The sequence below is a fragment of the Mariprofundus sp. EBB-1 genome, assembly GCF_003665155.1.
Lineage (GTDB): Bacteria > Pseudomonadota > Zetaproteobacteria > Mariprofundales > Mariprofundaceae > Mariprofundus.
Genome location: NZ_RCFQ01000003.1, coordinates 115,343 through 173,013, shown reverse-complemented (window position 1 = coordinate 173,013; position 57,671 = coordinate 115,343). Strand labels below are relative to the sequence as shown.

The 57,671-nt window shown below is 48.1% G+C and carries 47 protein-coding genes and 1 tRNA gene (2 of these 48 running past the window's edge); 11 read left to right on the top strand and 37 right to left on the bottom strand.

Translation table 11 applies throughout. From position 1 onward, the window contains the following. The 4 genes from D8Y20_RS02570 to D8Y20_RS02555 form a co-directional block, all read left to right on the top strand. On the top strand, window positions 1-1,641 hold the 3' portion of the coding sequence (locus D8Y20_RS02570) for a VWA domain-containing protein (RefSeq protein ID WP_236075203.1). The gene continues 396 nt to the left of window position 1, outside the view; only the last 1,641 of its 2,037 coding nucleotides appear in the window; its start codon lies beyond the left edge, outside the window; its stop codon occupies window positions 1,639-1,641. Then, window positions 1,635-3,338, top strand: a complete 1,704-nt coding sequence (locus D8Y20_RS02565; protein WP_121541456.1) for a BatD family protein — start codon at window positions 1,635-1,637, stop codon at window positions 3,336-3,338. Before D8Y20_RS02570 ends, D8Y20_RS02565 begins: the two co-directional genes overlap by 7 nt. A 354-nt stretch (window positions 3,339-3,692) precedes the next feature. After that, window positions 3,693-4,607, top strand: coding sequence for a serine hydrolase (locus D8Y20_RS02560; protein WP_121541455.1), 915 nt, complete (start codon window positions 3,693-3,695; stop codon window positions 4,605-4,607). A 127-nt stretch (window positions 4,608-4,734) separates the two neighbouring features. After that, window positions 4,735-5,769: a serine hydrolase gene (locus D8Y20_RS02555; RefSeq protein ID WP_121541454.1), complete on the top strand. Its 1,035-nt coding sequence runs from the start codon at window positions 4,735-4,737 to the stop codon at window positions 5,767-5,769. Here D8Y20_RS02555 and D8Y20_RS02550 read toward each other — a convergent pair. The 4 genes from D8Y20_RS02550 to D8Y20_RS02535 form a co-directional block, all read right to left on the bottom strand. Next, a complete protein-coding gene (locus D8Y20_RS02550) occupies window positions 5,660-6,877 on the bottom strand; it encodes a serine hydrolase (protein ID WP_236075202.1) in 1,218 nt (405 codons plus the stop codon). The two genes, D8Y20_RS02555 and D8Y20_RS02550, sit on opposite strands and share 110 nt — an antisense overlap. Before the next feature lie 62 nt (window positions 6,878-6,939). Then, window positions 6,940-9,873 (bottom strand): PEP/pyruvate-binding domain-containing protein, encoded by a 2,934-nt coding sequence (locus tag D8Y20_RS02545; RefSeq protein WP_121541453.1) that lies wholly within the window; start codon window positions 9,871-9,873, stop codon window positions 6,940-6,942. A 143-nt stretch (window positions 9,874-10,016) separates the two neighbouring features. Next, window positions 10,017-10,898 (bottom strand): 4-hydroxybenzoate octaprenyltransferase, encoded by an 882-nt coding sequence (locus D8Y20_RS02540; protein WP_236075201.1) that lies wholly within the window; start codon window positions 10,896-10,898, stop codon window positions 10,017-10,019. 3 nt (window positions 10,899-10,901) lie between these two features. After that, window positions 10,902-11,465 (bottom strand): chorismate lyase, encoded by a 564-nt coding sequence (locus tag D8Y20_RS02535; protein ID WP_121541452.1) that lies wholly within the window; start codon window positions 11,463-11,465, stop codon window positions 10,902-10,904. Between the two features lie 128 nt (window positions 11,466-11,593). On the opposite strand from D8Y20_RS02535, the gene D8Y20_RS02530 reads away from it, so the two are divergent. Then, entirely contained in the window at window positions 11,594-12,301 is a 708-nt protein-coding gene (locus D8Y20_RS02530; RefSeq protein ID WP_236075200.1) for a 16S rRNA (uracil(1498)-N(3))-methyltransferase, read from the top strand. 77 nt (window positions 12,302-12,378) lie between these two features. Here the strand turns inward: D8Y20_RS02530 and D8Y20_RS02525 are convergent, their stop codons facing one another. From D8Y20_RS02525 to D8Y20_RS02510, 4 genes are all read right to left on the bottom strand, one after another. Continuing rightward, a complete protein-coding gene (locus D8Y20_RS02525; protein WP_121541451.1) occupies window positions 12,379-12,999 on the bottom strand; it encodes an outer membrane beta-barrel protein in 621 nt (206 codons plus the stop codon). A gap of 197 nt (window positions 13,000-13,196) precedes the next feature. Then, a complete protein-coding gene (gene ggt / locus D8Y20_RS02520) occupies window positions 13,197-14,834 on the bottom strand; it encodes a gamma-glutamyltransferase (RefSeq protein WP_201265502.1) in 1,638 nt (545 codons plus the stop codon). Between the two features lie 14 nt (window positions 14,835-14,848). Then, on the bottom strand, window positions 14,849-16,024 hold the full coding sequence (locus D8Y20_RS02515) for a citrate synthase (protein ID WP_121541450.1): 1,176 nt from the start codon (window positions 16,022-16,024) through the stop codon (window positions 14,849-14,851). Window positions 16,025-16,218: 194 nt separating this feature from the next. Then, complete coding sequence (locus D8Y20_RS02510; RefSeq protein ID WP_121541449.1) at window positions 16,219-17,115, bottom strand: site-specific tyrosine recombinase XerD; 897 nt, start codon at window positions 17,113-17,115, stop codon at window positions 16,219-16,221. A 148-nt stretch (window positions 17,116-17,263) separates the two neighbouring features. Between D8Y20_RS02510 and D8Y20_RS02505 the strand changes: the two genes are divergently transcribed. Both D8Y20_RS02505 and rlmN read left to right on the top strand, forming a co-directional pair. Next, window positions 17,264-17,608 (top strand): ferredoxin family protein, encoded by a 345-nt coding sequence (locus tag D8Y20_RS02505; protein WP_121541448.1) that lies wholly within the window; start codon window positions 17,264-17,266, stop codon window positions 17,606-17,608. Between the two features lie 72 nt (window positions 17,609-17,680). Further along, on the top strand, window positions 17,681-18,730 hold the full coding sequence (gene rlmN / locus D8Y20_RS02500; RefSeq protein ID WP_121541447.1) for a 23S rRNA (adenine(2503)-C(2))-methyltransferase RlmN: 1,050 nt from the start codon (window positions 17,681-17,683) through the stop codon (window positions 18,728-18,730). Between the two features lie 37 nt (window positions 18,731-18,767). On the opposite strand, the gene secB is transcribed toward rlmN, so the two are convergent. The 19 genes from secB to rpmE form a co-directional block, all read right to left on the bottom strand. Further along, window positions 18,768-19,244, bottom strand: coding sequence for a protein-export chaperone SecB (gene secB, locus D8Y20_RS02495; protein WP_121541446.1), 477 nt, complete (start codon window positions 19,242-19,244; stop codon window positions 18,768-18,770). A gap of 154 nt (window positions 19,245-19,398) precedes the next feature. After that, the gene (locus D8Y20_RS02490) at window positions 19,399-20,322 is read right to left on the bottom strand and encodes a tyrosine recombinase XerC (protein WP_236075198.1); all 924 of its coding nucleotides are present in this window, start codon (window positions 20,320-20,322) and stop codon (window positions 19,399-19,401) included. Next, window positions 20,300-21,457 (bottom strand): DUF484 family protein, encoded by a 1,158-nt coding sequence (locus D8Y20_RS02485; protein ID WP_121541445.1) that lies wholly within the window; start codon window positions 21,455-21,457, stop codon window positions 20,300-20,302. Before D8Y20_RS02485 ends, D8Y20_RS02490 begins: the two co-directional genes overlap by 23 nt. Beyond that, the gene (locus D8Y20_RS02480; protein ID WP_236075197.1) at window positions 21,454-22,758 is read right to left on the bottom strand and encodes a murein L,D-transpeptidase family protein; all 1,305 of its coding nucleotides are present in this window, start codon (window positions 22,756-22,758) and stop codon (window positions 21,454-21,456) included. Before D8Y20_RS02480 ends, D8Y20_RS02485 begins: the two co-directional genes overlap by 4 nt. Next, window positions 22,724-23,710 carry a tetratricopeptide repeat protein gene (locus D8Y20_RS02475; RefSeq protein ID WP_121541444.1) on the bottom strand — a complete coding sequence of 329 codons (987 nt, stop codon included), beginning with the start codon at window positions 23,708-23,710 and terminating at the stop codon, window positions 22,724-22,726. The genes D8Y20_RS02480 and D8Y20_RS02475 overlap by 35 nt, the downstream gene beginning before the upstream one ends. Window positions 23,711-23,818: 108 nt before the next feature. Then, window positions 23,819-24,430, bottom strand: a complete 612-nt coding sequence (locus D8Y20_RS02470; protein WP_121541443.1) for a DUF502 domain-containing protein — start codon at window positions 24,428-24,430, stop codon at window positions 23,819-23,821. Beyond that, window positions 24,427-25,530, bottom strand: a complete 1,104-nt coding sequence (locus tag D8Y20_RS02465) for a divergent polysaccharide deacetylase family protein (RefSeq protein ID WP_121541442.1) — start codon at window positions 25,528-25,530, stop codon at window positions 24,427-24,429. Before D8Y20_RS02465 ends, D8Y20_RS02470 begins: the two co-directional genes overlap by 4 nt. Before the next feature lie 41 nt (window positions 25,531-25,571). Further along, complete coding sequence (locus D8Y20_RS02460) at window positions 25,572-26,909, bottom strand: S41 family peptidase (RefSeq protein ID WP_201265501.1); 1,338 nt, start codon at window positions 26,907-26,909, stop codon at window positions 25,572-25,574. Window positions 26,910-26,959: 50 nt separating this feature from the next. Continuing rightward, window positions 26,960-28,132 carry a murein hydrolase activator EnvC gene (locus D8Y20_RS02455; RefSeq protein ID WP_121541441.1) on the bottom strand — a complete coding sequence of 391 codons (1,173 nt, stop codon included), beginning with the start codon at window positions 28,130-28,132 and terminating at the stop codon, window positions 26,960-26,962. Next, entirely contained in the window at window positions 28,129-28,578 is a 450-nt protein-coding gene (locus tag D8Y20_RS02450; protein WP_121541440.1) for a 23S rRNA (pseudouridine(1915)-N(3))-methyltransferase RlmH, read from the bottom strand. The genes D8Y20_RS02455 and D8Y20_RS02450 overlap by 4 nt, the downstream gene beginning before the upstream one ends. After that, entirely contained in the window at window positions 28,575-28,943 is a 369-nt protein-coding gene (rsfS, locus tag D8Y20_RS02445; protein WP_121541439.1) for a ribosome silencing factor, read from the bottom strand. Before rsfS ends, D8Y20_RS02450 begins: the two co-directional genes overlap by 4 nt. Before the next feature lie 12 nt (window positions 28,944-28,955). Further along, the gene (locus D8Y20_RS02440; protein WP_236075196.1) at window positions 28,956-29,627 is read right to left on the bottom strand and encodes a nicotinate-nicotinamide nucleotide adenylyltransferase; all 672 of its coding nucleotides are present in this window, start codon (window positions 29,625-29,627) and stop codon (window positions 28,956-28,958) included. A gap of 17 nt (window positions 29,628-29,644) precedes the next feature. Then, window positions 29,645-30,619 (bottom strand): hypothetical protein, encoded by a 975-nt coding sequence (locus D8Y20_RS02435; protein ID WP_121541438.1) that lies wholly within the window; start codon window positions 30,617-30,619, stop codon window positions 29,645-29,647. 58 nt (window positions 30,620-30,677) lie between these two features. Then, complete coding sequence (locus D8Y20_RS02430; protein WP_121541437.1) at window positions 30,678-31,940, bottom strand: glutamate-5-semialdehyde dehydrogenase; 1,263 nt, start codon at window positions 31,938-31,940, stop codon at window positions 30,678-30,680. Next, on the bottom strand, window positions 31,937-33,112 hold the full coding sequence (gene proB / locus D8Y20_RS02425) for a glutamate 5-kinase (protein WP_121541436.1): 1,176 nt from the start codon (window positions 33,110-33,112) through the stop codon (window positions 31,937-31,939). The genes D8Y20_RS02430 and proB overlap by 4 nt, the downstream gene beginning before the upstream one ends. A gap of 8 nt (window positions 33,113-33,120) precedes the next feature. Further along, window positions 33,121-34,152 carry a GTPase ObgE gene (gene obgE, locus D8Y20_RS02420; RefSeq protein ID WP_121541435.1) on the bottom strand — a complete coding sequence of 344 codons (1,032 nt, stop codon included), beginning with the start codon at window positions 34,150-34,152 and terminating at the stop codon, window positions 33,121-33,123. Between the two features lie 214 nt (window positions 34,153-34,366). Then, window positions 34,367-34,615 (bottom strand): 50S ribosomal protein L27, encoded by a 249-nt coding sequence (rpmA, locus tag D8Y20_RS02415; protein ID WP_121541434.1) that lies wholly within the window; start codon window positions 34,613-34,615, stop codon window positions 34,367-34,369. Between the two features lie 3 nt (window positions 34,616-34,618). Then, a complete protein-coding gene (gene rplU, locus D8Y20_RS02410; protein ID WP_121541433.1) occupies window positions 34,619-34,927 on the bottom strand; it encodes a 50S ribosomal protein L21 in 309 nt (102 codons plus the stop codon). 15 nt (window positions 34,928-34,942) lie between these two features. After that, the gene (rpmE, locus tag D8Y20_RS02405; protein ID WP_121541477.1) at window positions 34,943-35,155 is read right to left on the bottom strand and encodes a 50S ribosomal protein L31; all 213 of its coding nucleotides are present in this window, start codon (window positions 35,153-35,155) and stop codon (window positions 34,943-34,945) included. A gap of 373 nt (window positions 35,156-35,528) precedes the next feature. Between rpmE and tpiA the strand changes: the two genes are divergently transcribed. From tpiA to ung, 3 genes are all read left to right on the top strand, one after another. Then, window positions 35,529-36,278 (top strand): triose-phosphate isomerase, encoded by a 750-nt coding sequence (gene tpiA / locus D8Y20_RS02400; protein ID WP_121541432.1) that lies wholly within the window; start codon window positions 35,529-35,531, stop codon window positions 36,276-36,278. Window positions 36,279-36,292: 14 nt separating this feature from the next. Beyond that, window positions 36,293-36,664 (top strand): preprotein translocase subunit SecG, encoded by a 372-nt coding sequence (gene secG, locus D8Y20_RS02395; protein WP_121541431.1) that lies wholly within the window; start codon window positions 36,293-36,295, stop codon window positions 36,662-36,664. Window positions 36,665-36,961: 297 nt separating this feature from the next. Further along, a complete protein-coding gene (ung, locus tag D8Y20_RS02390) occupies window positions 36,962-37,708 on the top strand; it encodes a uracil-DNA glycosylase (protein WP_121541476.1) in 747 nt (248 codons plus the stop codon). A gap of 45 nt (window positions 37,709-37,753) precedes the next feature. Here the strand turns inward: ung and D8Y20_RS02385 are convergent, their stop codons facing one another. The 9 genes from D8Y20_RS02385 to D8Y20_RS02345 form a co-directional block, all read right to left on the bottom strand. Further along, window positions 37,754-38,326, bottom strand: a complete 573-nt coding sequence (locus tag D8Y20_RS02385) for a YqgE/AlgH family protein (RefSeq protein ID WP_121541430.1) — start codon at window positions 38,324-38,326, stop codon at window positions 37,754-37,756. A gap of 28 nt (window positions 38,327-38,354) precedes the next feature. Then, window positions 38,355-39,395: a 4-hydroxythreonine-4-phosphate dehydrogenase PdxA gene (pdxA, locus tag D8Y20_RS02380; RefSeq protein ID WP_121541429.1), complete on the bottom strand. Its 1,041-nt coding sequence runs from the start codon at window positions 39,393-39,395 to the stop codon at window positions 38,355-38,357. 10 nt (window positions 39,396-39,405) lie between these two features. Further along, window positions 39,406-41,121 (bottom strand): peptidylprolyl isomerase, encoded by a 1,716-nt coding sequence (locus D8Y20_RS02375; protein WP_121541428.1) that lies wholly within the window; start codon window positions 41,119-41,121, stop codon window positions 39,406-39,408. Between the two features lie 148 nt (window positions 41,122-41,269). Continuing rightward, window positions 41,270-43,330 (bottom strand): LPS-assembly protein LptD, encoded by a 2,061-nt coding sequence (locus D8Y20_RS02370; protein ID WP_236075195.1) that lies wholly within the window; start codon window positions 43,328-43,330, stop codon window positions 41,270-41,272. A gap of 153 nt (window positions 43,331-43,483) precedes the next feature. Next, entirely contained in the window at window positions 43,484-44,239 is a 756-nt protein-coding gene (locus D8Y20_RS02365) for a potassium channel family protein (protein ID WP_121541474.1), read from the bottom strand. A gap of 18 nt (window positions 44,240-44,257) precedes the next feature. Further along, the gene (locus tag D8Y20_RS02360) at window positions 44,258-44,770 is read right to left on the bottom strand and encodes a YqhA family protein (RefSeq protein ID WP_121541427.1); all 513 of its coding nucleotides are present in this window, start codon (window positions 44,768-44,770) and stop codon (window positions 44,258-44,260) included. 94 nt (window positions 44,771-44,864) lie between these two features. Further along, on the bottom strand, window positions 44,865-45,482 hold the full coding sequence (locus tag D8Y20_RS02355) for an L-threonylcarbamoyladenylate synthase (RefSeq protein WP_121541426.1): 618 nt from the start codon (window positions 45,480-45,482) through the stop codon (window positions 44,865-44,867). Window positions 45,483-45,739: 257 nt separating this feature from the next. After that, entirely contained in the window at window positions 45,740-48,055 is a 2,316-nt protein-coding gene (locus D8Y20_RS02350) for an AsmA family protein (protein ID WP_236075194.1), read from the bottom strand. A gap of 83 nt (window positions 48,056-48,138) precedes the next feature. Beyond that, window positions 48,139-48,792, bottom strand: coding sequence for an HAD-IIIA family hydrolase (locus tag D8Y20_RS02345; RefSeq protein WP_255418402.1), 654 nt, complete (start codon window positions 48,790-48,792; stop codon window positions 48,139-48,141). 170 nt (window positions 48,793-48,962) lie between these two features. On the opposite strand from D8Y20_RS02345, the gene D8Y20_RS02340 reads away from it, so the two are divergent. Next, a tRNA-Met gene (locus tag D8Y20_RS02340) sits at window positions 48,963-49,037 on the top strand. Window positions 49,038-49,226: 189 nt separating this feature from the next. On the opposite strand, the gene D8Y20_RS02335 is transcribed toward D8Y20_RS02340, so the two are convergent. Next, window positions 49,227-57,671: the 3' portion of a neuraminidase-like domain-containing protein gene (locus D8Y20_RS02335; protein ID WP_121541423.1), read on the bottom strand. The gene runs 27 nt beyond the window's last position; only the last 8,445 of its 8,472 coding nucleotides appear in the window; its start codon lies beyond the right edge, outside the window; the stop codon is at window positions 49,227-49,229.

The following is a 57,671-nucleotide window of genomic DNA, read 5'->3' as shown; positions in this document are numbered from 1 at the left end:
GTCATCGTATTGGATCTGTCTCGATCCATGGATGCGGAAGATCTGAAACCCAGTCGACTGATTCGCGCCAAACAGAAGGTGCAGGATATTCTCGCCGCCAGAGTCGAAGGGCAAACAGGTTTGATTGTATTTGCTGGTACGGCCTTTGATGTGGTGCCATTAACAACCGACAATCAGGCTATTCTTTCGCTGCTCGCATCACTCGATACCAGCATGATGCCAAGCCAGGGTAGCATGGCATCTGAGGGTCTGAAACATGCCCTGTCCATGTTTCAACGTGGTGCGATTCACGCTGGCTCCGTGGTCATTCTATGCGATGGCATAGACCAGAATGCCATACCTGCTGCGCAGGCGCTCTCTAAAGCAGGTCATCTGGTCAGTGTGCTGGCTGTGGGCACGGCTGATGGCGCGCCCATTCCCGCACCCGCTCAAAAGAACGGCAGTGGTGGTTTCTTGAAGGATAGCACCGGCAGCATCGTGGTTGCCCGGGTTGATAATAAATCACTCTCTGCTGTGGCCAATGCCGGTGATGGACTATTTCAACACATTCGCCTTGATGATGCCGATGTACGCCATTTGCCCGGTTTGATTCCACCGCGCTTGTCCGAGTCCGCTTCGGATCAGAGCGCGCAAACCGACAAGGTTCAAACCGATCAATGGCATGAAGAAGGCCCATGGATATTACTACTGCTTCTGCCTTTGTGTGCTCTGGCATTCAGACGTGGTGCTCTGTTCATGGTGCTTTTACTACCCATGCTCAGTGCAGTGATGATGCCGACTCCATCCGATGCCATGGAATGGAAAGACCTATGGCAGACACCTGATCAGCAGGCACAAACACTGATGCAGCAAGAGCATCACAAAGATGCAGCGCAGCAATTTGAAGACCCGCAGTGGAAAGCTGCCGCTCAATACCGAGCCGGCCAATTCAAGGAGTCTGCCGAAGCATTAGAACCGCTCAAACGTACAGATGCACTGTACAACAGAGCCAATGCCCTGGCCAAAGCAGGTGATCTGCAAGCAGCACTGGATACTTATGATGAAGTGCTAAAACAGGACAGCAAACATCAGGATGCCCGGTTTAATCATGATCTGGTTGAGAAATTGCTAAAAAAGCAACAGTCCAAAGAAAACAAGTCTGGTGATAAGGGGAAAAAATCGGACAAACAGAACCAGCAGCAGGGTAATGATCAGTCCAAAGATCAATCCCAACCTTCTGAACAGTCATCCAAACAGCAAGGTGAGCAGTCGCAGGATCAATCGCAGGCTTCCGATGCACCCGACAAACAAGCTTCTAAGGATAGCACTGCCTCTAAAAATGATGAGCAGACATCAAAAGAAGAGAGAAAACAGGAAGCTCAAGCTGCAAATAAAGCTGAAGAGAAATCGGAACAAGATAAAGAAACACAGGCGGCTTCAAAAGCAACTAATGATCAAAAGTCTGAAAAAGAGCATCAACAGGCCCGGCAACAGAATCAGATCCATGAGTCCGATCAGCAGGCACTGGAAAAACTACATGAGCAGCAACAGCTATTACGACGCATTCCTGATGATCCGGGTGGATTGTTGCGGCGTAAGTTTAAATATCAATATAAGCAGCAGGGAGCACAACCACTCTCAGGGAGTAATCAGGCATGGTAACAATGAGATGGACATATATTTTAGCACTCTTCACAACACTGCTCTTGAGTGGCCAGGCCTATGCAGCAGTGACAGCGCAAGTGGATCGTTACAACATCAATGTCGATGAAACCGTGAACTTCACCATTGAAGTCAGTGGTGATGACAATGGCGAACCTGATATCACACCATTGCAAAAAGCGTTTCAAATACTCTCGCAAAACAAAAGCAGCTCCTACAGTCTCATCAACGGCTCCATGAGCAGCAAAACTACATGGTTCCTCACCTTGCGCCCACGCCATGCCGGCACATTAATCATTCCGGCTTTACAGGCCGGTAAAAAACAGACCGCAGCTATAACGATTCAGGTCAGTAAAAGTGCTCCCCGCCAAACGGGTGCTGCCCCACAAGGTGAATTGTGGATTGATATGAAGATCAACCCTGAATCTGTACATGTGCAGCAGCAGGCCGTACTTACCCTGCTGATTTACCAGTCCGTGCCATTAAATCAGGCCCAATTAAGTGAACCCAAATCCGATCGAGCGATGACTGTGCGCCTTGGTGAAGATAAGTCCTACCAGCTTAATCGTAATGGTAAGGTTTGGACGGTTACTGAACGCCGTTATGCCGTTTTCCCCATGCAGCATGGCTTGCTCAAGCTCGACCCAGTCCAGCTTGATGGCACTGTTTTATCCGGGCGTTCCTATGGTTCTGCATTTCAAACGACCCGCCCCATTCGCGTGCGTTCCAACGCACTCGAATTGGATGTCGAAGCCATGCCTGCAGACTGGAAATCCAACACATGGTTGCCTGCCACCGATGTCCAGCTAACAGAGGATTGGCCAACAGGTGAATTTAAGGTGGGTGATTCCATCACGCGCACACTAACGCTCACCGCTACAGGCTTAATCTCCAGTCAACTGCCTGAATTAAGTACCCTGCTGCCGGATCACCTTAAAGCTTATGCCGATAAACCCGTACTCACCGATACGAACACCCTGGATGGTGTAACCGGTCAGCGCCAGGAAAAACTGGCCATTTTAGCCACCCGACCCGGCACATTTATTTTGCCTCCTATCGATATAGATTGGTGGAATTCCAAAACCCAAAGCGTGCAGACGGTCAGCCTTCCAGCCCGCACCTTCAAAGTACTACCTGGCCCTGTTGATCCGAGTCAGCCAAACAAGGTAACACCTAAAGCACCAGGCTCTGCCGATGCGGCGCCAGTCGTGGAGCAACAACATAATAAGCCAGATCAACTGGCCGGAATAGGATGGAAATGGATAGCACTGCTCTCAACACTTGGCTGGCTGATCACGCTGGTTTGGCTATATCGCAAATCAACTTCAGCTCCTCAGCAACCACCTCCCGGCACTGATATTACGATAGACAGAAGTAAACTGAAGAAGGCAGTATCAGATGCCTGCCAACAGAATCATGCCAAAACTTGTGAGCAGGCACTGCTTAACTTTGCCAAAGCACAGTGGCCCAAGGAGCGTGTTCATAGCCTCGCGTCCTTCGCTAAACATTGTGATGCGGAACTCCTTGTAGAAGTGAACGCTCTGGAACTACACCTCTATGGGAAACAAGAAAGCACACAAAAACAGACATGGCGTGGATCACCACTGCAATCTGCCTTTAAAAAGGCCAGTTTTATGACTGCACCGAATGCATCTACATCAAAGAACAGTGCTCTACCTACGCTATACCCTGAATAAAGCGTCTATCGTGAACAGGCAATTATTGCCATGACTTAGCACTCATTTTACCCGATATGATCACTTTGATCAGAAAGGATATGCAAGCCAATAGAGGAAATAATCATAGGCCTCGATGATGCTATGCACACGCAATGGCAGAGTGCGCGTTGACATAATTCTGGCACATACGCGCCGATATCTAATGTCTGAAAACGTAATCTACATCACTTTAGCATTATTTTTCGTTTATAGCGTTCACCACACAAAAGACGACCTGTTCGACAATATGATCACTGAAGTTGTGGCATATAAATTGCAATAAACAAATAAATCGCTACGGTCGCGCGGTGTAAATGCAACAAGGAGTTGGAAATGGCATCAAAATTACTTTTATCACTGCTATGTACCATGATCATCGCATGGCCCGGATATGCCACCTGCTCCGAAGACTCTATTCGCCAGCATAGTAGCCCTCAACTACAACGCCTGTTGGAGAAAAACATTAAAGATCTGCACTTGAGTTCAGCAGTGCGTAACAAACGCCTTTCAGTAGCTCTGGTTGATGTAACCAATCCCAATATGCCCAGCATGGCGCAAATGAATGGCGATGAGATGATGTATGCTGCAAGCCTGCCCAAAATTGCCATCCTCCTTGCCGCCTTTGAACGCATTGCTGAAGGTAAATTGAAACTGAACGATGAAATGCGTCAAACCATGACCAATATGATCCGTCACTCTTCCAACCAGGCTGCCACCAAAATGATCAGGGCGGTCGGCAAAGATTATATCAACACCGTACTCAGTTCTCCAAAATATCGACTGTATGACAAAAAATACAATGGTGGTCTGTGGGTCGGTAAAGAATATGCAACAGGTGTCGCCTTTCATCGGGATCCACTGCATCAACTTTCTCACGGTGCTACAGCCCTACAGGTAGCCCGTTTCTATTATATGCTTGAAAACGGCCAACTCGTGTCACCGGAAGCATCCCGTAACATGAAAGCGATACTTGGCAAGCCTGGTATTAATCACAAGTTCGTCAAAGGACTGAGCAACACGGATGCAAAAATATTCAGGAAATCAGGTAGCTGGCGCACCTTCCATGCCGATAGCGCCCTGATTGAACACAATGGCCACACCTATATCGCCGTTGCTCTGGCCAATGATCCCAACGGTGGTGAGTGGATGAAAAAACTGATCCGTGGAATGGATAAAATTATTCTCGCACAACATCCGCAGACACACTTTGCCAAGGCAGCAACAGGCCATTCAGCAAGCATCAACTGAGTCCTGCTCACAGTATGAACTGTGCCTTATAAACTCACCAAACCCTTAAAAATATTGACTTTTTTACACAAATAGCGTAGACACCTTCATAATACGATCCAATTTCTTCGGATGGAGGTGCGTTTGTATGATACGAAAATCACGCTTGATTCTCAAACTCTGGTTTCGTTTAATCACCGCCCTGCTCTTTTTCATGCTAATTCCGCATAAATCAACAGCCACAGAACACCAACCCGGACACCATCATAAAAGTACCGCAATGGACAATACTTATGGTCCAACAATCCGGGCAAGTGCGAATAGAGAACTGCAAAGCATGCTGGAAAAACGCATAGCCACCCTGCATCTGTCAAAAGCCATTAAAGATAAACGTTTGGCTGTAGCGCTCGTTGATGTCACCAATCCATCTATCCCGAGGATGGCGCAAATCAACGGTGATGAAATGATGTATGCTGCCAGTCTGCCAAAGATTGCTATTCTGCTTGCAGCATTTGAACGCATCGCCGCAGGTAAGCTGCCATTGAATAAAGACCTGCGTAAAATGATGACAGATATGATTCGACATTCATCCAACAAAGCTGCCACAGAACTACTGCATAAGGTGGGTGATCGATACATCAACACCGTACTATCTTCAGCAAAATACAAGCTGTATGACCCGATGCATAATGGCGGCCTATGGGTCGGCAAAGAGTATGGCAGCGGCAAGGCCTTTCAGCGCGACCCTCTTCACCATCTCTCTCATGGCGCAACGGCTACCCAGGTAGCACGCTATTATTATCTACTGGAAACTGGAAAACTGGTTTCACCAAAATACTCTAGCGAAATGAAAAACATCCTCTCTAAATCGGCGATCAGCCATAAATTCGTCAAGGGGCTGCACGCCGAATATCCTGATGTTGCCATGTACCGTAAATCCGGCACATGGCGGCAATGGCATGCCGATAGTGCCCTTATCGAACATGATGGACACCGTTATATCGCAGTGGCTTTGGCCAATGACCCGCACGGCGGTGAATGGTTGAAAAAACTAATTTGTGAAATGGATGATATTATTGTGGCAAAACATGCTTCGCATGCAAACCTTGCATCAACTGATGCAGGCGTGTCGCAAGTCTTTGCTGAGCCAGAGCGGAATTCTTCCTCAACACATTTGATGTAACAGTTACAATATAATGCAGCTGTGAAACCCCTGCCGGAGCTTCGATTATTGCCACAGAATTCATCAAATTCAGTTTGTTTCCCGAGTATTTTTTACATGTAAAACCTGCTTCTGCTTCACATTTATAATATGAGCCCGACTTAAAATAAACGGCAGCACCTTTCAGTGCCGCTGATGATGCATAACGGATACGATGTCGGGTTAAGTACATCAACTTTTTCATTTGTAAGCTGGACCAGGCATCCACAAGCTGCCCCTGCTCCATGAGCAAACAAAAACGCATCAACTCCCTGGTAGTCATCAGGCTCGAGCCTCCCGGCACACGCTGTTTGCCAACACGGGAAAAAAAGCCTCCCTGACGAAAGCGCTCAGGATTCAGTCTGTTCCGAAGCACAGGTTCTCTCAATGTCACCATCAATGCATTGCTGAGCTGCTTTCTGCTCGTCTGCTCAAAATAACGGTTCTCAGCAGCTCGACCAACGGGATACGCAGAACCAAAATGACGCAACAACATCACATGTTTAAGTACCATGCTGGCGGCCGCATTGGAGCTGGCCGAGACCATCCAATCCACATAGCTCCAAAGGTTAGCCTCATCACCCTCAACCAGCTTACGCTTTCGCAAACGCATTTGCTCAGGTATCCAGAATGGTACGGCATGATGATCTTTATGAATAAATGCATCGGCCACGATCATACTTTCACGCAACACCTGCTCCCGCGCAGGAATATTATCCGGATAAATTTCCGCCAGAGACTGAAACAGCGACAGCATGATAACCAGTTTACCTACACTGGCAGGGTTACGGGGTATATTCTCATTGTGCGCCGCGTAAACAGGATGATCAGGATTACTTAAATCGAGCAGGCTTATACTATAATCGTCTGCCTCATCACCGAGTAAATAAATAAGTTGCCTCGTTAACATCTGGTCCGTTGCAGGTAGCGGCGCACGATCATGCTCTTGCATGCGCAATCTTATCTGATCGCTACTAAGCTTTGCTCCTGCTGGCAGTGAGTTGCCTGCCACCCTACCAAGCTGTGCCTGCCTGTAACCTTCCAAGCGCGTGATGCCCGTTTCTGTAGCGCCATCGATCGGATAAGCCATAGCTTGCCATGCCCCTGACAATAGCACACACATAAACATCGTAATCCGGCTCACCCTGCTCATCACTTCACTTTGGAAAGCGCAGGCGCTTTATACATATCAACCATACGGTTTGAGCGTTTAGGCAAGGCTCTGTCCATTGCCTGTAATGTCAGGCTGTGCCATGCCCTTTTACTCTCAACAAAAGGGCGAATCTGAAACAAGGCAAGGTGACCATGACTAAAACCGAATTCTATATCTGCCGCCACTGGCAACATGTCACTACTGCGAGGCAGAGGGAACCGTAAGTCAACATCGGCAGCCAGACTCTGTAACTGTTTGATCTCATCCTGATTCAACAGTGACGGCTCACCACTGGCTGCCCTGTGTTCAACACCACCCTGCTCTAAAAGCACCATTTTCTTAGCTGCTGTTGCCTGACTAAGCAGACGGACACCATCATGCATACGCCCTACGCGCAGCTCTTCAGAAGCCTGTCCATCAACAGCACCACCCACACCTTCATTTACAGCAATGGTCAGCCAGCTATGGTCTCCACTTCCCACATCGGCAGTGACCATCACACCGGATTTTTCTGAGGGAAAACTTTCCATCAACAACACGGCAGGATACACATGTTCCGGTTTTTCCATATTGGATTGCCGCCAGGCAAATGCCCGCTCGCTAAACGGAGAGGCCCATACACGTTTTACTGCATTCAGAATGGCATCAAAGCCAACCACATTCGGCACTGTAAGGTTCAACCCGGCCCCATTAAATCCAGGCAGGTCTTCAACATTGGTATCACTACGCACAAAAATACCGTTGCCATCACGGCTGCCGAATTTATCTTTTATAGCTCTTTCCAGTTGTTGACGAAAAACAAGCCCCGGATCTCCGTCAATAATTCTATTGCGTAATTTCGCCAGAAATTGATGTGTTTCCCGAATGCGTGCAGCGCCCATTTTCATACGGTCCAGACGACGGTATTCACTCCGCATCCAGGCAATAATGGATATGCCCCCGGCTTCAATCGGTTGCTGCATATAGTCACGAAACACACCGAATGGGATGACCAGACCGGGGCCCACCAGCTGTGGATAATAGTAAGATAGCTGGCCAAGGTTGGCTGCTTTTGGGCCTACCGTCCTACCTGAATCAGTGGCCCTGATGATCTTTAAAGCAATGATTGTTTTGTCTTTCAAATTCAACTTTTCCAGATCAGGATTTATCGTCACCTTATCTTGCGACTCAGAGCCAAATACAACATCCCACTTCTTATGATCCGGCACTATATTGATCACGCCCCTTTGACTTACAGCCAACACAACTCGCTCGCCTATATGCGTCCGAATTTCAGCTATACGCATGTCGTCTGCAACCAGATTGGGAATACCCATATTTCGCGCCAACAGCTGCACATGCGAGACTGAACTACCTTCACCGCGGGTAATGATGCCAGCGATAGGAGTCAGTTTTTGTGTGGTGGATTTAAGAATATAGATGCCATCAGAGCGCATTTTCTCACCCTGCTTAGGCTCAGCTAGCAGCACACCTCGACGCAATCCCTGATTCAAGGCCCGCAACCCACTACCCACTTCTCTACCAAACAGTTGGTGTTTCATGCCACTCAAACTATTGGCATCTACGATCAAGGTATCCAGCACCTGCATATACGGCAACAACGGACTACCTCTTAAGCGATCCGGTATAAACAGTTGTACCAATGGTGTTATTGGCTGCCACTGTTTCAGAGCCGTGGAAAAATGAAATGCCAGGGCGCGCTGTGACCACTGCGAAACACGGCCCAGATAATTCAGCGAGGCATGATAATCACGTACCTTTATCCGTCTGTGTTGTAATAAAGCATCAAGCTCTTGTGATATGGCTTGCCACTGTCGGTCAGATAACATACCCGTCGCATGCAGTGCTGCTGCAATGTGGCGCAACCATCGCAAGCGGGTACGCCGACTAGCATGATCAACACCTTTCATAAGTTGGCTGGCTTGAACAAACACTTCCTGCTCAAGAATCAGCGTAGCGCGCAGAAAACGCAGTCGATTATATACGGTATAGGGATTATCACTGGTTAATAAGCTTCGATATGCTTGTGCCTTTGAGGCTGCCAGCTCAATGATCTGAGCACTGCTTTTTGTCCGCTTAAGCGCATGTATCAGCTTCGTCATTTCACGACGAAAAGCCCTATTGGTCGATTCATCATGCAACTGTTTGAGCTGTTCATTGGCTGTCTGGGCACCAAACATTTTTTCCAGCCCTGCTACCAGACCTGCATACTGTGTTTCCAAACCGGCAACACCCGATTTAGCAGCATACGCGCGTACGCTTTCGCTATCCTTAGCGTCAGGGATACTATGAATTTTCACACGCAGATCATGAAATCCCGGATCTCTTTCGCTTATATCGGCCGCCATCTGACGCACTTCTGCACCCAGCAATGGCTCAACCGTAATTGGCAACATCCGCACCGCTTCCCGCAATAAAAGGAAGCGCTCCGACGTGAGCCAGCGCTTATCACCCAGCATGGCCAGAACAATTTTTGTTGCCGCATCCTGTTCAACTTCGGTTTGAATAGCACCGCGATAATATTTGGCTTTGCGAAAGACCCAACCGTTATCAATATGTATCAAAAACTGCTCAAGCAGTATTTGACTCAAATGTTCCGCACTGTCAGATGAGTTTACAAACTGCTGCGGGTCTATAGCTGCAAGTATATTCGCAATTAGGTAGCCATTTTCGCGCATAGCCACTGCACGCTCATTCCATTCGCCGTACTGGCGACCACCACCATGATCCTGGCAGGCATACGCTTCCGGCGGCAACACGCTACCATCTTTACAATGCCACTGAATGGCCTTAAATGGCCCCTTTGGCTCATCTTTAAACTGATTCACCCAGCTGCGATATGTAAGTAACTGATTGTCTGCAATAGCTGCCTGAGCAACACCCACGCAGAGTGAGAAAAACAAAACCACAATGATCGGCATACGCAAAGGCATAGGATAGAGTATAGACAAACAACCGATTCCTTACCACTGCAGTATTACACCTGAGAGCGGGTTTTATCCCCTTCTATCCTCACGCCACCGTTCTTATGTACTACAATGAAGTCACCGTGCTTGAGACAACAAGCAGCGTGGCATTAGAATGACGCAGATAATCCTTGTAGAATAAGGCCGACAGTAAATACCGCGCCCACATAATGCGAGAGTATAAAGAACTCAAAACCCCAATGTTCACCACAGCGCATCAAACGACCGCCAAGCATCAACTGCAGAATCATTGCAGCCCACCAAGCCAGCCCTATCCAGAAACCACCCATAATATATGCAGACACGCCAAGCAACATAATGTTCATAAATCCAAGGATAAGGATAGCCGGCACAGCGGCATCACCGAAGAAAATCGCCGTGGATTTCACACCAATCTTTTTATCATCATCCCGATCAGACAGAGCATACGCAGTATCATATGATAACGACCAGCACACATTGGCAAAAAACAACAACCAGGGAATGGGTGAATCAAAGACATCACCGGTTTCCGCCGCCCAGGCCATAATAGCCCCCCAGCCAAAAGCCATGCCAAGCCAGGCTTGCGGAAAATGGGTATAACGCTTCATAAATGGATACAGACTAGCCAGCACTGCTCCTATCACCGCCAACACAATCACATATGCGGAAGTTTGCGCCACCAACAACAGAGCGAGTAGCAACATGACTACAAAACCGATCAATGCGGCACCCGGAGCAATCTTACCGGCCGCAATAGGGCGCGCTTTGGTACGTTCAACCATCGGATCGAACTTTCGGTCGGCAATATCATTGATCACACAACCGGCAGAGCGCATCAGCACCACACCACCCACAAAAACAATGACATTTTTCAAACTTGGCCGCCCACCGGATGCCGCCAGCAAGCCCCACAAGGTTGGCCACAATAACAACCAGTAACCCACGGGGCGATCAATACGTAAGAGTTTAACCCAGTCAATGAAGCTTCCAACAGGTGAGAATCTCATCATCTGTTAGAGCCTGTATCGACGGCTTGTCGTTTCGATTCGAGCCCACATGATGGGATGAAACACCTCCACCACCAACGCCTGCACACCGGATGGAGAACGCAACACGGAGCGTCTGGCCCAACGCCCTTTATGTACACTTTCACCCTGCATTTGCGCCACACTGAGATCGGAACGTGCCAGGGATAGCCCTCTATCCAGCAACAGGTTACCCAGAGGTCGCTCCCCTGCTTCCAGATCAGCAATCAAATCGGCCGGCAACGTCTCCAATGGCAATACGGATTCGGCATCAAACAGTACCGATCCACGATGCATTAAAGAGACCTGACGCCGTAGAACGGGGGCGTTTCCTTCACAGCCTAACAATGGCCCTTCACCCGGTTTAGTAAGATCTACAAATTGATCGTGTAGCTCTACGTCCAAACGAATACCAAAATGACGCTCCAAAAAACGGGTCAATGAACCAGCGGTCGTCAAAATCGCACCTGCATCGCGGCTAAGTCCTGCCTCTGCCGCTTTCCAGTAACGCACGGACTGCCAATCCTGGGCTTCTAAATCTCCAAAAAACATGCGCGCATAATGAACCCAGCCGTCTAAGGGTCAAGGTATTGCATCACTTCTGCATCTCCAAATTGAAAACGGTATTGCATCAGACAGATAAATCAGGCCAAATCCCGCCTATGACTTGCCGCCTTTATTTGAATCAGCCTCTTGAAACAGGCACATCGCTCACATTACCTACGGATCAGGGTCACTATCTGCGCAGCGTCATGCGCCTGAATGCTGGAGATGAGGTCATTGTGTTTAATGGACAGGGTGGTGAGTTTCTGTGCACGGTTGAACAACTAACCCGTGAAAACCCCGCTCTTTTTATTGCCTCATATGCAGAGGTGGATCGAGAAATGCCAAAACGCGTACATATCGTACAGGCAGCCTGTCGCAGTGAAAAAATTGAAACAGTATTACAAAAAGCTACCGAACTTGGAGCAGCAAGTTTTACTGTTGTGCGCAGTGAGCGCAGCACCCTGAAACTCGATGGTGCTAAACTGAAGAAACGTCTGCTGCGCTGGCAGAGCATCGCCATTGAAGCCGCTGAACAGAGTGGCCGCACCATGGTACCTGAAGTGCACTGGACCAATACATTGAAAGATTCGCCTGCGCTTGGTCTCTGTTTCACCCTGCATCCGGAGCCAAAAGCCAGCCGTTGGCAAGAGCAGAAAGACGCGATGTTCAATGCGGACGATATTACGCTCGCCATAGGACCTGAAGGCGGCTGGAGTGATCGGGATATCGACACCCTCAATACTGCCGGGTTTAACTGTCTCACCTTCGGCCCCCGCATCATGCGCACAGAAACAGCGGCCCCTGCCCTGCTCGCAGCGATTCAGGCAGGCATTGATTCTTAATCACCCTATACGATCAACACTCTCTCGCATGCAAGGCCTTTGCGTGTAGCTACTTTCGGGCAACTGCCAAGATTCATTCAGAACTTCATTGTAAATGTGCCAACAGCTCCCCAAAGATTGACCATTGTCGCGCGTGTCGCGCCAACTTTGACATTGGTCCAGTACTGCATCCACTCACCACCAACAGAAAACTGATCATTAATGGAGAAATCGCCGCCACCGCCGTAGCTGAAGCCTGTTTTCGATTTCATTGGCGCAAACAGGGCAATACCCGGCACATCAACTTTAAACAATGGCTTGGCAGTGGTTGCCCCCACCAAGGCATAGAAACGGAAATCCGATGACACAGCATTCTGCACTTTAAGCAGATAGGATTTAAAATAGTTCGTGCTCATATCCACCGTTGCCGGGGTAGCAATAACCGTACCTGCAAGAGTACTTCCAGCCGGATACGTCTGTTTACCGGTACTGTCTACCGTGCCAAGACGCAACTCCATACCAAAATACTCATACATATCTACGCCAAACTTCGCATAGCCACCTAAGGCAGTGACTTTTTGAGAGAAGGCAGTAGTCGTATCCTTCGCATCAATCCCAAAAACACCTACACCGACACCCGCATACGGTTTGAAATCCTGAGCCTGAGCGCTGCTACTGCCCGCCAGAATCATTGCTATGCCAATTAGTATTTTTTTCATTACGATCTCCAGAGTGTTTCTTGATAGTTTGATCTTATATTTAGTTGAAAATAAGAAAAAAAGCAACTACTTCCTTCATTTTCAGTTGTTTGAGCGCCCACAACCAACAGCAGCCATGCTCGCATCCGCGGTAGTAATCCCAAAACAGAGCCAACAGATTGTGTCAGATAGTGCATCCCCTCTACCCCACGTGCCCGCTATTTTGCAGGCGAACCAATCAGGCCTTCACCACGATGATCTGAAATACCTGTCAACGCACCTGATTGCCGCTGCCATAAAATGGCTTGCATATTACCATATTGTCTATTCATTGCCTTGAGATGATGCCCTCGCTTTTGTAAATCATCGGCAACATCTTTTGAAAAAGCACCTTGTTCATATTGCACCACATCAGGTAAAAACTGGTGATGGTAACGCGCCGCATCCACCCACTGCTTGGGCTCGGTTTCATCCAGTATAAAGCCCATCATGGCCAACGCGACCATGCTGATAATACGCGAACCGCCGGGCGTACCTACTATGAATGTGCGTTTCGGGCCTATTACAAAGGTTGGCGTCATGCTCGATAACATGCGTTTTCCGGGTGCTACAGCATTGGCCTTGCCTTGCACCAGACCATAGGCGTTAGCTTTACCCACCTGTGTGGCAAAATCATCCATCTCATCGTTAAGTAGGATACCAGTTGAAGGGGATACATAAGCAGAGCCAAAAGCGTAATTGATCGACAGCGTCGCAGAAACCATATTACCTTGTGCATCAATCACAGAAAAATGCGTGGTGTCCGTACCATTACCGGCAGGTTCCGCCAAACCGTTCAAGGTTTTCGAGGGGGTCACCTTTTCCATATCAATACTCGATCGTAAGGTTTGCAAACGCTCTGGCTGCAAATAATCTTTGGGAATCTGCACACAATCACGATCACCCAGATGCTGATTACGATCCCGATAGGCGCGTTTCATCGCCTCAATAAGCAGATGTTTGCGATCTGCCTGGTTCAACGATTTGAAATCATCATTTTTCAGTTGCCCGAATAGGTGTGCCAACGTCAAACCACCCGATGACGGCAACGCCGCCGAGACAACATGATAACCCTGATAATCAAACGCAACCGGTTCACGCTCAATCACCCGATAGGCAGCCAGATCTGCTTCACGAATCAAGCCACCGTCGCGTTTCATATCTGCAACCAGGCGGCCTGCAGTTTCACCATGGTAGAAGTCATCTGCACCCGCTTTGGCAAAACGCGTTAAAGTATCAGCCAAAGCCGGCTGTTTAAGCTTATCACCCCTCAGAAAGATACGCTTAGCACTATCGTTGAATGCCTTTCCACGCCAATTAAGCATGCCTTGCAAGCGCTCGGAAACGGCAAAACCATCGCGCGCTAAACCGATAGCGGGCTGCGTGATTTGATCACGTTTCAACACTCCATATCGACTGACCAGATGATCCACACCGGCTGCAATGCCCGGTACGCCCGCGGATTGTGGGCCATCAATACTGGAACGGGTTTGATATATTTCACCGTGCTCAGCCAACTGCGGTGATGTTTCACGCGCATCGATCATCACATAACGCTTTTCTTTGGCGATATAGAGCAGGAAAAAGCCACCACCACCAAGACCTGATGAACCGGGCTCGACAACGCCCAGAGCCAGGGTAGTAGCTGCAGCAGCATCAAATGCATTTCCGCCTGCCTCTAAAACCTCAAGGCCTGCTTGTGTTGCCAGCTGATGAGCTGAAACCACCATGCTTGAAGCAGGGGCTGCGGCTTGAGAAAGTGAAGCGACAAACAGTAGCGCTGTAAACAGCACTGAATACAGAGAGAAACGGAACATGCAATGAACCCTGATTAGCTACGCTCTTCCATTGGAATATACGATAGACCTTTTTGACCAGTATAAATCTGAGCAGGCCGGTAAATGCGACCAACACCCAGCTGTTCTTTCCAGTGTGCCAGCCAACCGGCCACACGCGCAACCGCAAAAATAGGCGTAAAGATGTCAGTTGGAATACCCAGTTTGCGATATACGATGCCTGAATAGAAATCGACATTCGGGCAAACACCTTTTTTCCCCAGCGTCTCTTTGGATAACTCTTCAATACGACTTGCTATTTCATACGTTGGATCAGCACCTAGTTTTTCTGTCAATTTTACATAGAGCTTCTGCAGCAACACCGCACGCGGATCTTTGGTTTTATAGACACGATGGCCCAGGCCTGGAATTTTCGCCTTTCTATCCAGCTTATCATGTAGATATGCCTCAGCAGCATCCACCGAAGCGATCTCATCAAGCATATGCAGTACATCTTCATTGGCTCCACCATGCAGCGGACCGGAGAGTGAACCGATACCTGCACTGATAGCGGTATAAGGATCAGCATGGCTGGAAGATACAACCAGCGTGGAAAAGGTGCTGGCATTCATGGTGTGTTCGGCATGCACAATCAGCGCCACATCCATAATACGCGTCGTCAGTTCATCCGGTTCATTACCTGTCAGCATATAGTAAAAATTTGCAGCATGGCAGAGGTCATCACGCGGTGCAATCGGATCATCGCCATGACGCATGCGTGCATGTGCGGCAACCAACGTAGGGACTTTTGCGATCATGTTTACAAATACCTGATGCACAGCTTTGTGGGCTAGTCCCCCTTCCTGTGACTTGGGAAACGGATAAAACATTCCAAGTGCAGCAACAGTGGCCTGCAACGAGTCCATGGGATGCGCCGATTCAGGAAAACATTTCATCATATCTCGAATACGGAATTTTATACGCCGATGATGGCACAGATCATTTTTAAAGGTGGTGAGTTGATCTTCAGTTGGCAGTTCACCATACAACAACAACCAGGAGGTCTCTTCAAACGAGGAGTGTTCTGCCAATTGCTCAATATCAATACCGCGATATTCCAGATAACCACGCGTACCATCCACAGAGGAAATTGCAGATTCCGCAACGGGGATGCCTGCCAGCCCTACTGAATAACAAGCGATTTTCGATGCTGTTTTTTTATCTACCATCATTTTGCTCCAGTAATCCGCACACGCTGTTCAACATTTACGGATAAAACGTATTCATTGGAATTAAAGAAACATGGAAACTAACAAAAGCAAATGCAAAATGCTCCTGCGATTATGAACAGGGGCTTTTCAACCTGTATGCGGAGTGATTTTAATTTCCCATCTCATGCATCACCGGCACAACAGCATTTCACCCATCAGCGTTTCCCCAAGGGGTGCGATTGATTCACCAAATCATGCAGGCGAGCTTTGGCAACATGGGTATAAATTTCAGTAGTGGTGATATTGCTATGTCCAAGCAACATCTGCACGGCTCGCAAATCAGCCCCGTGATTCAGCAAGTGCGTTGCAAATGCATGTCTTAAGGTATGCGGTGACGGTAGAGGAAACACACCAGCCTGAGCAGCATACTGTTTGATGCGCAACCAGAAATTTTGTCGTGTCATCGCCTTGCCGCCACGTCCGGCAAACAAAAAAGAACCGGCAGGCTCGCTCGGGCGCAGTTGTAGCCACGCCTGCAACCAACGTTCAGCCTCTTCACCAAAAGGCACCAATCGCTCCTTATCCCCCTTGCCAATCACACGCACCAGACCTCCTGCCATATCGATATTGGCCAGACTCAAACTAACCAGTTCACTGACCCGAAGGCCTGTCGCATACAACATCTCCAGCATACAACGGTCACGCAGACCTGTAGGGGTCGTTGTATCGGGAGCTGCCAAAAGCAATTCAACATCTTGCTCACTGAGTAATTTGGGCAAAGGGCGGCTTTTGCGCAGCTTAGGCAAATGCCGGGCAGGATGATCTTCTCGCATGCCCTGATCCTGCAAATAGGCGAACCAGGTAGATAGCGCACTGCGACGGCGCTGAATCGTACTCTCCTTTAGCCCATCCTGTCGTAGTGATGCCAGATATTTCAACACTTCAGCCTGATCAACCTGTACCAAATCGACGTTGATAGATTTGAAAAACAGATGAGCATGTAGCAAATCGGCACGGTATGACTCTGTTGTTTGAGGCGACCAGCCCCGCAGCATCGCCATGCGCTGCAATTGGCCGGTAATGGTTTCTTCATTGGATTGATCTACACGCATTCTCGTGAATCCTATATAGTTTATCTGAATACTATAGTTATATTCCAGGTAATAAATAATCACATGCATTGGCTATGGTGGCAATCAGCGCTTGCGCTTGCTAGCTTGCACGCCGTTTTTAATTATTAATGAAGTAGAGGAATAATCCATGGCCTTTGTTGTTACCCAATTATGTAAAGACTGCGTAGATAGCGCTTGTGTTGCTGTATGTCCGGTTGACTGTTTCTATGAACCAAAAGAAAAAAATGATGAAACACCAAACATGCTCTACATCTCACCAGAAGAGTGCATTGATTGTGCTGTGTGCGAACCTGAATGCCCTTGGGAAGCCATTTATCCGGAAGAAGATGTGCCTGAAGTATTCGAAGGCGACATTGAGCTGAATGAGCTCTGTGATAGTAAACGCGAAGCATTTGATCTTGCAGAAGTCCATGATCACACGCCTCCATCAGCGGAAGAAGTAGCTGCGAACAAAGCTAAATACGGCCTGTAACTGAACAATAACAGGATCACCCTTTTGAAAGCGCATGTGTGGACCTCTACACATGCGCTTTTTATTTAGCCCATGAGCAACGATTCAAGACACGCCAAAACACCACTGATTGGTATGAACCACAGTGATTTGATAGCGCTATGCCATCAGGCTGGCGTAAAACCCGTGCACGCCGATCATATCCTGGCTTCAGTGTTCAGGCGTTATAACACCAACATTGCTGATATCCCAAGAATCCCTCTGGCGCTGCATAGCTATCTCAACGAGCATGTCTCTATGTTTGAACCCACGTGTAGCGCTGAACAGTTAGCGGCTGACGGCACGCGAAAACTGGTACTGCAGATGCCCGATGGCAAAGCCGTTGAAACCGTGCTGATTGAAGGTGGAAAACGTTTAACCCAATGCATTTCTACACAGGTAGGCTGTGCCGTCGGCTGCACCTTCTGCCTGACTGCAACGGCGGGATTAACCCGCAATCTGAGTGCTGCTGAAATGGTCGCAGAGATCATGGCCGGCCAGCGCATTAGCGGCCAGAAAGTAAGCAATATCGTATTGATGGGCATGGGGGAACCACTGCACAATTATGATGCGGTAAAACAGTTCCTCAATATTGTCACAGACCCTAAAGGCATGGCGTTTTCACCCAACCGGGTCACCCTCTCCACATCCGGTATGGTGCCGGCCATTTATCGCATGTTGGAAGACAAATTCCCGTGCAACCTGGCCGTCTCACTCAATGCGACAACCGATGAAGTACGTAACCGGATTATTCCCATCAATAAAAAATATCCGATTGCCAAGCTGATGCAGGCTGTACGGGCATATATCCAGGAACGTGGCCATAAACGTGTACTTATTGAATACGTTATGCTGGCGGGCATCAATGACAGCATCGAAGACGCCATGCGTTTGTGTCAGCTACTTGAAGGATTAAACTGCACCATCAATTTACTGCCCTTTAATCCTTATCCCGGATCAGCATTTAAACGACCCGATCAGTCTACCGTACACGCCTTTCAGGCCGTACTGGTTGAGGCCAAGCTGATTGCGATTGAACGCAAATCAAAGGGCCGCGAAATTTCAGCGGCCTGCGGGCAGCTGATTACAGAGATCAGAAAATAATCAACCTGTAATCAGCCACGCTCAGAGCTGTGTATCATTAATTTAGTGTCTGTTGTTCTTGCGCTTGCTGCGCGCGGCTCGATTCAAAAGCGGCTGCAAAGTTTACAGGTTCAAGCATCAACGACATAAAACCACCATCCACAGTCAACTGGCTGATAATCTGACGTGTATAAGGGAACAGAATCGTAGGACATTCAACCCCAAGCAGATGAACCATGTGTTCCTCAGGTACATTTTTAATATAGAACAAGCCGGCGTGTTCAATTTCAACTTCAAACAACAACTGGTCATTTTTATCATCACGCATAATCGCTGACACCTTCAGCGTGATTTCCCAATGTTCTGCATCCAGCTGTTTGTTTTCCAGACCGATATTCAATTCAACATTGGGCTCGGCATCCTGGACTGTAAACACTTCAGGCGCGTTCGGGTTTTCAAATGAAATATCTTTGACATATAGTTTCTGAATATTGAAAACAGGAGCCTCTGTTTCAGTCGCTGCAGTATCTGACATGGTAATAATTCCTCTGTATTATTTTTATCGGTTCAATCTATCGGCGCCATTGATCAGCCTCATTTATCAACTCAATCTGACAATCATGATTTCACCATATAATTGATCCGTCCATCATTGAGTTTAAGGTGAATCATGTCAACCCGTGTATGCGCTATTTCTTTCTGGCGCGTGGATGTGTTTTATCATACACCTCGGTGAGTTTAGCGATGTCGAGATGAGTATATCGCTCCGTGGTTCCCAGAGAGGCATGACCAAGCAGCTCCTGAATAGCACGCAGATCCACACCTCCAGCCAACAGATGCGTAGCAAAGGAGTGGCGCAACCGATGTGGACTCACCGACACATCCGCCCCTGTTTCCACAGCGCGTTCCTTCAACATGCGTTGAACACTGCGAATGGAAAGTCGGGTATCATACTTATTCAAAAACACAGCCTGATCGTGCTCTGCGCTTTCTGAAACGGTGTGCACTTCTCGTTCACTCAAATAGGTCTGCAAATATTGCATTGCCCCTTCAGGTAACGGTACTACACGCTCCTTGCGTCCCTTACCAAATACACGCAATTCATGTTGATCCAGATTAATATCATGCATATTCAGCCCAACCACTTCTGATACTCGCAGCCCACAGCCATACATTACCGCCAGTAGCGCCAAGTCACGATGATCCGAATTGCGGTCTGTATGCTGCATCAATGCCGATGTCTGCTCTGGCGGCAATGTCCGAGGCAGGCGCTTAGGCTGTTTTGGAGCACGGACACCGGCAGCAACATTCGATTTACAGTGACCGGATCGGACAGCATCATCAAAAAAACTGGATACAGCAGACAAACGTCTGGCCAGCGTTGAAGCAGCTAAGCCTGCGGCATGGCTGGCAACCAGCCAGTCCTGTACTTGCGTGCGGGTGATATGATCCACATCTGTATCAGCACCACAGTGGCTCATAAATTTCAATAAATCACGCCGATAAGCTGACACGGTATGCACCGATGCCAGACGCACATCAGCAAGCTCATCCAGAAAAGAGCCAATCGCCTCATGCAGGCTTAGATGATTAACATGCATCTCCATCATCATTCGCAACCACCCCGGCAAGGGACTCCGCCATTTCAAATCGGTTGCCACCTAAGGCTTTGGCTACATACATAGCCTGATCAGCTTGAGAAATTAAAGATTTCACTGCGATATCCTTATTCGATGGTGAGCAAGCCACACCAATACTTACTGTCACAGCCCTGGACTCACTTACAGACTCACCAGCAACAGCGTCAACCACCGACCGGGCAATGTCACGCGCCTTAGCTTCGGAGCAACCTGCCATCAACAACACAAACTCATCCCCGCCCATACGAATCAATGGATCATTGGCGCGCACGTCCTGACGTAATATGCGGCTAACCATCGCAAGCACTTCATCACCAGCGTCATGGCCCAACGCATCATTCAATGTTTTAAATTTATCAACATCTGCGTAGAGGCAGACCACTGCGGTATCTTTACCAAACCACTGTGACAATGGCTGATGACTATGTGGCTGCAAAAAACGGCGATTATGACTGCCCGTTAACGGGTCAGTGACTGAAAGCCTTGCCAAATGTTCACGTGCCACGGCATGCTCTAGTGTTAAACCAATTACTTGTGATAAATGCTGAAGAAAATCACTACTCTGATCCGGAGCAAAACGATCCCTATCCAGCGCACCAACACCGAGCACACCAAACGGTTTTTCCAGATCGCCCAATGTGAGCAAGGCAATCGAGCCCAGATGGCTATCTTTTTCTGTCAGCCAGTCAAAGCTCTGTTGACTGGAGAGCTGCACCAGCCACGTACGTTTACGATCCAGCCCCATCTGTTTGATTTCACCCGCTTCAATCCAGACCAGGTCGCGTTCAGACAGACCATCCAGTTGATGACTGCCAATAAAACTAGAACGATCAAACCAGAAGCGTACAAAATCCAGGTCAAAGCGAGTACGCAAGCCACGCAACAAGGTAAAACAGAGATCTTCTGGATCGGTTGATTTCAACACATCGGATTCAAGCTCAAACATGCGTGAAAACAGGCGCTCATTTTGTCTGAGGCGCTGCATAACATCCGCAACATACGCTTTCAGCTCACGGTTTTCGTCGGCTATTTGCTGGAATCGACGCGATGACAGATCGCCTATACTGGCGACAGCAGGCTTACCGGATTGATCCTTTGTCTCACTCATTGTGGCAAAGACTCTTCAATCAATACTTTCCATGCTTGATTGGCACTGGCGCGTACCAGATATACACGTTTACGACCTTGATCTTTATAATTGCTGGAGCGATAGCGTTGATCAAATTCGGCCACGACTATTTCCCCTTCCGGCCATGGGTTGGGGTCATGAATAATGGTCATGTCGGTCAATTCAACATGAACAGATGTTTTTTTCGCATTCAGCTTTGATTTATAACGCTTCCACTCGGCCAGGTTGCGATCACCGGAGCGAAACTTTTCATGGTAATGTGAAAAGTAGGCATTGGCATTCAATGACATCCAGTCTCTCCGCCAGGCTTCAATATCACGTTGGACCGATTCCAGCATTTCTTGCTTGTCTTTATTTTGACCAAACACAAAATCTTTACCCACAATGACCCAGCTACGATGCAGACGCACATATTTAGAGATGTTCATCAAGCGATGATTGTTTAACGAAAAACAACCCCGCGTATCTTGTGGTGGCCTGCGACTCACATCCATCGGATAGCCATGCATCCAGATACCGCTGCCATTTTTTTGATGTAGTAAATCCAAGGTATTCGGATAATCTATAGGGTATGCAACAGGGCCATAACGCGCTTCCAGGTTTTTACCCTGCAATTTTTTGATAAAGCGATAAACACCATGCGGTGTCTTGCCATCTCCGCGCCGTATTTTATCACCCTGAATAGAACCGGTCACAACATACTCATCGGTCACTTTTTCAAAACCGCCCGAACCAGTCGGCTTATATACAAACAAACGGTTACGCGCTTTATCAAACATGAACACATTCGCCATACTACTGCCAGCCAATAGCACATCGACCGGTTCACCTTTAACGCTACGTAGATTGGAGATAAAAGCATTCAGCCGCGCATCGGCTTCCCCCAGACCATTATTCAGATCTACAGATTCCAACATGCGTTCCTGTCTGCCCATACCACCAGCACCAGAATCCCGCATGGCCTGTATTGCCTGCTGCCGATAGGCCTCTGCTTCCAACAATGCCACCAGCGGATCTTTACCCTTCTTAGCCTTCAACAACAGCCTTAATGCACTGTCAGGATCATCTGACTTAAGCGCAATCGTCGCTAGCAAAACAGTGCGCTCCTGATGTGATAGCTGCTTCACAGCCACATCACTACCAGTCTTGATCTCCTTGACCACCCATTCCCATTGCTGATCAGCAGCAGTGGCAGTCGCCACACACACAAACGTGAGCAGTGCTAACAGTCCTAAACGCAACGAATTATACAGATGCTTCATAAATAATTTTCCAGCCATCGGTTCCCTTTTTAAACAACATCTCTTTGTTATCATCATTATTATATGTATCAGAACGGAAATGCTGTAAAAACTGAACCTTGATTACATTTTCAGCAAATACTGTCACCACAACATGCTCAATATCTACCTTGATAAATTCACGTTTCTGTATTACCCATATTTTATACGCTTTCCACTTCGCAAAGGATGCAAACCTGTCACCATACTTAAAATCCTCGCTATAGGCCGCAAAATAAGCAGGTAAATTTTTGTTTCCCCACGCCACTCGCCACGCTTCAACAGCACTCAGCACCTCTTTTTTGAATTGCGTCAACATTGCCGTATGCTTGATGACAACAGGTTCAGATTTGACACGCTTTGCTGTATTTGCCCTGGACGGTGTCATATTAACTTTTTTCTTGTCTGATTGATGAACTATCGGTTCAACAGCAGCCACCGGAACATCAGCATGCACTTTTAGCAGGCGCTGATAGCGTTGTTGCAGCGCGGCATTCTGATCTTTTGCCAGCACCTTGCGATAGGCATCGGCAGCCAATTTCACATATAAATCTCCGATATTTTCCTGCGCTGTCAGATAGTCCGGCTTTAATGCCAGTGATTTCTCCAACGCATCTACAGCTGCCCGATAATTACCCATTTCATTATAAATCACTGCTAAATTATTGTGTGGCTCTGCCAATGTCGGTTGCAAGGCAATCACATGATTAAAAGACTTGATCGCATCATCGAAAGCCCCCCGCTCAGCCTGATTCACCCCGAGTAAAAACCATGCTTGATAGTTTTTCGGGTCATCATTGACCATCTGCTGCATCTTCAATAATGCTGCGCTTACATCACCTTGTTCAATCAAGGTCTGGATGGAATCGATGGATGGTTTGTCACTTGCGGCTGCGCAAGTTTGCGTAGTCATCAAGAGTAAAACGAATAGAAATAAATATTTTTTCAGCATGCGAGTATCGTAACGCTATTCGTGACAGGAACAAGCGCAAAGACAACAATTTTCTCAGCTGTATGAACACAAAACGATACATTCAACACAGATAAGTGCTTCACTGGATCAGTTTGTTTTTTTCTCTCCGGGAGTAGATACAGCACCGCCGGATAGCAGCAGTTTCATTCCTTCTTCCACACTAATATCCAGATGCTTGAGTTCAGAGGCCTCTACAAACAGCAACCAGCCAGTGGTTGGTATTGGCGTAGATGGAACAAACACAGCCACGCGCGTTGTCTCTCCTTCAGATACCTGCAAAGGGCTTTCCCCCGTCACAAACCCCATCACCAGACTACCTTGATTAGGAAAGGGCACCATCACCACTTCTTTAAATGCTTTTGAACCATCACCAAAAATGGATTCAAGCAGCTGACGCGTTGCATTATACACGTTACGCACTAATGGAATGCGCCCCATAACCCTGTCCACCAAACGCATCAAATGACGACCGATAAAATGGGTGGTCAACGCACCAATGATGATAATAAACACCAGTGCCAGAATAATTCCCATGCCGGGAATATCCATACCAATCCATGCATCCGGTCGATAGCCGACAGGCAATAGTGCAACAGTTTTATCAGAGACTTCGATCAACCAGTTAATCAGCGCTGCAACAACCAGTAGCGGCACCAACGTTACCACACCGGCGAAGAGGTATTTACGCAAAGAGATCATGGTAAGACGCTTTTCGATGCCTGTGATACTATAGGCGTTGTCTGCAACAACCGCCTGATGGAAACCATCTGTTTCGCATCATCTTTACTGAGATAATTTTCCAGGAATGCCACTGTTTTAGCTCTGGGGTGCGCAATGATCACGCAGCTGAGTTTTTTCTTCGCACAATTACGTGCGCGCTGCCAGGCATGCTTCATGGCTTCCAATGTCATCTCGTGGTCAAGAAAAATACTACGTGACGCCCAGGCGACACCCATTGATTTTGCCGATGTTGCGGCCACGCTCCGGGCACTGGTTCTTGAATCCACAAAAAACAGCCCTTTTTCCTGACATACCTGCATGACCCAATGCATGGGTTTATCCATCTGTGTCAACCTGGAGCCCATATGGTTATTTACACCCTCTACGAATGGCACTTTTGCAAGATCTTTCAAAAAGGTATTTCGAATTGCATTTCGATTCATTTTGCCGTGTAGAAAGTCTTCCGTCATTTCCAATGATGGGTCTTCTGGCTGCATTGGCAGATGCAGCATCACCACTTGGCCGGCTTGTTTCGCCAACACCGCGGCTTGGCGAGCAAAGGTAGATTCAGGAAGAACCGAGATTGCCACAGGTACAGACAAAGCCAACACACGTTCGACTGCCTTCAAATCATAACCGGCATCATCAATCACCAGAGCAATACCATATTTTTCCTTTTGATCTACAGGCACTAATGGCTGGACATCTGCTATCCCTGAGGGTGACTCAATGGCATCCAAGACCTCTTCATTGCCACCCTGCATCGCTGGTGCTTGTATAGACTGATCAACATAGGCGTCTGAATCCTCGTGCATTATTTCATTATCCGGTTGATCAGCTGATAATGATAATTCATGTGGATTCAATGCACCTTGATCCGGCGTTGCATCAAGCACTGGTGGCTGCAATGCAGCATCCTGATTATTTGCTTTATAATTCAAATCAGACGCATCCACCGCAGGTGAGCCCTGATCGCTTCGATCAAGCTGGGGCATGATGACCATCAGCACCCCCGCCATGCCCAAGATCAGACCAAGCACAACGCCAAGCCAAAAAGGTAATTTTTCTTTTTCAGACATCAAACAGATCGGAAAGTATGCAACGTTTAGAGTAGAGGCTCTTATCCTTTAAGGGCATGCAAACCCTTCAACAAGTCCAACGCACGTTGTAATTGCGTATCCAATTTCAGACGCGCTTTCATGGCATCACTGGCATGATTCTCAATCGATTCCTTCACTTTATCTTTGGCAGCCTTCTTCTTGGCATTCCCATTGGACAAATGACCTTTCAAATCGCGCTCAGAGACTGAAAACCCAGCTTTTTTTGCCTCTTCAGCTTTAACTACAAGCTGCTCAACCTCAATGTCGGGATCAATACCGGTAGCCTGAATGGAGCGGCCACTTGGCGTATAATACAGGGCAGTGGTTACTTTGATGGCGGTTCCATCACCCAGCGGGACTACGGACTGCACCGAGCCCTTGCCAAAACTTTTGGTGCCAACAAGCACTGCGCGGTGATGATCCTGCAATGCCCCACTAACAATTTCGGAGGCAGAAGCAGAACCATTATTAATCAATACAATCAGTGGCAAGCCATGTAATGCATCACCGCTGCGGGCATCAAAAGTAAGGCTTTTACCTGCCCGTGATTTGGTGCTGACAATATTTCCTTTCTCTAAAAACATATCAGAGACTTCAACCGCCTGATTCAGCAAACCACCCGGGTTATTGCGCAAATCGAGCACCGCCCCTGTTAACTTTCCATCGGCCCGTTTTTCCAAGTCCGCAAGCTGTTTCATCAACAGGCTGCCCGTACGCTCCTGAAACTGGGTAATACGCAAGTACGCATAACCGGGAGCCAGCAAATCACTTTTAACAGACTTTACCTTAATGACATCGCGAACAATTTTAATGTTCAGTGGTGCATTTTCGGTTTTCCGAAAGATCGTCAACACAATACTGGTACCGGGCTTGCCTCGCATAATCTTGACGGCTTCCGACAAACTCATATCACGCGCCAGTTCATCATTAATTTTAATAATCATATCGCCGGCTTTAATGCCAGCCCGGTCAGCCGGTGTATCTTCAATGGGAGATACAATACGAATGCCACCTTCAGCAGCCGATATTTCAATACCCAGGCCACCAAATTCGCCCTTGGTATCCACCGTCATCTGCTTATACATATCCTTGTTCAAGTAGGTTGAATGCGGATCAAGACTGGTAAGCATACCATCGAGCGCACCATCAATAAGCTGCTCATCCTTCACATCTTCAACATAAGCACGGCGCACCATCTCCATGACACGTGAAAACTTTTGAAGCTGTTCATAATCAGTTGCAGCATCAGCCTGTAAGATGCCTTCGCCCGGGCTCCAAACCATCACCCCAATGGCAAGACTAAATCCGGCTACTGTGCCCATTAGCACATGACGTAACTTCAAAGATACTTTCTTCATCTTAATATTTACCCCGTTTCAACAATCTTATGCTGCACGCTGCCAGTGCTTTAACGACGACACCAGCGTTTCGGATTAACCGCTTTACCTTTATCCCTGACTTCAAAATAAAGAGTAACGCGCTTCACCCAACCGGTACTACCGACATCAGCAATTATTTCACCTTCATCCACCCAATCGCCCAACTGCTTGTAGAGTGTGTCATTATGGGCATACACACCCAGCACACCTTCGCCATAATCCACAATCGTCATCAAACCATAGCCGCCAAACCAGTCTGCATAACGTACTTGCCCGGCCGCCATCGCATGCACTTCCTTCACGCCTGTATTGGGCCTCATCTGGATCCCTTGCAGTCGCGGCATACTCGCTTTAGGGCGAGAGCGAAAACTAGCCATAATACGACCACGAACCGGCCACTTCAGCCGCCCTTTACGCTTACGAATGTTGAGTTGTTCTGCCTGCTGCTGATCAATCGCCAACATATTCTTACTCATATTTTCCAGCAGTTTCATCAGCGCACGTTCTTCACGCGCTAAACGCTTATCTTTCTGATTCTTGGATTTCACACGCTTGCGTACCCTGTCAATAACCTTGCGTTTGGCTTTCACCTGGGCGCTCAACTCTATTGCAGTCTTGCGCTTTTCCAGTCGAAACGCCTCCAACTGCTGGCGTTGAATATTCAAATCTATAGTAACCTGAGCCATTTCCTCAATGGATTCTTTATAAATACGCCGATTATTCTCTTCGGATCGAATCACCTCATGCAATAAAAAACGACGATGAGGAATGTCACTGACTGGTACGCCGGTTAGAACCCCCAGCCAGGCTGAGCTATGCGAACTGCGTTGCCAGGCTGCCACGGCCTGATCAAGCATGGCTTGTTTTAATGATCGAATGCGCACATCCAGTTCCTTGGCTTTGCGCTTGAGTTCGACCAGCTTTTTATCTGTCGCCAACACATTTGCATGCGCTTCTCGACTCTCCTTACGCGCCTTAATCAAGCCTGAATCAAGTTCGCGCAATTCCCGCCCGACACTTCCGAGCTGCGCTTCCAGCTTCTTTTTCACCTTAGCCAGGCGTTGTCGTTCCTGTTTAATCTTTTTGATTTTTGAATGTGTATCCGTCGCAGCCCATGCAGGCTCAAGCCAAACAGGAGCCACCAGCAACGTCCCTGACCATGCCGTGACAAGCAGCAAAAAGATAAAAGGTTTTATATTCATACGCGGTGGTAAGGGTGGCCCTGAATGATTGTGAATGCCCGATATAGCTGTTCGAGCACAACGGCCCGAACCAGTTGATGCGGCAATGTTAATTTTGACAGACTCCAACAGGCACCTGCCTCAGCACGCACACTATCGGCGAGCCCATCGGCACCACCAATAACAAAATCCAATTGTGCATCGCCATGCAAGCGACCCAAATATTCTGCCCATTTGACACTGCCATGCATGGCTCCACGTTCATCAAATAGAACAAAACCTTTGCGTGCCTGCTGAAGAATATGTTTAGCCTCTTCCTGCTTGCGTTGCGAGACCTGCTTACCGCGTCCTTCCGGCAACTCGATCACCTGACAGCTTGCAAAAGGCTTGAGACGTTCCAAAAAACGCGCCTCAAAATCAGACAGCTCCTTCGAGCCACGCCCTACCACCAGCAAACGTAACCTCACGATTTTTCAGCATCTCCACGTGGCGCAGACCACAAACGCTCCAGCTGAAAACTCTCACGTGCTTCCTGTAAGAACAGATGAACGATGATGTCACCTAAATCCACCAGCAACCATTCGGCAGCTTCCAAGCCTTCAATTTTAGCCGGCATTTCATACTCATGTGCAACCACACTGACCGACTTCGCCATTGCTTTTAGCTGGCGATCACTACGACCACTGGCAAGAATAAAGCGATCTGCAAAGTCGCAACGACCACGCACATCAATGACCAACACATCCTGTGCTTTGATATCTTCCAGCGCCTCAACCAATGCTTCGGTCATAGTCTCGAATTTCTCATCTTTCTCTGTTAACTGTGTTGCCATCTCTGTCATCCTTTATACGCTCTCTATTGCAGACTCTTTATTCAAATATCGTCTTTTAATCTCAGACTGCAGCACTTTAGGCACTAAATCAGTTAAAGACAGCCCTAAATATGCCTGTTCACGAATCATCGTTGCCGAAATATCCGGCAATGACACCTGCACATCACACCAGTGACCTGCCATAGTGCAATCCGACCAACACTCCAAAGCCACTCCCCGCCAACCAGGGTGGGCTGTTGTCATACCCTCTGCCTTGTTTAGCGCTGTATGCTTGCGCGCAAAAACGGCCACATTACACAAGCCTTGATGCGCTGGGTACTCACGCCATGACTCCAGTCCTCGCCAGGCATCAGAACCCAACATTAGCCAGGGCACTATGGCCGGATATAGAGCCTTAAATCGGCGCAAGGTATCCACCATCGGTGTTGACTCAGATTGGCAAACCTCCCAATCAAGCACCCTTACCCGACTATCGTGTTCAAACATCTGCTGCAACCAGGTTAAACGCACTGCACCATCGGCACAGCCTGAAAGTATCCGATGCACGGGCAAAGCCGGAATCACCCAAACTTCATCCAATCCCATAGCCAGACCGGCCTCCACCAAGGCCATATGGCCCAGATGCGGAGGATCAAATGAACCGCCAAACAAACCGATTTGCTTGGCAGAGATCACACGGCTCACTGGATTCGCTTCAATACCTATAATCTAAACCCAGCCTTCATAATCGCAGTGAGCTCTGCCAACTGCGCCTTGAACGCCTCATGCTCTTGCTGCGCCTGTGCCATCGACGCGTCATGATGCAGCTGCATTTGCGCCATGGCCTGTTGATGCAGCTGATTGGCATGCATACGTTCCTGCTGTAACCCGTCTTGCATCTCTGAAAAGTTCAGCAGGCTTATTTTTTCATTAATTGTCATTAATAACTGTTGCGCCTGAGCCAACACATCAGCCGTATGCTGAGAGACAGACTCTTCTTTGAATTGATAAACAGGCAGCAAAAAGGTGGAGGTTGCATCTTCAATCCGACCTAAGAACCGTGTCTGAATACTCTGAATAGCAGCAAGAAAATACGCCAACACCAGATAACAGAGAATGGCACTCATCGTGGTAGAAAGTGCTGTGGACATACCGTGAATCACCAGCCCCATACCTCCACCGGAAACATCTCCCAACATATCCCCCGCACCCAAAAGTGCTATAGAGAGAGAAATAATAGTCCCCAGCACACCGCATAAAATCAGGATGTTATGTAGAAAACGTAGTGTAGTGGTGCGGGTGCTCTCTTCAGCCAATAATGCCGATGCAATCGCCTGATGTGGAATGGATGCCTTTTTCGCACACATCTCATGCATCACCTGAACCCTGTTGGCGATAATCGAAGTCGGACTCACTCCATCAAGCAGGTGATTAAGACCAAACTCCTTATTGGATTGAAATTGACTGAATGCCTCTTCTTCCTGACGGTAGCTATTGAGGATCGCCACGGTACGAAACATGCCAAAGAGAAACAGCACCAGAATCATCGCATTGAGAACATAACCAACAGATGTTTGCTGATTTGAAAAATATATCATCATCAGCGTATCTGAAAACAGATAAGCCAACACCATCGCCACAACAGCAACCATGACAATGCGCTTCAGCATCGTCCGGCTACGCTCTATTTTTTGCATATATCCTCCTCAAGGCAATGGATAAATCCCAACCAGCTTATATGTGCAAGGCAGTCCACTATTTACGAATCTGCCCACTGCCAAGCACAATCCATTTTTGTGTGGTCAGTCCTTCCAGGCCAACCGGGCCACGCACATGCAATCTGTCTGTTGAAATACCAATTTCAGCGCCTAAACCATATTCAAAACCATCGGCGAAACGGGTGCTGGCATTCACCATCACCGACGATGAATCTACTTCCCGTAAAAAACGCTGACCAGCAGCATAATTTTCGGTCACAATGCTTTCTGTATGGCCAGAACTAAATGAGGCGATGTGATCCACCGCCTGATCAAAATCATCCACCACGCGCACAGACAAGATCGGAGACAGATATTCAGTGGCCCAGTCTTCCTCTGTCGCCAGACGCACATCCAGCCCCTGGGTCAACGCTTGTGTTTTCTCACAACCACGCACTTCCACACCCTTAGCCAACATCGCCTGCACAATCGCTGGCAATACGGATGCCGAATTCTGATGAATCAACAATGTTTCCATAGCGTTGCATACACCATATCGGTGTGTTTTTGCATTCACTGCAATATTCAGTGCCATCTCCGCATCTGCATCTTTATCAATATAGACATGACAGATACCATCAAGATGCTTGATTACCGGCACACGCGATTCAGCCGACACACGCTGAATAAGCGATTTACCACCACGAGGAATAATTACATCGACATAGTCTTCGCTCTTCAGTAGCGCTCCAACCAAGGCTCGATCGGTAGAATCCACCAGTTGCACAGCATTTTGCGGCAACCCGGAATCCACCAGCGCTCGCCGCAAACAGGCTGCAATTGCGCGATTGGAATGGATCGCTTCTGAACCACCGCGCAGAATCGCTGCATTACCTGATTTCAAACACAATGCCGCAGCATCAGCAGTTACATTCGGACGCGATTCGTAAATAATCCCAATCACACCAAGCGGCACACGCATATGCCCCACCTGAATACCAGATGGGCGGAACCGCATATTATCAATCGCACCGACCGGATCAGGCAGTGCCGCAACTTGCTCCAAACCTTCAGCCATCGCATCAACGCGTTCACCATTGAGCAACAAACGATCCTTCAATGCAGCATCCAGGTTGTTTTCATCAGCAGCCTGCATATCCATTGCATTGGCTGCCAGAATCTCCGGCATATCCCGGCGCAGCACGGCAGCTGCCATTACCAACGCATCATTCTTAGCACATGTATCTGCCACCCGCATGCGCTTGGCTGCTGCTTTGGCATGTTTACCGAGCGCTGTCATGATTGTTACTGCATCTGTCATACTCTACTCTCCACTACTGCTGCTGAACTTGCTATATCTTCCATATCTACGGTAATCACCAAATTATCGCGATGCATCACCGATGAAAAGTCATGGAATCCTAGAATCGACTCAATTTCGTCACTGCTATGCCCCATAATCAGGCGCATCTCCTCGGCAGTGTAATTACATAAACCTTTGGCAATCACACCACCCGCTCCAATGATCTCAACACAATCACCTTTATCAAACACACCATTCACCGCAGTAATACCTACGGGCAATAGACTACTACCCTCATTCAACAACGCATTGGCAGCACCGGCATCTACATAGATCTGCCCGTCCGCACGCAGCACTTCAGTAATCCAGTGTTTACGTTTGCTCTGACGATCTTCACCGCACAGGAATAGTGTCCCCTCATCCTCACCAGCCAACAGTCGACTCAAACCTCCAGCCTCTTTACCACTGATAATAGCAGCCCCCACACCGCCACGGGTTGAGACTCTGGCTGCGACAAGCTTACTCGCCATGCCGCCGGTACCAAAGCTTGAGCCCGCATCACCAGCCATGGCCACATGCTCTTCGCTCAGATGCTCAATAACACCAATGCGCTGTGCATCCGCATGCTTGGCTGGGTTCTTATCATACAGGCCTGACACATCCGTCAACATGACCATCAGATCAGCCTCAACCACCAGCCCCACCAAGGCGCCGAGCGAATCATTATCACCAAATTTAATCTCAGCCACTACCACGGTATCATTTTCATTTACGATCGGGACAACACCGGCAGAAAACAGGGTTTCGCTGGTATTTGAAGTATTCAGATAGCGACGGCGATTCCTCATATCATCTTTAGTCAACAGCATCTGAGCCACACTCAAACCATGGCGCTCAAATGCCTTGCTGTATGCATTCATCAACTCAGGCTGACCAATGGCTGCCGCAGCCTGCTTTTCATGCACTGCCAATTCACGATCAAGCCAGTTTAATCGCACCCGACCCAACGCCACTGAACCCGATGTCACGATCGCCACCTGCACACCGGCAGCCATCAAAGCTGCCACTTCATCGACCAGATGATCGATGACATCCAGACGAATGCCGGTGTCAGCATCGGCCAATAGTGAACTACCGATCTTCACCACTACGCGGCGAGCGAGACTTAGATCTTCTCTGGATTGAATCATTGTAGTTATTATACCTCTTGTTTACCTGCTTCTTTTGCCAACTGACGCATCTCCAACACCCGGTCATAAATTCTGTGCAACAACATTTTTACGCCTTCACCACTCACTGCAGAGATAACAAATACCGGCAGACCTTTCTCACGCGCAGCAGCTAAGGCTTCTTCTTTCTCATCATCCAACAATGCGTCGGCTTTATTAAGTACCAGCACGCGTGGCTTATCCCACAGCGCTCTGCCATACCCCTTCAGCTCCGCCTCAATCTCGTTGATTTGATCCTTTACACATTTACCGTCTTCACAACAGGCATCTACCAGATGCAACAGGACGGCGGTGCGCTCGATATGCCGCAAAAAACGTGTTCCCAAACCACGCCCTTCATGCGCCCCCTCAATCAAGCCTGGAATATCGGCCACTACAAAACCATCGCCATCATCCATAAACACCTGACCCAGCTTTGGTTTGATTGTTGTAAAAGGATAATCAGCTATTTTGGGACGCGCATTCGAGATACGGGCTAGCAAAGTGGACTTGCCTGCATTCGGTAGGCCAAGCAAACCAACATCGGCCATCAACTTCAATTCGAGGTGACGAATACCCTGCTCACCTTCTGTACCGGATTGTGAATAACGCGGCGCACGGTTGGTACTGGTCGCAAAACGCGCATTACCCAAACCACCTTCACCACCGCGAGCCAAGATATAGGACTCACCCTCTTCAGACAGATCAGCTAGCAGATTGCCATCTTCGTCACGCACCATCGTACCAATGGGCACTTCCATGATGATATCTTCACCATATTTGCCATGGCAATCAGAACCCATGCCACCCTGTCCATTTTTGGCAATTAATCGCTTGCGCAGGTAAAGCTCTTGCAAGGTGTTTTTATTGCCTGATGCAACAAACTCAACATGGCCACCACGACCACCATCACCACCATCAGGCCCACCCTTAGGGATATACTTCTCACGTCGAAACGAGGTGCAGCCACTGCCACCATTACCTGCTCGAACTTCAATTTTCACTTCATCAATAAAACGCATGCTGTATTACACCATAAATAGCCCGAACCACAAAGATACAAAGACACAAAGAAAAATAAAACAGATATCCACAACATCATCCCGGACCGGCAACAATCACCAAACTGTTTTTTCGCCCTTCTTTGTACCTCTGTCTCTTCGTAGTAAATATTTTTTACAAAAAAAAAAGGGTGCGACTAGCGCACCCTTTTAAATAACTTAAAGCCCTGAATGTTTATTCGGTAATACGAACAGTTGTACGGCCAGCACTTTTATAAAATTCAACTCTGCCATCAGTCAAGGCAAACAGTGTGTGGTCACGACCACAGCCAATATTAGCACCCGGGCGGATTTTGGTACCGCGCTGACGCACAATGATATTACCGGCAATAACTACTTCACCGCCATATTTTTTCACGCCTAAGCGCTTGGAATTGGAATCGCGTCCGTTACGACTGGAACCACCTGCTTTCTTATGTGCCATGGTTTACTCCTTGATGCTATCGATACGTACAGAGGTGAAACTCTGACGATGACCCTGGGTCAAACGATAGTTTTTACGACGGCGTTTTTTGAATACCACGATCTTCTGACCGCGTCCGCTCTCGGTGATTACACCAGTAACAGTTGCGCTAGCGACATCGCCACCGGTCTTCATGGATGAGCCTTCGCCAACCATAAGAACATCGTCAAATGTTACTTCTTTGCCATTTTCGGCATCCAGTTTCTCAACGCGCAGGACATCACCTTCCTGCACACGATACTGTTTGCCACCTGTTTTAATTACAGCGTACATAATAAGTCTCCGTGCTTACGCTGCTTTCGCAGGTTTGCCGTATTTCTTGTAGAAACGCTCAACGCGGCCTTCAGTATCGACAATCTTCTGCTTGCCAGTGTAAAAAGGGTGGCAGGCTGAACAGATTTCGACACGAATGTCACCTGTAGTCGAGCGAGTTTCAAATGTATTTCCGCAAGAACAAGTTACCTTGGATGCGATATATTCTGGATGGATGTCAGCTTTCAACGTCATTTCTCCGTGCTTTTAAAGGGGCGCGATTTCTAGCGCCGCCGAAGTGATTAAGCAAGCGCTAAATAGCACTTTTATTATTCCAAGCTAAAAAAAACATGTAGAGAGTGAAAAAAATGGGCTTTTTTCAACCGCGTTCATGACCTTTTTAATTCTAATGAGCGACACACATCACCAACACTATACTTATATGACTGCATCACCCTTCTTTCAGGAAGTTGCGCACACTACATCATTTTCATGCTTATGTGTTCAATATTTTCATATTCGTTGATCCCTGGCGATTGCTTCTTGCCTTATAAGGTATTATTCCTAGAATCCGCGACCCTTTTTAGGCCGTTATTTAAAAACTACTTCTTGGAGACTGAACATGAGCAACGAAACGCGTCATTTGATTGCAGGCAATTGGAAAATGAACGGAGCACTGCAAGAAGCGAAAGATTTCATGGACGCCTTTGGACAAAACCCTTCTCCTGATCATGTTGAAATTGCCTTGATGCCGCCATTTACACTGCTTCACTCCATGTCTGATCGCCTAGCCTCCATGGGTATCATGTTAGGAGCACAGAACGTATATAATGAAGACAAGGGTGCTTTCACAGGCTCAATTTGCCCACTCATGCTACGTGATGCTGGCTGCCACTATGTCATCCTTGGCCATTCTGAGCGCCGCAGCATTATCGGCGAAAGCAATGCCAAAATTCGTTCCAAGATGAATGCTTCATGGTTACACGGCTTGGAACCCATTCTTTGTATCGGCGAAACTTTGGAACAACGAGAAAACGGTGTCACCAATATTATTCTGGCTGAACAGCTGGCCATCCTTAAAGGTGCTCCAAAAGGCGCACCGCTTACTGTTGCATACGAACCGGTATGGGCAATCGGCACAGGAAAAACCGCATCTACTGAACAAGTAACCGAAACACATGCATTTGTACATCAGGAATTACAACGCCTTGGACACGATTGCCGCGTTCTCTACGGCGGCAGCGTCAACCCGGGCAATGCTGAAGAGCTTATGAGTTGCCCCGGCGTTGAAGGCGCACTCGTTGGCGGAGCAAGCCTGAAAGCCGATTCATTCATGGATATTGTCAACGCCACTGTAAAAGCAGTGAGTTAAGGAGAGTTTAAAAGATGACCACAGTATTAATTATTGTACACGTGCTGGTAGCACTGACGCTGATTGGCGTCGTGCTTGTTCAGCGCGGCCAGGGTGCCGACATGGGCGCTTCATTTGGCGGCGGCGGCGCACAAACTCTGTTTGGTAGCCGTGGTTCCGGCTCATTCCTGGGCAAATTGACAGGCGGCCTGGCGGCTACCTTCATGGTAACCAGTCTGACACTGGCATTTTTCTCCCAGCAACAGACCGGTTCGCTTGTTGATCGTACTGTCACCAATCAAGTTCCTGTTGAGCAACCAGCCAACACAGAAGCACCTGTTGGCTTCAACCCTGCTCTATTAAAAAGTGATGCTCCTGTTACCGACGGTCTTCCCGGCGCAGAATAACGTACATTCGCCTGAACCGAGCACCAGCACAACTGAAGTGGTGAGTTACAGCATGCGATGTACGCACGCACACTGGTTAACACACAAGCTTCATCCAACAATAAACAGGGAAGCAACTCACGTTGCTTCCCTGTTTTACGTTAGGACAACTGCTCTTTTCAAACAAGCCGTAACCACATGCTGCACGACTCTTTCGCGCTAGATATTTTATCTCTCTTAGCTTCCGCAGTCTCAACGCACACAACCAGACAAAGAAAGCACCTCACATTTTCACCTGGCGCGGTTATGATCATGCCCATGAACCACTCTCAAGATATACCTGCATCATGGGCTCCTTACCTGGCAGCTGAATTGGACAAACCGTATATGCAGGCCTTAAATGATTTTTTAGAATCACAACAGAGCAAAACCATCTACCCTGAACAACAGAACTGGTATGCCGCACTAGAACATACAAATTTTAACGATGTAAAAGTGGTTATCCTCGGGCAAGACCCTTATCACGGGCCCGGCCAGGCGCATGGGCTTAGCTTCTCCGTGCCACATGGACAGAAAATCCCGCCATCGTTACGTAATATCTACAAAGAACTGGCAAGAGATCCACAAATCGACTTCAGCGCACCTGCGCATGGTTGCCTGTTGGAATGGGCCAATCAGGGTGTACTGCTACTCAATGCTGTACTGACTGTTGAAGCAGGCAAAGCAGGCTCACATCAAAAACAGGGATGGGAGCCGTTCACAGATGCCATTATCTCTGCCTTGAACGAGCATCGGGAACACATCGTTTTCCTATTATGGGGGAAATATGCCCAGGATAAGGGGGATATGATTGACCAGAATCGTCACTATGTGCTGCAAACCAGCCATCCGTCGCCTCTGTCAGCCCATCGCGGTTTTCTAGGCTCAGAGCACTTTTCTCAAGCCAACCAATGGTTACAGACTCACGACCGAACAGCAGTAAACTGGCAGTTATCAGAAAAACAAGAACAGCACCAAATAGGATTTGAATTCTCTAAAGCAACCATTAAATCATCGTATAACTGATTGAAAAGATACGATTTAGTTGTTCAGCAATGAAACTGTGAATAATCAGGCGTGACCAATTTGATCGGATAAACGAGCACGTTCAATTCCCATGCAGCGCGCACCAAAATCCCAGCGTGCTTCTGGCGGCTCTTGAAATACAATCTGATTACTCGCCGGTGCAATAAGCCAATCGTTATTCATCAGCTCTGTTTCCAGTTGCCCCGCCTCCCAACCCGCATAACCGAGCAGCAGTAAAAAATGCTCAGGTCCATCCCCTTGCCCTAAGGATTCCAAAACATCGCGTGATGAAGTCAAATGCAATTCAGGTGTAACCTGCATGGTCGATTCGTAAACATTCCACCCATCGTGCAAGACAAAACCTCGAAAATCATCAACAGGGCCACCATCAAAGACCCGTTGCACTGATTCATCATGTACATTTCGACTTGAATCCAGCTCTATCTCCAAATCTATAAGTACATCAGAAACACTAATCGAGCGTGGCCGATTAATGATCAGCCCCATGCAACCGTCCGCATCGTGATGACACACCAACACAACAGCGTCTTTAAAGCGGGGGTCGAGCAAGGAAGGCGAAGCGAGCAATAGTGACCCGACGAGTTGATTAAGCTGCACAGACACCTCCTTTACCAATGAACTGTTCTTATCTGGAAAGCCTTACACTGGCCTCACACATCTGACGCGCCATAGCCATAGCAGCCTGCAGACTCGAACACGATACGTCGTCAGCCCCAACCCGGTCAAGTGCGGTACCATGGTCAACACTGGTGCGAATAAATGGTAAACCCAAGGTCACATTAACAGCTTCACCAAAACTCAATGCCTTCAATGGAATCAGTCCCTGATCATGATAGCAGCAAACGATAGCATCATAATGCTGTCTGACCGATGCAGAAAAAATGGTGTCCGCAGGTAATGGACCAACCACATCAATGCCATCTGACTGTGCTTGCATCGCAGCAGGAGCTAAAATATCGATCTCTTCTCGTCCGAAATGACCTTGCTCACCAGCATGGGGATTCAAACCACACAGAGCCAGACGCGGCTCCTTAATGCCAAATTGATTACGCAGATCCTGATCAACAATTCGCAAACATTTCAATGTCTCTTCTATGCTCAAAGCATCAGGCACATCACGAATCGCCATATGCGTGGTTAACAATGCGACCCGCACATGCTCGGATGCCAGCATCATCACAAAATTGCTTTTTTTATCAGTCGCCGCCTCAGATGCCATAGCCAAATAATCTAGAAATTCAGTATGGCCTGGAAAATTAAAACCCGTGCGTCGCAGCACTGCTTTTTCTATCGGCCCGGTTACCAGCGCCGCAGCCTCATTGGCAAGGCAGGCCTTAGCAGCAGCTTCAATACATCCCACCACTTCAGATGCGGTCTGTTCGGAAGGCGTTCCTGCAACGACAGCAGCACCGGCCCCAGCTATCGGATTCCAACAATACAAGGCTTCTTCCGCAGCTAATGAGACAGCCTCTGCAGCATCCGCCAGCTGACAATATTCTCGGATGGGAACGATCATGTGCATCTGATCTGCACGCTGCTGCAACCAGCGTGCAGGCGCTGCAATCACGCTGGCTTTAAAATCTTCAGGACAATCGGCATAGGCGCGCAGAATACAATCCGGTCCAATTCCCGCAGGCTCACCTGCGGTGATAACAATTACGGTCATTACAGCCCCCTTATTTCTGAACGGCTGTCATTTCCCGTATAATGCGCCAACGGGAGTCAGTATATTCCATCAAGATCAATTTAAAATCGCTTCTGCTAAAACCATCTGCCTGATAACGCTGGGTAAATTCAAGACGTGCATGATTTCCTTCAAGGTGGGTGATTTTGAGATCTTGAATATCCACTTGAATATGTTGTTTGTTTCCAATCAAGTCACGGCGAGATGCTTTCCATGCGTCAATATCAGCAAATGCCTTTCCTGGTTTAAACAGTGGTGAATAGGCCGCAAAATAAGTGGCAAAATCTTTTTTTGCCCATGCCTTGCGCCATACATCCAAAGCACTTTTCAATTCAGTATCAAGCCTTGCGATCATCTGAGCCGCATCTTCTTCACCAACCTCAATGACTGGCAGCTCAACACTTACCCCTGGACAGGTACGATAACTGATATCCGCATCGGCTCTCAGGCTAGCAATCCAGCGTGGCAACTGATCCTGCAATGCCACATTACTCAGAATCTGCTGTATTTTATCATGGCTCACTTCCAGTGAGTTAGGATCGATATGACGTTTAGCGACTACACGAATAATATGTAGGCCGAATTTAGATTCGACTACCGCGCTCGTTTCACCAGCTTGCATTGCAAATGCCGCCTTTTCAAAAACCGGCAACATGGCACCTTTTGTAAACCAACCCAAATCGCCACCATTGCTAGCACTAGGGCCCTGTGAAGCTTCTTTGGCACGCGTCACAAACGCTTCATCCGTGGCACCTTGCATATCTTCAGAGATAGCTTCTGCACGCTGGAAAATTTTCTTGCGGGTAGCCTCATCTGCAGAGGATGGAATTTGCAACAAGATATGGCGCGCATGCACTTCATCATGACTTTCACCGAGTGTCTCCGGCTCTTTCCAACGTTCACTTGTGGCTTTGATAATATGAAAACCAGAAGGCGAGCGAATCGGATTGGTAATACCGCCAACAGGTAAATCCAAAGCCGGCGCGAATCGCTGACTAATGCCGCCCTCCATAAACCATCCCATCACGCCCTGCTGCTGACGGTCCGGTGATTCTGAATAGATGGCCACCAACTGCGTAAAATCTTTTCCTTCGATAAGCTGCTGGTGAATATTGCGCGCTTTATTACGCACATCCGCAAGCAATTGAGGCGTTGGTTCAGCAGGAAGAGCTAGAAAAATTTGTGCCATCTGCACCTCGCGGCGCGCTTTAGGGACAGCAAGGTATTTCCTGTAATATTCTGAGATTGCCTCTTCGGAAATCTGCAATTTGCTGCGCACTGCAACATTTATCAATTTACTGACCAGTATTTGATCATGCATATTCTCTTGAAAGTCTTCAAAATTGGAGCCCTGTTGTGCCAGCACCTCTTTCAGCTGACCAGGCATCATACCGTTCTTGCTTTCAACATCTTGAATCGCATTGGACAACTCTTCCGGACTAACAGAGAGCTCCAGTTTTTTTGCTTCCACCAATTGCAGGAGTTTAACCACGCGAGCATCCAAAGAACGACGATTTAACTGCGCGGCAGTTGGCAGGTTTGCCGCCCCGGACTGACGCAGTCGAACTAGCATCTCCTGCGTATCCTGTTCTATTTCAAAGCAGGTGATGACATTATTATTGGCAACAGCAGCTATTGCATCAATGGTTTCTGCTCGCACAGGCAAAGCCAGCAACAACAAACTGACCAACAAAAAAGGGAAGTGCATTCAAGCCTCCAGAAAAATATCAAACCTCGTTAAGAGGCTGTGGCTATCTCAAATTTTACGAACTGTTCGCAAATAATACGACATCTCAAACCCGATGATATTTTTTTAACATCGCTATCAAAAAAATCAATAAATACAAGCAACCACACTATGAGGAACCAACGCTACCCAGCCCCTTAAATTCGAGCAACAAATGGAAACCATAGTTTGACGATGTACCGGTACCAGCCGGACTGTTTGTTTTGTAAGCATCAAGGCCCACTGTCCAACAAGGGTGTGTATATTGTATGCCTATCGATGTCTGCTGAGATAGTTTGAGAAGCATGTCATATTGCCAATTACCCGTCGCCTTCCAACGATTGACCAAACTAACACTGGTGCTCACATTAAATAACTGCGCCTGTGTTGCGTAACGGGCATCAGTAAACCGATAACCCACCTTAAACTTATTGTCTGACACTGATAAAGTTAAAGATGAATTGATACTTGCCCAATACCGATCCCCAGCATTGTACTGACCGCTATTGTATATTCTTATATAGCTAACTGGCCGCCAGGTTAGTTCACCCAACAAATTAGAAAATGGCCGTGTAGGTGCTGCTTTCAAGGCTGTATCAACACTCTTCTGCGCCAAATCATAAGAAACGCCACCTCGAACGATCAATACATCACGTGCCGCAGCATCTCCGAGCTCTTTAAATTGCAGTCTATTTTCAAGCAAAAAACTAAATCGATTAGTTTTTTCAATGCGGTCAAGGCCGGAAAATCGATTGCCTGAAAGCAGATTACTCCAGGTTAGCAAGCCAAAGGCTGAATCAAAATTCGGCAACAGCGACTGCATCGGAGCACCAATATAATCATAACGCACAATTGGAGAAATCACATGACGCCATGATTGGTTTTCTCCAACATGCTCAAAATCTGAACGCACCTGCAGTGCAACCTCTCCAGTTGTACGTGTGGGAGTTGAATCAACCAATGCCGTTTGTTGCAACCAATAACGCGTGTGCTGCAGCCCAGCAGTCAATTGTGCCGACAAGCCGCCACTAGGCAGCTCCCACGGCATTTCAATATAAGGGTGCACATTTAAACGCCAACCATCTACCCTGCTGCGCCGGTTAAAGCGTGTACTTTGTTGGTCAACGTGCACAATAAAGTTAGGTGACACAGCCCACTCAGCATGGCTTTGTAAGCGCGGTAAGATTTGTAATGTCGTCGCATTACTCTTTCGCCGAAGGTTTTGTATGTGCCCTGCCTGCAGCGACCAATCGCCTTGAAAACCTTTATATTGCCCTGCCTGTGATAAGGTCGCGGCACTCTGCAGATACACTGAACTTATTTGCTCTCCTGTTGCGTAATCGGCTACATAGAGCCGATCACTTACATGATCAGCCTTGGCAGCCAGTTGCATACCCGCAGGTAAAGTCCACCGCAAGTCCCCACCCAAACGATTTCGTACTGACCCCGTCACAGCATCATCAATCCCGGCGAGGTTTACTTGCGCATAACCAAGGCTCGACAGGTGGCGCAACTCTGCCTCCCCCATCACTCCGCGCGCACTCATCCAGTGCGGTATTAATGTAGCATCCCAATTCGCCTGTGGTGCAATATAATAAGGCATACTCAGCTCAGTACCCCGGCGCTTTCCTGTGGCAACTGTTGGCATCAGCAGACCAGATTTACGTTTTAATGGTTGTTGCCACCAGGGGGCGTATAAAACGGGTATTTGCCATAATTCAAAACGTGCATGGGTTGCAGTCAGGCTTCCATCGTGTTGATCAAGCACCGCTCGGCTTGCAGCCACACGCCAGGACTCTTCATCAATAGGGCACGATGAAAACAGTACTTTTTCGGCTTCATAGGTTTGATCATCGATTCGCTTGACCCGCTCGGCGGTCAATCGTTCTCCACCAGGCAATGAAATCACGGCATGGTTCATATGCCCGGTTTTGCTCTGTGTTTGCATGATAGCTTTGTCTGTTTGAATGGTGGATTTATCCGACTTGATCACCACATGGCCCTTGGCTTCAAGCACATGCTCCTTGGTTCGATAGACCACTTCATCAGCCATCAGCGTATCCCATTCACGCTTAATCACTACATGCCCACGCGCTATCACCACACCATCAGCATTACGGCTTATCTCATCCGCATCAATATCTACCGGCCCTGCAGCCGCATTCGATGCCAACAGGAGCGACATCAACATGCATGCGCTATATGTAAAACGTAAGAAGTGAACCATGGTGCAGCAAGCTATCCTACAAATTCAGGCAGTCCACAGCATTCCCATACCGACGATATTAAAACAGATAGAGAATCACTCCTGCAAATGCTCCGTTTAATAAACTTAACCCTGAATTTACGTTTTTTCGGTTTTTTCAGAAGATGGTTTTTCAGCAGCCTCTATGGCTTGATCAACCTCAGAAGCGAACAAACGCAGATGTTCTTTATCAGCAACAGCCTGTTCTGCGAGCCTTTTTTTCTCGTTTTCTTTATGAGTATATTGATCAAGAAACACCGTTACATTGGCAATAATCAAGGAATAGACTACAACACCAAAAATCATGGTCATCACAGCAACCACGCGCCCACTGGCGGTAACCGGATAAATATCTCCATAACCAACTGTCGTCAGGGTCACAAAAGCCCACCACAAGCCATCCTGCATTTCCGAAAACTGTGGGTTATAGGGATGCTCTAACAGATAAGTCGTTGTACCGAAAACAAACACAATTCCGAACACCATCGCCATAGCGACGGGCAGACTCTCACCTGACAGCACCAACAAACGCATTAATCGGGCTTTATTGGCTCGAAGGAGTACTCCGATTCGCAATGCAGGCAGCAATTGTGCAAAACGCAACGCCATCAGCATACGCAAAATAGGAGAAGCCAACAACACCACCACCACCAGATCAAACCAGTTGGATTTCATCCATTTGCTGCGATTCTCTGCAATGTACCAACGCCAAAAAAACATGATCACAAAGGAGGTCAACACAACCAGGGTCACCCACTCCGGCAGATCCTCCACAAAGGAAGTTCCAACCGCCGCCAATGTTGCAACAAACATGGCAGCATCAAGTGCGCGTTGAAAAAAAACCTGTCGGGTCATCATGGTATCTGAATCAGCTTATTTATGCTCACCCGCTTTGTGACCGAAATAGAGCGCCAGCGCGACCAGAAATATGCCACCACCCATATAAAGTACATCCAAAGGGCCTACAAATTTCACATGCAACACATTTTTGAAAAAGGCTACGATAAGAATCATCAAAATCACTTTACCCAAACGATCTTTCAAATCATCCAGATTCTCGATCTGTAACAGTTTACCAGCGGCAGGGTTATCGCGCGCAACATCGAGCTTATCAATATGCAGTTCATACACACCAAGTCCAAAAATCAACAACACCATCGCCAGCAGAAAATCATCTACGGCCGTAATCACATGACTCACCACCGCTGTATGGAAACCTTCGATTTCATGGCCAAAAGCATAGACATCGATGAATTCTACCAATAATTTACCCATATCTATCGCAGAGAGGGTAAATAGCAGCGCCATACCAACAATACAGGACCAGACCGCCAACAAGGTCAAATAACGTGAGTTCCATAACAGTTTTTCAAAAAAAGATTTCATAACAACCCCTCAAATAATTTCGTGAATCTAGTGCGTTTTTTAAGAAGCGCCAGCAGGATTGATGCCAATGATTTAGCCCCACCCTAAATCTTCGCTATGCGGGCCACACTCCGGCTCCTTCACGCAACACCACAGGATCATCATCACATAGATCCACTACAGTGGTGGGTTCCATTCCACCCCAACCCGCATCCAGCACGCCACATGACAGATGTTTTACCTGCGCTACAAACTCATCAGGATCAAAAGCAGCATGGATCTCTCCCGGTAATTCAAGGGTTGTACAGAGCAGAATCTCGCCATACTCCTCCAACAGCATACGACAAACCGGATGATCAGGCATACGAATACCAACATCACGACGTTTACCAAAGATACGGCGAGGTAATGAAGAACTGGCAGGCAGGATAAAGGTATAGGCACCTGGAAAACAACGCTTTAACACACGGTGAGCTTTATTATCTATACATACACAGGTTGCTGCCTGCGACAGGTCAACACAAGCCACCGACCACAAATGCCCACTATCCAGCTGCCTTAATTTACGAATATCATTAATTGCCCCCAACGACTCGGGTTTACACATGATCACATAGGTCGTATCGGTGGGTACAATCACAAACAGACCTTGTTGCAGCATGCTTACCGCACGCTTGATCTGCCTGATTTGAGGCCGTTCGGGATGAAGTCGAAGATGTTCAAATTGATGCACGGTACTATCCTTCTCTATAACTTTGATATGGTGACTTCACAAAGTCATCACCTCGCCCATGAATGGGCGCATGAATCAAATATTTGTTCGCAATGGCTTAATTGTATGCCACACATTCATCTCTGGCAGCCCTAGCTCGAAGCCCGCTCCAGGTTGCTTGCCTTGCAATCTGGTATATAAGACAAGCGATCTACGCGCCTGATTGTCCGCAACATGAAAGGCCACCGATGGACTTTTTACGATGCAAGCTTGTTGCATTAAAAACCGGGAATCATGCCGCCCAAACCTTTGAGCAACTGCTTTTGAGGAGTTTGTGGGTCGGTCTGTGGCTGTGTTTTATCCTGAGGTGCTGCCTGTTTACCACCTCCAAGAATCTTACCCAGTTTACCACCAATATTAACGCCGCCCTTGTTCAACAATGCAGGCGCATTGTTCATCAGTGTTTTGGCATTGATAATGGGCGTTATTTTAGGCGCATCAAAAGGCCCATAGATATGCAGAGGAATAGTCAGTCCTTTACGCAACAAGGTATCACCCTGGCCTTTCAGTGAACCAACCACGCGCGGCTTCACTTCATAATCCATACGCTTCTGCACCAGATCAATCTTGCCCTGTCCTGTAATGCGCAAGAGTGGTGAGGCCATAAACAGATCCTTATTGTCCGCAATACCATTCTTCACATCAAAGGTGCCGGAAAGCTGGGCAAAGTCAGTCTCTTGTGGCCCCTGCTGAGAAGCCCCCGGATTGGTAAATTTACGAATGGCGCCGGCAATATCGAAACCCTTTAATTTACCATTCTTAAAAAGTACTGTGCCACGCCCATTCAAGGTATTGACTGCCGCTGGCGTCAAGCCTGTAGCATGAAACTTAGTATCCATATTCATACTGCCTTCCAGCATATCCACGTCAGCCAAGGTCTTCAGCAAGGGGCCTGCTTGCACACCTGAAATATGCACAGACTCCTTCCATGTAACCGGGTACGCATTTACATTCAGACTGGCTTTTTCCATCACGCTTCCACCAGACAGTTTGAACTGCATGGGACTCATGGCAATATAGCCGTTAGCACCCTTAATTTCAGCGGAGAAATCGGTCATCTGCATGCCACGCACAAACAATTTTTTCACTTTCAACGCTGATCCGATCCCCCAGCTTTTCAAAAAGCGCAAGTCCGGCTCAGCAGTTTCAGCTTTCAGGTCAGCAGCCGCGATCGCTTCTGCAATGATTGACCAATCCTTCAATGTAGCTTGATCGGCTTGCTTACCTTGCGGTAGCCATGCATCCAGATGCAGTTGATTCGCCGCCATACGCAGGCGGATATCCGGACCGGCATACTTGACGGCTCCAGATGCTTTCAACAACTCATTATCCAATTTCAATTGCAAATCATTGATATCCAGCTGTTTAGCCCCTCCTGCCAACAAAGCGCTAAACTGTAACTGCTTCCACGGAGCCGGATGAGCCGAATACATTGCCTTTAATTCGGGCACAAACGTCGCCAACCATGTGCGCTCAATCACGTGCCCATCGAGACGCACTGCAAACGTTGGATTGCCGGTCAAATGTTCAACCTTGCCTTTTGCATCCAGCAGCCCCTTTCCATTCACCGTCAGTGCTGCATGATTGATAATCATCTTATCAGCATTCGGCATTTCAACCTTCCACCCAACAGCCAGCTCATGCGCTGCCTTCAAGTGCATCTCGCCTTCACCCAAACGCACACCATTGGGGTGCTGTTCGATCTGCACGGAGAGCTGCACTGAAGCTGCCGCAATGTCACCAAGCTGTTCAGGCCACCCTTCAATCATATGCTGAAATGGCTGCAATTGAATATTTTCAGCCTTAAATTCGCCTTGCAGCGGTAACCTATCCACATTCAATGTAGCAAGGTCTCCAACCGGGCCTACATGTGCATTCAACGCAAAAGCATTACCCGACAATTTACCGGAAACCCGCAGGGCAACAGGCCGCTGCAACTGCACATCATCCAGCGCCACATTCAGTTCAGATAACACCACCGGGGCTGCATCAGCATCGACCCAGGTGATTTGCCCTCCTGTCAAACTAAGCGATTCAGCCTGTAGAGCAGCCAACGCAGGTGCCCCGGGCGCACGCGTCTGAGCAACTTGTTGGCTAGATTGAGACTGTTGGGCCCGGGAGCCCGTATTAGTATTTTCTGCAGGCGAAGCCGTGAGATCTCCCCAGTTGCTATCACCATTACTGGCACGCTCCAGATATATTACGGGAGAAATGACTTCGAAATGTTCTATTTCTATTTTTTTAGATAGCAAGGGCATCAGAGCCAATTTCACATGTAAGCGCTCAACACTGAGAAAATCTCGCTTCGCAAAACCCGAACGGTTGGCCAAATGCACATCTTTCAACTCCAGCCCCACCCAGGGAAGCAAGGAAGCATCAATATTACCAATACTCAGCTGACGACCAGTCTGATCCTCAACCGCTTTTTCGATCTGCCCCTTATAGGTATTCACATCAATAAAGAATGGTGCGGCCAATAAAACCACAACGATTAAAACAACGAAGATAAGGCTGTAACGAATTATTTTAGACACAATAGAAACCCCTCATATTGAATACACAACTCGACAGAAAATCTATCAAACTGTAAATTTATTTCGACTGGTATCGTCGGCTTTTATGGCAAATCTTGCAAGAGTGGAAAATATTGAAGTAGCTCAGAGAAATCATTCACCACCTCCTCCGCTCCCGCTTGCAGCAACAACTCAGCCTCCGCAACACCAAAGGATACCCCCAAAGAACGAACCCCGGCGGCTTCTGCCATCTGAATATCAAACAGTGCATCACCAATCACAACAGTCTGCACAGCTTTCATCCCCATCTCCTGCATGCATTCAAGCACCATGGCCGGATGCGGTTTGGAATGCGTACAATCTGCCGTTCGCAACACATAAAACAGATCTGCCAGATCAAAGCTCTCCAGCACCCGCAACAGCCCCGATTTGGACTTCCCTGTTACCACACCAAGCCAGTAACCACGCTCTCGCAATGCTTCGAGTGTCTCCCGCACATGTGGAAACAACACAACCTCATGCTCTGCCAACAGATAATGCTGACGATATGCCTGCTCAATTTGTTGATGTAGTTGAGCATCATCATGCAGTTCAGCAGGCATCAAACCGATTACCGCATTGCCAAGAGAGAGACCGATAATCCGATTCACAGCATCAGCATCCGGTGGTAACAAATCAACCGATTGAAATGCCTGCTGCATGGCCTGCACAATGATCCCATGCGAATTGGTCAACGTGCCATCGCAATCGAAGAGAATAAGAGAATGTTGAGTCGAAATAATCTGTCACCTTTATAATGGCGGGTGCTATTTCAGCACCTCCATATTAAAATTAATGCGTGTTTCTATAGACTTATAAGCCTCAAACACTGCCATGATTATAGGCTATTGACAGAAAAGAGTTCAGCCCTAAAGTTCGGCCTCCTTAACGCGGGGTGGAGCAGTGGTAGCTCGTCGGGCTCATAACCCGAAGGTCGTCAGTTCAAATCTGGCCCCCGCAACCAAACATAAGGCCCTGAAAAAAATTGAGTTTTTCAGGGCCTTTCTTTTTTCTATCAGCCCACCAAAAAGAAGCTTGGACTACCCACAAAACAGTAGACACAAATGACAATCGAGTTAACAATCCACTCCCAGCAACCCGCATACTTTCACATTAGAATATCTTCCGATATCGAACTCTTTCCCCATCCATACTATTTCAATTTATAATTGAAGCAGACAAACATGTCTTCATAATTGGCCGAATCTATTATCCCTTCGGCAATATCCAACATCCATGCACCAATCGTTTCTTTTACACCATCTACTGGCTTGGCATATGGAAGTCCTTCGACATCTCCGCCAGCAAGGTTGATCGGCACATCAGGGTAGCTTCCCTTTGGAGCATTTAAGGTAATGGACACAGCCCCATCATTATATTCATAGCCATCTTGCGGTCTCAGAAAGAGTTCAACAGAACTAATTTCAATCTCTCTTCCTCTGCAGATATAGGGAAAATGATTCTCTTTCAGCTCCAGTGTCAGTTGTTGCGAACCCGATTCAGAAGATAACAGCCTATGCCACTCGGAAGAGAAATCCTGTTTCAGGCTGAACACACGCGACAATCCATTCGCCCCAATAGAGCGTGTCGCCTCCAGAAGACTGGTTTCGACTTCCGCTCTGAATGTTCCTGTCTGGTCCTCATCTGCAGTATATTGAACGTGCAGAATCACATCGGAGATAGAGTTATAATCAAACTGCCGAACCTCATTTGGCAACCGCAGTTTCCATTCACTGACAGCGCCGCAGTTCTCAAACGGAAGATAGCGTTCATCACGGAAATTGAACTCGAACATGCCGCGATCATTCTGAGCAGAACTGGTCGCAATCGATTGTGAACCAGCGTATGTAATCTCCAGATCGCTATTTATATCAGCATCCCTTCTGCGCGCATGTTTGGTTAGCACAAGCGTACAACCTACCGTTGTGTAAGGCCCTACAATGCACGGCAATGAGATACCAACCGACTTCAGCTTCCGGTTGTAATGCCCCGGATGATCCAGATTGTAAATCACTTCCTGTAGGGCAAACGTACATTCCCCTTTTTCTTTCAAGGTCAGCAGTGCTAACGGATTGATCTGTGCCAGAGACACTGTCTTGGTTAACTCAGGCTTGCGCTTGTTATTATTCAGATAAGCCACATCCATGCGCTCAAGATCATGCTGCAGCTGTTCGCCCGCCAGCAACCCCTTTTTCAGGCTATCCCAGAATCCAAAACCGATAAATGACGTACTCTCAACATCAAGTTCTTCGCGATAGCAGAGCTCCGCTTTTCTGGCCACTTCAACCGCCAGTTGGTATGTCTGGAAATAAAGCCCTGATAACTGACCAACCATCCAACTATAGATTTCCTTGTTTGTGAATTTGGAGCGCATCCATTCATTCACTTGCCGGGAATTTTCAATCTGCTTTTCGTGGTTTTCCAGCTCTTTCTCGGCAATGGCTTTTCGGATTTCAGCGCCTGCGATTTGTTTATCAATTTGAACTAGCTCTTTAGCAGCTAAACGCTCCTGTAGCTTCCAATCATTCCAGCGTCTTTCACTACCTGCCCGTATTGATAGCTTATTTGCTTGGTGTGACTCAATAGCACTTAACGTGCTAATTACAGCCCCTCCCATTTTTTGAGCCTCTCCCAAGTTTCGGCCACCAAATGTTATTCCAGCACAAAGCCCAACTTTAGTTTCTGGAATTAAGTTACTAATTGTAGCTAAGGCATAATAACCGAGCTCCCCATGTAAAATATCCCCTACTAAAGCCAGTTTCTTTAACTGCTTCTGTTCTTCTGTGATTGTTTTTTCAATATCTCGATAATGCTCAAATTTAACCACATTGATCGCTTTTGATTCAGATAAGCCCATTAAACTTTCTTTGGCTTCATCAACTTGCTGGCGTCTTATTTCTCTTGAGCCCTTCAATAGGCTAAATTCATGATTGGCACGAATCTGAGCAATTTCCTCGGCATCCTGCTTTTCCAGTGCGGAAAGCAATGCTCCTCCAAGCGCTCGCACCGAGCCACACAACTCTTTAGATTTTTGCAACATCACATTGAATCGGTAATGTGGCAGAGGGGCGCTTAATCCGGAAATAACAGTCGCCAGATCCACACCTGCTGCTGATGCACGTACCAGCAGAGCAGGATCAATCGGCGGCTCAAATAGTGGCAACTGGCGAACAACGCCTTCGATATTTATGCAGTGGCGAATCTTGAACAGCCTGTCAGCCACCGTATCCCAGTAGCCCAGCATTTTCTCGTTGGGTGGTATACAGAAGGTCATCAACGTATCGAAGATACTGATCCCCTGCATTTCGTTGTCAGCATTTGCATCTGAAGTATCACTGCTTCCCTGATACAGCTCCATCTGCTGCATCAGTTCCCTGGCTGACTGCCTGTTTTCATCATTGCTGGCCGTGTTTGTAAGTACCACGGGCTTTGGCCCCATAATCTGCGCAGCCAGCACATAGAGTTGGGCTGCTTCATTGATCGATTCCATCGTATCGCGAGCAAAGAGCATATCCGCCCAACCGATCAGGTTATCCAGATATTTCATTACTGTATTGCGCATATAGGCAACCGTTCGAACACGGGCAACGGCATGAGGGTTGAATGGGTTTTTCTCCCACTCCCGCAATTTCCGCATTGGGTCTGAATCCCCCATAGATGAGGCAGCCTCCTCATTTATGTCTCCGATATTGGCTTGCAGTTGCATCTCATAGAAAGGTCTGAATCGCCAGTAGCGCTCTGCTCCACCCAAATCTTCCGTCATCGGATCAAAGATATAATGCAACCACTTCTGTGCCTCTTCGAACTTCTGATCACTCATTAGATGGGTAGCGATCATCATTGGCACATGATAAAACAGCTCCCAATTATAATTGGCGTACGGTCGACCATATCGGAAATCGATCACCTCTTGTGGACGGTTAACCACTGCAAATCCAGGGTCGTAAACCGCACCGAAATCAATCGACATATCCCGCATAATCTGCCTGACAAGATTTGCTGAAACACCGCCCTTATCGGCATCCGGTTTATACAAACCATCCAGACCATATCGATCCAAATGTTGAACAAACAAGCAGCTGAAAGGGTGGTAGAAACCAATAAAGCGATAACCGGAGTCCCTGTTGCTTGTAGCTCCGATTCCTTTCTGCAAATCGCGAGTCGCGCCCGCATCAAGGCGATCTGAAAAATGTTCACCGGGATGAATCAGGTAGCACCGTTGTCCATCTTCGTAGAAAAATGATGCATTACTTCTCTTTCCTTCCTGCTGAGGAGAAAACATCACTTCGCTATTGTCCGGTACATTTTTCAGCAACAATGGAGTTCTGGTCACAAACTGGTCTACCCCTCCTCCGATCGTATTTAATTGAGGGGTTCGAGTTTTCACCTGAAGACGAAGCGAAGCCTCACTGCCATTACGATTAACCAGATACTTCATTGCAGCCGGAGAACTGTTCAACGGCTCCACATGGCTGAGAGAGATTGGCATTGCTGAAAGCGTAAAGGGGGCACTGGTCCTGGCTTGGCTTCTATTTGCCATCTTACCATTGCACACATCCAGCTCGAACAAACCCACAGTTACTTTCTCGTAGTTCGTTCCGGCATCCGAACTCTCGATCGTCTTTACCCCAGGGAACATCGTTGTGGCTTGAATACTGGCAAGCCTCTTTCGATGCCGCCTTACCGTAATCGTAAGCTTGTTGTCGAAAGAAATTGACTGCTCCAGAAAGAAGTCATTCCTGTCATTTGTGTAGTGGATGGGAGCTCTATCATTGATTTTGGATGAGGAAACTTTTTTGCTTTCCCATGCCCCATTTCGAAGAGAAGACCAAGCCATCTGGATTTCCAGATAACGATATCTGTACCTGATAGAGTCCTTCTGTTCCTGCTTGAAATCGATTTGCGACTTCAGCGATACAATCTGATTATTAAGCCTTTCTACCTCCTCCTGATTTCGAGGTTTTTCAGGCTTATTGATATCGTCAAGTTCACTCTGGTTATCATCCAACTGATCTGACAACGCCTCAATCTCCGCATCGACCGCTTTGATTTCGTCCTGATAGTTTTCACTACTGGTATTCTCTTTTTCAGCAAAAACCGGCCAGAAAAGATGCAACCTGCGATTGTAAACCACAGCCACAAGATGATCGCCCTCAATATCCAGCTCTACCTTCTGCCATGGCTCCCAAACATCATTTTCATTGCGGATGGAGAGATAATACTCGTGTGGAATTTCACGCGTGCGAGCAATCACATAGAAGCAATTCTCCTCATGACACTCGTAGAACGATGCAATTTCCAGGTTAGCGACTTTGTGCAGACTATGCAGGTATTCGCCAACAGCGCTCTCAACATACACTGCAGTCGCATCTCCCTGAAACAGCTTATCTTCCAGCTCTTTGAAAAATGGTGATTTGTCATCGCGCAACTCGGGCTCAATCCAGTTCTCGGGATAGATGAACACCTTGCGGTTGGCTTCCCATACACGGTAATTCTTGCGCCACGGCCATTCGTCGAGATCACTGCGGAAGAAGTGCAAACCATCGCTTTCCATACGCAGCATGATCCGTTGAACAAACTGCTGCAGGGAGGCATTGGCCTGTTTAATGCGCGAGGTTTTGTAACAAGGTCCCATTTCGGGATCAATCAGGTAGTAGCCATACACCTCGTTGGCATCATTCAATTCGTCATTGTTGACAATTAAATATCCCAACAAGGCTTTACGCTGTAGTTCACGCAGCTCGCCATAGATTGATGCGGATATTTCCCGCCACTGGTCATCCTCGAAGCCAGCCGCCACAGCCTGCTCCAGCGCTTCAACCTTCGATGCCTCGGCAATCGACCAGGTTTCCTCAACAGCCAAATGGAGCTTGCCAGCCATCCTGATTGCACGGCTCAGCAAGCTGAGCCCATCCGCAGCCATAAAGTCTTCGAAGTTGTCCCAGCTATAACCTCCGGCACCACTCAGGAAAGCAATATCTTCTGCTTCCCATTTGCTTGCCGCAGCAAACGTATCGACCAGTGCCAAAACAAACGAATCGGCTGAACGTATATCCTCCAGACATGCATAAATGGAGTTATCTCCGCTCATATTATTCAAGCCAATCACGTTATCCGAGACAAGGTGCAGCAGGCCATCAAGAGTGGCAGCAGCATCGCCTTCGCGAACAGGCATCGAGACCGGATCAATCCAGCCACAGGCTGCATGATGGACCTCAATCCACTGCATATCAGAGACAGTGACACCAAGCAGGTTAAACAATCGCGCCTGCTTCTCCGCTCTCAGCCAGGCATCGATGAGGGCAACATCACCTTCTACAATCACAGGATCTGGAGTCAGCAGCGGCTTCAATTCAGAAGAAGTCGCCAACAGGTATTCTGCCTTGCCTGCATCCACATCCCACTGCGCAGCCAACATCTCAACAACCAGAGCCCTGCGCAGCTTCCTGACCAGTAGCCACGCGCCGATAACGACAGCATCTTCTTCACTGATAGTTGTAGTGTTCGGAATTTCACTCAGATCGGCGTACGAATCCAGCCGTTGCTCTGCAGCTGCGACATCCATCCCCCATTGATCAGCCAGCATCTCGATAATCGAAGCCGTGCGCTGCGCATCAGGTGCAACCACTGTATCGGCCTGAGCTGCAACAGCCGAAATAATGCCATTAATCGATTCAACTGCTTTTTTCTGCTGCTTTGCATCCGCTGGTTCATTCAACAGATCGAAGGCATCAGCAATCGAAATATCGAAGTCCTCAAGCAACTGCAAATATTCGAAAAGGCCCTTGGCCTCAGCCGCTGTTGTCGGCTTATCGCCAGCCATGGCAATCAGTTGTTCGTACGCATCACTCTCTAGACGCAGATCCTCGGCAAAGGTCGAGTTTTCACTCCACCACGTTGCCACTTTTTCCAAAGCAAGACCTGACTCCCGCCATAAGGCCACAGCATCACCCAACTGCGTATTGAATTGATCAGGGGCGATATGCGCCAGCAATGCATCCAACGCGGTAATGGACACTCCCAGAGCCCTTTGCAAACGCACAAAACGTTGCATATTGTTCAGTGCAACCCGGTTAACATCTTGCAAATTACCGGTTACGGCATCAATGGAGACAACCCGCCCCGGATTCACAAAATCAGTTTCCAGCAACGCCCGCACTTCATCCTGTGAAAGCTCGCCATGACGCATCAATGTAACCACATCAACACTATTCAGCTCACCCGCATCGGCCACGCCCCAGTATTTACCTACCTGGTCGATATTATCATCACAAACGATAGTCAGCTGTGCCTCTGCCATGCCAAGCAGCTCGGCAAGGATCGTTGTATCGGCTTCCGCTTCGGGCTCTGCCCTGAACAGTTTGAGCATAGTTGCGCGTTCAATACCTGCTTTGGCCAGCAGACGACGTGAGGTTTCGCTATTGCGATCAAACGGCAGGTTCCACGGATAGACGGCCTCGGCCAGTTTCTCATAAGCCTCGATAGTGATGTGCTCAGGGCGCGCAGCAATGCTCCCGCTATCCCCTTCTGTCTGCCAGGCTGAAAGTTCACTGCCTGAAACCGCCTGCTCAAGCACCTCCAGCACCAGATCAATATAGGGGATCACCGTATCGCTGTTTTTGCAGCTGAGATTGATCTGCTCGATATCGGGACGACGCTTGTTGAGCAGGGTTCTGCCATCCACAAAGCCGTCAGCCGTCTCGGCTCTACCGATATAGTCGAGCAGATCGACCAGATAGGCTGATGGACTGAATACTGAATGGCAGTGATCGCAGGAGGCCAAACCATCGCCCGAAGTGATCGCGCTGACTGTTGTTTCTGATGTATCATCTTTTCTGGTTGGAACAGCCTTGGGATCTGTGCCAGAACCCACCACTGCATTACCGACATGGCGGCTCAACAGCGAGGAAGCAACACGTCGGGCCTGCGCATAAACATACTGTCCCGATGCCGTGCCGGTTTCTTCTTTAAATCGGGTGATAAAACGGCTGCGGCCAATCCGCGTTACATCGCGATAGGAGTCTATCCCTTTTGCATGCAATACCTTCGCCACGGCAAAACGATTTTCCATTGGCGACAGATGAAACAGGTTTTCCATCTGCGACAATTTACTCACCAACTCCTCGGCCAGTTCCTCTTCCTTGATCAAATCACGCAACAATTGCTGCGTAAAGTCATGATCGGGATGAGCTTTGAAAAATACATCCAGTGCTTGATCTGCAGTTTGATTATCACTCAACCATGCCGCGATAAAACGGGCCGAGGCGAATCGGCGAGCCATGCGCGCTTCAAGCATGCGGGCATAGTTCTGCCTGCGCTCCTCGTCACTCTCCCCTTTGAGACCATCCGGTACATTTGCACCTGAACCTTCAATGGCCTTGAGCCATGCATCGACATCCAGCTGGGCAAGTCCGTTTGCTTTGCGCAATTTCTGCTTGCCAACCAGCAGTTGAAATAGCTTCGTACTGCCATCAAGCAGTTCATCAATCAGCGTGCACTCGCGCACGCTGGTCAATTGCGTTTCAGTCAGATCAGCCGCTTTTCGCAGCGCATCCCACAGCCCCCCTTCTGTACCCTCATAAGCCATGATGGCGCGCAATAGAAGCCTGCCCTGTTCTTTGGAAAGGCCACATACTTTGAAGAACAGTGCACTGTGCAGATTGTCATCCGTTGTAATCAGGAATCGGGCTTCAGCCAGCGCCTCTACCGCCTCTGCGATGTCGATACGTGGAATCCGGTTAGCATGCACGGAGGCTTCCAATCGCTGACGCAGAGCACTATCAGCCATACCGCCAATCGCCTGCACCGATTCAATGCGATCATGTTCAAACAGGCCGAACACCCACTCAGGAATAATGGCTGAGCCGCCGGACGATAGCTTCTCGGCCATGATTCTTGCAGCAAGATAAGCTGTCACCTGCGCCGCTGGTGCCATAGTGCGATGTGCCAACAGCTCAATATCTCTCTTTTGCAGAGCAGCAAGCTTTTGCCCCTTCAGCAATGGCAACAGATGATCATCCAAACGCTCAAACAATGACGGGCCACGATAGACCTCTGCACCGATGGAGAGATTCACTTCTGCATGGTGATCCGCTTCAATCAGCAATGGTGATTCACCGACCAGTTCACTGCCGGAAAACACCCGCACAATCAGATCGGCATTGCCTTTGTCGCTCTCGCCCAAAGCACTCGCATCGTAATCAATATGGTATTCACCCAGCTTGCCGGTTCTGGCTTCACCGAGAAGCTTCTCTTCGCCGATGCCCCGATCAAAGGCTTTGACGATGGCTCCGGCAACAGGTTTGCCGTTCGGCTGCAGAATCAAGCCGGACACAGAGTAACCGGGGAGTTCACTCTCTTCTGTGGTTTTCGGTATATCGGGGTTTTCTGATTGGGATTTCTTCTTCAACCGCAGAATCAGGCTCCAAACCTCAGGCGTAACTACCCCGGTCGGATGCAATCCATTATTGGCCTGAATATCCATCACCGCATCGCGCGTATCTGCCCCAAAGAATTCGACAGAATCATTGATTGTATAACCAAGCTGCCGTAGTGCATCCTGCAGCTTTGTTACGACCTCACCTCGCGTATTGATCTT

Coding starts and splice junctions, on each gene's coding strand:
- D8Y20_RS02375 (WP_121541428.1), bottom strand. CDS start 41,121: ATGCACTTCCCTTTTTTGTTGGTCAGTTTGTTGTTGCTGGCTTTGCCT.
- rsfS (WP_121541439.1), bottom strand. CDS start 28,943: ATGGCAACACAGTTAACAGAGAAAGATGAGAAATTCGAGACTATGACC.
- D8Y20_RS02475 (WP_121541444.1), bottom strand. CDS start 23,710: ATGCTGAAAAAATATTTATTTCTATTCGTTTTACTCTTGATGACTACG.
- D8Y20_RS02365 (WP_121541474.1), bottom strand. CDS start 44,239: ATGACCCGACAGGTTTTTTTTCAACGCGCACTTGATGCTGCCATGTTT.
- D8Y20_RS02370 (WP_236075195.1), bottom strand. CDS start 43,330: ATGTTGATGTCGCTCCTGTTGGCATCGAATGCGGCTGCAGGGCCGGTA.
- ung (WP_121541476.1), top strand. CDS start 36,962: ATGAACCACTCTCAAGATATACCTGCATCATGGGCTCCTTACCTGGCA.
- D8Y20_RS02465 (WP_121541442.1), bottom strand. CDS start 25,530: ATGTCTGAAAAAGAAAAATTACCTTTTTGGCTTGGCGTTGTGCTTGGT.
- secB (WP_121541446.1), bottom strand. CDS start 19,244: ATGTCAGATACTGCAGCGACTGAAACAGAGGCTCCTGTTTTCAATATT.
- D8Y20_RS02560 (WP_121541455.1), top strand. CDS start 3,693: ATGGCATCAAAATTACTTTTATCACTGCTATGTACCATGATCATCGCA.
- D8Y20_RS02540 (WP_236075201.1), bottom strand. CDS start 10,898: ATGATGAGATTCTCACCTGTTGGAAGCTTCATTGACTGGGTTAAACTC.
- tpiA (WP_121541432.1), top strand. CDS start 35,529: ATGAGCAACGAAACGCGTCATTTGATTGCAGGCAATTGGAAAATGAAC.
- D8Y20_RS02490 (WP_236075198.1), bottom strand. CDS start 20,322: ATGATGATGGAGATGCATGTTAATCATCTAAGCCTGCATGAGGCGATT.
- D8Y20_RS02505 (WP_121541448.1), top strand. CDS start 17,264: ATGGCCTTTGTTGTTACCCAATTATGTAAAGACTGCGTAGATAGCGCT.
- rplU (WP_121541433.1), bottom strand. CDS start 34,927: ATGTACGCTGTAATTAAAACAGGTGGCAAACAGTATCGTGTGCAGGAA.
- ggt (WP_201265502.1), bottom strand. CDS start 14,834: ATGTTCCGTTTCTCTCTGTATTCAGTGCTGTTTACAGCGCTACTGTTT.
- pdxA (WP_121541429.1), bottom strand. CDS start 39,395: ATGACCGTAATTGTTATCACCGCAGGTGAGCCTGCGGGAATTGGACCG.
- obgE (WP_121541435.1), bottom strand. CDS start 34,152: ATGCGTTTTATTGATGAAGTGAAAATTGAAGTTCGAGCAGGTAATGGT.
- D8Y20_RS02435 (WP_121541438.1), bottom strand. CDS start 30,619: ATGCAAAAAATAGAGCGTAGCCGGACGATGCTGAAGCGCATTGTCATG.
- D8Y20_RS02480 (WP_236075197.1), bottom strand. CDS start 22,758: ATGGCTGGAAAATTATTTATGAAGCATCTGTATAATTCGTTGCGTTTA.
- proB (WP_121541436.1), bottom strand. CDS start 33,112: ATGATTCAATCCAGAGAAGATCTAAGTCTCGCTCGCCGCGTAGTGGTG.
- secG (WP_121541431.1), top strand. CDS start 36,293: ATGACCACAGTATTAATTATTGTACACGTGCTGGTAGCACTGACGCTG.
- D8Y20_RS02510 (WP_121541449.1), bottom strand. CDS start 17,115: ATGCGTGTAGATCAATCCAATGAAGAAACCATTACCGGCCAATTGCAG.
- D8Y20_RS02535 (WP_121541452.1), bottom strand. CDS start 11,465: ATGTTTTTTGGAGATTTAGAAGCCCAGGATTGGCAGTCCGTGCGTTAC.
- rlmN (WP_121541447.1), top strand. CDS start 17,681: ATGAGCAACGATTCAAGACACGCCAAAACACCACTGATTGGTATGAAC.
- D8Y20_RS02470 (WP_121541443.1), bottom strand. CDS start 24,430: ATGATCTCTTTGCGTAAATACCTCTTCGCCGGTGTGGTAACGTTGGTG.
- D8Y20_RS02430 (WP_121541437.1), bottom strand. CDS start 31,940: ATGACAGATGCAGTAACAATCATGACAGCGCTCGGTAAACATGCCAAA.
- D8Y20_RS02515 (WP_121541450.1), bottom strand. CDS start 16,024: ATGATGGTAGATAAAAAAACAGCATCGAAAATCGCTTGTTATTCAGTA.
- D8Y20_RS02555 (WP_121541454.1), top strand. CDS start 4,735: ATGATACGAAAATCACGCTTGATTCTCAAACTCTGGTTTCGTTTAATC.
- D8Y20_RS02545 (WP_121541453.1), bottom strand. CDS start 9,873: ATGCCTTTGCGTATGCCGATCATTGTGGTTTTGTTTTTCTCACTCTGC.
- D8Y20_RS02360 (WP_121541427.1), bottom strand. CDS start 44,770: ATGAAATCTTTTTTTGAAAAACTGTTATGGAACTCACGTTATTTGACC.
- D8Y20_RS02485 (WP_121541445.1), bottom strand. CDS start 21,457: ATGAGTGAGACAAAGGATCAATCCGGTAAGCCTGCTGTCGCCAGTATA.
- D8Y20_RS02550 (WP_236075202.1), bottom strand. CDS start 6,877: ATGGCTTATCCGATCGATGGCGCTACAGAAACGGGCATCACGCGCTTG.
- D8Y20_RS02460 (WP_201265501.1), bottom strand. CDS start 26,909: ATGAAGAAAGTATCTTTGAAGTTACGTCATGTGCTAATGGGCACAGTA.
- D8Y20_RS02455 (WP_121541441.1), bottom strand. CDS start 28,132: ATGAATATAAAACCTTTTATCTTTTTGCTGCTTGTCACGGCATGGTCA.
- D8Y20_RS02565 (WP_121541456.1), top strand. CDS start 1,635: ATGGTAACAATGAGATGGACATATATTTTAGCACTCTTCACAACACTG.
- D8Y20_RS02525 (WP_121541451.1), bottom strand. CDS start 12,999: ATGAAAAAAATACTAATTGGCATAGCAATGATTCTGGCGGGCAGTAGC.
- rpmA (WP_121541434.1), bottom strand. CDS start 34,615: ATGGCACATAAGAAAGCAGGTGGTTCCAGTCGTAACGGACGCGATTCC.